The organism is Mesorhizobium sp. ORM8.1 (assembly GCF_053005525.2).
This window is the reverse complement of sequence record NZ_CM132600.1, coordinates 5,805,517-5,862,423: the sequence shown is the minus strand read 5'-3', so window position 1 is coordinate 5,862,423 and position 56,907 is coordinate 5,805,517. Positions and strand designations below refer to the sequence as shown.

Here is a 56,907-nt window from a genome sequence, read left to right as displayed (position 1 = left end):
CTTGTCCTCGACCTCGCCCCTTTTGCGGGTTAGCCCCATTCCGCCGGCCGGCTTTTCGTTATTTGCCGCGTCCTGCGAGAATGCATCGGACGGGTCGGGATCGGCGTTGGCGGGGTATTTGGTGGCGCCGGCTTCCCGGCGATTTTCCTGATTGCTCATGACGTTTCTCCGGTTGGGTTCAATGGATAACAACCGCGCCACGCCAAGACCGTTCCCGCGGCAGGCCCGGTCACAAACCAACCCGCCCGTTCAATGGAACAAACATCAAGGCCCGAGATTAGGGAGCCTCGGGGAGGCTCGGTCATGGACAGGGAAGAACGCATCAAACGCCGCGCGCATGAACTCTGGGAGCGTGAGCGACGTCCCGAAGGCCGCCAGCAGGAGCATTGGGACCAGGCGGTGCAGGAGGTCGAGTCCGAAGGCTCGGAAGCCGAGCGCGGTCCTGTTGCGCGCGACCCGACGGTCGGCGCCGGCTCGGACCCCGCCATCAACAAGCAAGGGGACTAGAAAATACGGGCAGCGCGAGAAAAGAAACTGCAATGGCTCGAGCTACCCCATGGATTGCGGTTGTCTTGGTCATATTGGTCGCCCTCTGGCTTTGGTTCGACCGCGATAGAAGACGCCCCGCCGGAGGCGCCCAGCAACCCGCGCCCCACGCTCTCGACCAAGGCGGCTGATTTTTCTTGGAGCTCGGTGACGCGTCGTCTGCAACGATCGGCAGCCTGGACTAAACAGCTGGACTAGGTGTGTAGTCCCCGAGTGTGATGGGTGCATCATCGAACCTGAGTCGTCAGGATGAGGATGCCCTATGGCGAGTGTTCTTCACGGCAGCGCCCGCACGACGCCGAGTCTTCGAGCCGAGCTCCAAGCGTCGCCAGCGAGCACCAGGTTGCCACCCGGTATGGGCTGAACCCGAAGACAGTGGCCAAGTGGCGCGAGCGGACCACGACGGCCACGCGCCGATGGGTCCGAAGACGCCCAGAAGCACGGTGCTGACACCGGCTGAAGAGGCTATGGTGGTGGCGTTCCGCCAGAAGACGCTGCTGCCGCTGGACGATGTTCTGGGTTGCCTGAGGGATAGGTTCCCTAACCTCAGCCGCAGCGCCTTGCACCGCTGCCTCCAGCGCCATGGCATCTCACGACTGCCGGTCGAAATGGTCAAGGAACAGCGCAAGCGGTTCAGGACCTACGAGATTGGCTATGTCCATATCGACAGCTGCGAACTGCGGCATGCGGACGGCAAGCTGGTCATGTTCCTGGCGATCGACCGCGTGTCGAAGTTCACGTACGTCGAGTTCCACGCCTGCGCCGGCAAGATGGAAGGCGCGGCCTTCCTCAGGAACATGGTCGGCGCCTTTCCCTATAAAATCCACACTGTGCTCACCGACAACGGCATGGCCTTCGCCGATCTGCCCAAAAACCGCAACGGTCCCAGCCGACGCTTCCTTGGGCCGCACATCTTCGACCGGGTCTGCATCGCCAATGGCATCGAGCATCGGCTCAACAAACCCTACCATCCTTGGACGAATGGTCAGGCCGAGCGGATGAACCGAACCATCAAGGACGCCACGATCAAGATCTACGACTACGACGACTTGAAAAGCCTCGGGGCCCATGTCCTGGCCTTTGTCACCGCCTACAACTTCGCCAAGCACCTCAAGGCCATGAGATGGAAAACACCCTATCAGGTGATCTGCGACGCGTGGACAAAGGACCCGTCAACTTTAAAATTAATCCGCACCACCTCATTCCGGGGACCGCACACCTAGCGCAGCGTGGTATCGCCGGGTTCGTGCCACGTTGCCTTTGGCGGGACCAGGCGACCTGAATTGGCGCGCCAGCCCCTGACGAACTCCTCCAGATAGGGGAGGAATTCAAACAGCACGATCACGATCATCACCGCCGCAAATATAGCTCACCGGCAATTGCTGCTGTTTCCAGGTGATGTCGTAACGGGCCGGCTCGCTGCCGAAGCCGAACAGCGCCAGGAACTGGCTCCAATGCAGCGCGACGACACTGATGATGCCCATCAGCGGAATCATCTCCAGAAAACTGTGAACATGCTGCTCGACGGGCCCGACCGTTCGCGCCGTGGTGGCATAGCGCACGTCCCACATTGCCGTTGCCTCGTGAATGAGGAAGGCGACGATCATCACGGCTATAATCAGTGCGTTGACCTCGAGGAACATCGCCGCCAGCAACGGCACACCCACTTCCGCGAACATCAGCAGATGGATCAGCGATTCCTTCGCGCCCGTCGTGGTCTCTATGTGCGTCGCGCGGTGGCAGAGCCAGTCGGCAAAGCCGGCGACCAGCCAGACCGGCAGCACGAAATACATCAGGATCAGTACCACCGGATCGGCGAGCACTCACTCTCCTTCCGGTTTCAACCGTTTCTCGGCCAGCGCCGCGACCACGTCGGTGAGGCCATCGGCGGCCACCGGCTTCTGTACCACCGGTACGGCGGCGAATCTGGCCGGGATTTCGGATGTCCCATAACCGGTGACGAAAGCGAAGGGAATGCTCTTTTCCTGCAGGGACTCAGCGATCCGGTAACTCGTTTCTCCGTTCAGCTGTATGTCGAGCAGCGCGGCGTCGATCTTTTCCTGCGCGATGTGGTCGAGGGCTGCCTTCACGGAAGGCACAGGTCCGACGACACGATGGCCCGCACTTTTCAGACTCGCTGCGTGGTCCGCGGCGATCAGCCACTCGTCTTCCACGATCAGGATGCGCAATGCGGCTGCCAAACTCAGGTCTTTCGGTCGAGCGGAACGGAGATGCGTACTCTCAAACCCGCCGGATCGAAAAAGGTTTCCGCTGTTCCACCCAGACGGTATTCGATTTCGCCCTTCACCAGCGACAGGCCAAAGCCGCCCTGTTTCGGGTCGACGACAGGCGGGCCATCGATTTCCGTCCAGGTAAGGCCAAGGTTGTGATCGCGAAGCGACCATTCGATATCGACTTTGCCGCCTTGTTCACTGAGGGCGCCGTATTTGGCCGCATTCGTTGCGAGTTCATGCATCGCCATGCTGAGCGACAAGGCTTGCTGAGGTCTGAGCTTGATCGACGGGCCGGAGACCGAAAAACGTTGCGGGTCGAAGGGCGCCGCCTCCTGGATGACCAGTTCCGCGATCGACACTTCCGTCCAGCCCTCGCGCGATAGCATCCCGTAGGCGCGGGCCATGGCATGGAGCCGCCCAAGCAGAGCGGCCGCGAATTCCTCCTTGGTCGAAGAGGTTTCGACGGTGCGGTTGGTGATGCTGGTGACGACAGCCAGCATGTTCTTGACGCGGTGGTTCAACTCCGAGATCAGCACCTTTTGGTGCTCCTCGGCTTCGGCGAGTGGGGTTACGTCGACCAGCGTCACCACCACGCCGTGGATGCGCGCGCCCTTGTCGCGATAGGGAATGAGCCGAACCATGTGGTAGTGGCCCCGCACATCGCGCGCCAGATGGTGGATGACCGGCTCGCCGGTCTCGAAAACCTTCTCGATGTGGCTGCGCATTTCCGGATAATCGAGCTGGTTGGAAAGCTCCGTGAGCGGGCGTCCGACATCGGATGGGCGCAGATTGAAGAAGGATGAAGCCGCTGGCGTGAAGCTGCGGATCACCAACTCGCGGTCGAGGAACACGGTTGCGATGTCGGTGCTCTCGAACAGGTTTTTCAGGTCGCTGTTGGCGTGGTCTAGTTCCTCGATCTTGCCGGACAGCTCGGCATTGATCGTGTTCAGCTCCTCGTTGAGGGACTGCATCTCCTCTTTCGAGGCCTCGAGCTCCTCGTTGGTCGACTGCGCCTCCTCGTTGACGGAGACCAGTTCCTCATTGGAGGACTTCACCTCCTCCAATGCCGTCTCGTACTCCTCGATGGTCGATTGTAGACGCTCGCGTGTTTCGCGCAGGTCGCGCTCGAGATGGGCCAGGTCATCGGGAGAGCTGCTGCCGCGCTCGGCGTCCGACTTGTCGCGGGACGGTCCGACCGACTGGAAGAGCACAAGGTAGAACGGCTCGCCGCTACCGCGGTCGGGCAACGGCTCGACCGTGATGTTGACGAGCTGCACGCGGTCGTCCTCGCCATCGACGGCGACGTTCTCGCGCAGCACGATTTGACGCGTCGTCACGGCCTCGCGCAGCGCGGCGCGCAAATCGAGCCGCAGACCGCGCCGGGCCATGCCGAGCAGGTTGCGGCTGGGTACGCCCTGGGGCGGTTCGAGATAGCGTCCGGTTCGCGCCGAATAGTAGACGACGTCGCCTTCCGCATTGACCACGACATGCGGTGGCGCGTGGCGTTCCAGAACCTGGGATTCGACGGATTGCCGCAGCGGATAGCCGGCGAGTTCGCCTATCCTGCCTGGTCGCCCATCGGACAGGAATGGAACCCCCCGGCTGCTTTCGCCGACCAGCAGCGGCAGGCGCGACTTTGGCAATACATCCTCGCGCGCCCTGAAGACACGTTGCTTTTTGTCGACGGTCGCGAACAGGTCAGTGTGCTGGCCGATGCTTTCCGAGGTGCCGAGGAAGAGATAGCCGGAGGGCTTCAGCGCGTAGTGGAAAATCGGGATCACCCTGTTCTGGATATCCGGGCCGAAATAGATGAGAAGATTGCGGCACGAGACCATGTCCATGCGCGAAAAGGGTGGATCCTTGATGACGCTGTGCGGCGAAAAGACACACAGTTCGCGCACGTCGCTGGTCAGAACGAAGCTCTCGTTCTCATTGTTGAAGAACCGCTGGCGCCGCTCGGTGGAGACACCATCGAGCATGCTGACGGGATAGCGTGCCGAGCGCGCAACCGTGAGCGCCGGCTCGTCGATATCGGTGGCGAAGATTTGTATCCTCGGCACGGCCGACAACGTGTCCATATGCTCACGCAGCAGCATACCGATCGAATACACCTCCTCACCGGTGGCGCAGCCCGGCACCCAGATCCTGATCGTGTCGGAGGCGGTCTTGCCCTCGAATAGCTTCGGCACGACCTTTTTTCCAGGAGTTCGAAGGCGTCGGCATCGCGAAAGAAGTTGGTGACGTTGATCAGGAGGTCGCGAAACAGCGCCGTGACCTCGCGCGGATCCTTGCGCAGCAGGTCGATATAGCCGGACAGCGATGTCATTTGGCCGATCTGCATGCGTCGCTTGACCCGGCGGATGAAGGTCTTGGTCTTGTAGCCGGAAAAGTCATGGCCGGACTGGGACCGCAGGATGTCGTAAATCTCCGCGCGCGCGCGTCGATATCCTCCGACGCGTCCTCGCTGTTTTCGGTCAGTCTGTCGAGACTGTCGAAGCCGCGGGCAAAGTCCATCAGCTTTTCGCCCATTTCCTCCGCGGACACGGCCATATCGACGACGCCGCTGGCAATCGCGCTCTGCGGCATGTCAGGATTGCGCGGGCCTGAGCCGTCGCCGGCTTGCGCCAGCACGAAGCCGCCATGTTCCTTAATCATCTTGGCGCCGAGCGTGCCGTCGCCGTCGCCGCCCGACAGGATGACGCCGACGGCGTACTCACCCTGGTCTTCGGCGAGCGCACCGAAAAAGATATCGACCGGTTTGCGCTCACGGCTCGCCGCGGTCGGTCGCCGCAGGTGCAGCTTGCCGTCATCGATCGTCAGGATGGCATTTTGCGGCATCACATAGACTTTGTCCGGCTCGACCTCCGTTGCGTCCTCGGCGATCGTTACGGGCATTGCGGTGTAGCGCCCGAGCACGTCGTGCAGCAAGCTCTCGCGCTCAGGGCTAAGATGGGTCACGACGACGAAGGCCATGCCGGGCGCGTCCGGCAGACCCCTGAAAAGACTTTCCATAGCCGGAATGCCGCCAGCCGAAGCGCCAATTCCGACGATCGGCAATCTTGAGTTATGCGACACTTACCCCGCCTTCCGATTGCTTGCGCCACTGTAGATAAGGCGGCAACGACGTTTGACTACGCTGGTTCTGCCTAGGGAACTAACCGGAGCATCGCCGCGTCAAGCGTTTTTGATCAGCAGCAGCCGCATTTGCGCAAGATCGCGGCCAAGACGCGCGGATCGATTCTTCTCCCGCGCCACCTCGATCATCGAGCGCAGGTCATCACCGGAATCGCCGAGGTCGTTTGCTGTGCGCCTGGACAAGATCCATAGCAATTCGGCTTCGTCGCGAAGTTCGCGCTGCAAGACACGCAAATCCTCCAGATGACGCCCGATCTGGTCCATGCCAAAGCATGCTCCGTCCGAACGGCGATCACAAGGCCGGTTTGGCCCAAAGCTTTCAACAATTATCCTGCACCCGGCCAAAGCCACCGGCGGGAACAACTTGAAACGGGCGGCGTTGAGCGAGGTCTCGGGTACGTCAATGTCTCATGCCGAGGAATCTCAAACCGTTCCCGTGAGTGGAAGCGGAATGGAAACCTTTGCCGGTGGCTGTCGGCCTCAACAATGTTGGGAGATAAGGTGGAATTTCTTGCAGAAACCAAGATCCTGATTGTCGAAGACGAGTTCCTCGTCGCTGACGACATCGCGCGTTATTTCGCCGGACTAGGCGCGAGCATATTAGGTCCGGTTTCTACCGTCGCTGAGGCGCAATCTTTGGTCGAACGTGCCGATGCGGCCGTGTTGGACATCGACCTCCACGGCGCCTCCGTGTTCCCGGTCGCCGATCGCCTTTTGGAGCGCGGCGTCCCCTTCGTCTTCTTTAGCGCGTATGACCGGAACGTCATCCCCTCCCGGCTCGATCATGTCGCCAACCTGATGAAGCCGGCCGATCGGCGAAAAATCATTGCGGCGCTTTTTCCCGGCAAGGACCCGCAGGAGCGCTTAGAGGATCCGCTTGATGTGATGACGCTGCTGCCGAAACTGCGGCTGGCCGCGCGCCTCATGCTTCCGGACGCCAAGGCCGCAGACCGGCTGATCGAAATGACGCTGGAGCTAGCCATTCGCGACGTAGCTGATCGTCCTGCCGGCATGTCCACCGAGCTATGGCTGAACTCCATCCTGAAACGGGTCGCAAGCAACTCGGCCGGTCTGCTACATTGATTTTCAGCGATTGGTCGGGCAGCCTACGCAATTCCGCAGTCCGGAGAATCAAGGCCGGCGCTATATTCAGTGCGCCATGAATCCTTTTCTCAACCAAGCCAATATCTTGCTTCCATTGATGATCCTGCGGACACGTCCAGCGGCCCAGCCGGCCTGCATCGTGGCGCCGGCATGGCAACTGCAGACGATCTCATGCAATTGCCAATCGGAGAGTTCGAAAAAGCGTTTGGCTTCGCCGTAAGTATCCGATTGCATGCCCGATGCGCGCAGCAGTGGATCGTCGAAGGCGACGGTGATCGCCGATCCCGCCGCTCGTGCTTCCGCACGGACACAGGGGTGCAGATGCTCGGTGCCGGTAAGCGCGGCAAGACAGCGCGTCGGATTTCTATCGAGCAGTTGCGCCCACCGCTCTATCCGTTGCGTCCTTGTCGCGAGCGGAGTTGGCGATAGCGGACTGATGTCCGCGACTGATTGCAGTTGATCGAGTGTCTGGTGCTTCATGACTCACTCCTGTTCGTCGTTCGACTACCAATCCTCAGGCCTTCGCCGCAGGACCGAGCGACGCGAATGCCCGCGCCCTTGAGGGCGTGGGCGCGGGCCGATCACGCGGGCCGATCAGATGTTGCCCACGGATCTTCAACAAACACCACGCGGAGACATCTGCAGCGACACCAAACTGAATTCCTTCGCCAATGTTCCAGGCGGACAAAAAACTGTTTGGCCGGAAATGGTAGGACGGGGTTTGGCTCATGCGGAGGATTGAAACCGCGGGCCGTTGGTCCTGTTCTGCCCAATGGAACATCCAGATCCAGCCGGAGCTTGAGGCGCCCCGCTGCAAGGAGCATCACCGTGGACGCCGAACGCACCCCTGCCGAAAACAGAGTCGACCTCCAGTCAGGCGCTACCAGCACGCCAGCTTCGCCAATCAGGCAAGCTTTGCCTACGCGATGCGGCCGCAGGACGATAAGCATACCCCCGCCCCGCTTCGGACATCCCGATTTCCTTTTCTTGCTGTCGGCCGATGAGCAGCCTAACAGCGGCGACGAAGCAATGTTCCAAAGCAGCGCCTTGGCGCCGGAGCACCTTTAGCGGCGCATTGAGCAAAAGGAACTTGATGAAGCATGGGAACAAACCTTTTGCCAGGCAGTTCGGGACCAAAAACCAAGGCTGCCCGAAGGCAAACCTGCAAAGAGTCGTCGTGAAACGCATACTGGCGACGGGGGCTTCATTGGTCGCCAGGAGCTTATAAGGTGCGCGTCTGGATGCGCTGCTGGAGCAGGTGCATGGCACGGAAGCGATCAATCCTGCTGGCGCCGAGGCGATGAAGGGCGACTTTCGTGACGGTGAGACCGTGCCGAGTCGTTGTCGACGTTGATGTCATCGGTCTCCTGGCGTGGGCCAGTCCATGTATGAGATCGCCCGCCATTGTCGGAACCAGAATGTTGTGTAGATTCGGAACGGATCGGCTCTATCGCCGAGAGCACATTTGCAACAACCGTCCGTGATGAGTGGCGCCAAGGGGCTACCATTTGTTTAGAGAAAACCAATGTCTCGCATAGGCTCGCGTAACCTCGCTTCCCACGCCGGCTTGGGACTGGACACCGAGATTGCAACATTGTTGAGCGCTATCGAACAGGAGAAGGTTCCTGATCGCCTGACGCAACTTGCCATCGAATTGCAGAATGCACTTGTCCAAAGGCGGCGGCAAGAAACCACGAATTGATGTCCGGCTAGCCTCCGTTGGCTGCCGAATCCCAGTGATCCTCGGCCAGTGGATGACGTTTCTCCACCAGTGCGTGAGATGACGTCTCTCCCAGAAATTCCAGCACACCCGCCCGCGCACGGTTGAGCCGGCTTTTCACGGTTCCGACCGCGCAGCCGCAAATCTCGGCCGTCTCCTCATAACTAACGCCGAGCACGCCGATCAGCATCAGCACCTCGCGCTGATGTGCCGGCAGCTTCTGGATCGCCTGGTGCACTTCCCTGCTTTGAACGGACCAGTCTTGCGACGCTTCCGAAACAGGCCGGCCGGAGGCGCAGTCGAGCAGGCCGGGCGCTTCGCGCGCCGCAGCCCTGATGCGGGTATAGTGGGTGTTGCGCATGATGGTGAAGAGCCAGGACTTCATGCGCGTGCCCGGCTCGAATTTGTCGAGATTTGCAAGGCCCTTGGTCAAGGTTTCCTGCACCAAGTCATCGGCATCCTCCGGCACGCGGCAGAACGTGCGCGCGAAAGCACGCAAGGCTGGAATGAGATCGACGATGGAAGCACTGTCCGCCTCTTCGGTCCTCATGGCGCTGTCTCTGGGCAAGATGGTCAGGCCCCAAGTGATGAATGCAGATTACGAAGAATGCACGAAAATCGCGAACGTTCCTTTCCGGAACGAACTCACTTCAAAGCGACGATACTCGCCTCTTGGACAGCAAGCCAAACCAAGCGGCCGCCTACGGAACGGACTGCTCATGGCGCCGTTGTTGCAAACAACAAACGGATGACTTTCTTGGCAAATTTGACACCAGAGCTTTCGAAAGCGGAGCGTGCACTTCTGAATTGGCCCCAGATGCGGCTTGGCGCCAGGTCAGGTCTGAGCAAAGGGACGATCCGCGCGTTTGAAGACGGCCGCCGGATCCCGGCGCAGCATAAGCTGGAGGCAATCCGCTACGCCTTCGAGGCCGCGGGTGTTGCGTTCGTCAGCAGCAGGCCGGACAAACTGGCAGTCCGTTTGAAACGACTCCGCCGGACCAACCTCTCGGACGGAGAGGCTGGGATCATCGACGGCAGCGAAATGTAGTCACGCTCGCGGCTGCTGTTTCAGCTTCTTCGTTAGCCCACTCAAGGCGACCAGTCGCCTGCGAAATGCTGTGCTCCCTTGCCGCCACCAAACCGTGACCCGGCGGAAACGAGGCGGGGGAACAAGGTCCGGAATCGCGAGTTGGAAAGCAAATCCAACTGTTTAGAGTATCGCGAATGAAGCCCTCCGTCACCGACCACGTCGACATCCATCCGTACAATCGTCCCACCGGCGGCTGGGGATCGCTCAAATCGCTAATACGCAAGGCAAGCGGCGAGGGCCTGCTTGTCTCGGGCATCTGGAGCACGCTGATGCGCCAGAACAAATCCGACGGCTACATGTGCGTTTCATGCTCATGGGCGAAGCCCGCCGATCCGCGTCCATTCGAGTTTTGTGAAAATGGCGCCAAAGCGACGATCTGGGACCAGACCAAGCACCGCTGCGGCCCGGAGTTCTTTGCCATGCACCCGGTCAACGCGTTGCTCGACTGGCCGGACCATGATCTCGAGAAACAAGGCCGGCTTGTCGAACCGATGCGCTACAATGAAGTCACCGACAAATATGAGCCGGTCTCGTGGGAAACAGCGTTCCGCGATATCGGCGACGAACTTAGAAAGCTCGACCCAAAATCGGTGGTGTTCTACACTTCCGGCCGCGCCTCGCTCGAAGCCTCGTTCATGTACCAGCTTTTTGCTCGGATCTATGGTTCGAGCAATCTGCCGGACTCTTCCAACATGTGCCACGAATCGACATCTGTCGGGTTGCCGGAATCCATCGGTTCGCCGGTGGGGACCGTGCAGATCGAGGACTTCGAGCATTGCGACATGATGTTCTTTTTCGGACACAACACCGGCGTGACCGCGCCCAGGCTGCTGCATCCAATCGAAGAGGCGCGCCAGCGCGGCGTGCCGGTCATAACCTTCAATCCGCTGCCGGAGCGAGGGCTCAAACGCTTCAAGAACCCGCAAAGCCCGGTCGAGATGCTATCGCCCGGCCCCGGCACCAAGATGTCCAGCGATTTCTACCAGGTTCGCGGCGGCGGCGACATCGCCGCCATGACGGGAATAGCCAAGGCCGTGCTGGCGCTGGACAATGCCGCATTGCAGGCTGGCGCTCAGCGCGTCCTCGACACCGCGTTCATTGCCGAGCACACGCATGGCTTCGATGAATTCGAGGCCTATCTGCGCCGCACGCCATGGGACAAGATCGTCGAGCGATCCGGCATCACGCGCGCCGATCTGGAGCATGTCGGCGAGATCTATTCAAAGGCCACGGCAGTCATCGGGAACTACGGCATGGGCCTGACGCAGCACCGGCACGGCACGGAAAACGTCCATATGCTGTGCAATCTGCTGCTCATGCGTGGGAACATCGGCAAGCCGGGCGCCGGCGTGTCGCCTTTGCGTGGCCACTCCAATGTCCAGGGCCAGCGCACAGTCGGAATCTCGGAAAAGCCTGAACTCGTTCCGCTCGACAAGCTTGCCGAGTTCTACCATTTCGAGCCGCCGCGCGAGAAAGGCCGCGACACGGTCGAGACGTGCGAAGGCGTGATCGACGGCTCGGTCAAAGCCTTTATCGGGCTTGGCGGCAATTTCGTTCGCGCCGTGCCCGAAACCGGGCTGGTCGAAGAGGCATGGCGACACCTCAGGGTGCATGTCGAGATCGCGACGAAACTCAACCGCAGCCATCTCCTGCCTGGAGCAGTCACCTATCTGCTGCCCTGCCTGTCGCGGATTGAAAGGGATGTTCAGGCAAGCGGCGAGCAGCATGTCTCGATGGAGGACTCAACCGCGTGTATTCACGGCTCCTTCGGCTATCGCCAGCCGGCCGGGCCGCGTCTGCTTTCAGAGCCGAAGATCGTGGCGGAACTGGCGAAAGCAACCGTGGCGGACCGGAGCTCTGTACCTTGGGATGACTGGGTTACGGACTATTCGCGGATCAGGGACGAAATCGAGCGCTGCTACCCTGCTCATTTCAAGGACTTCAACAAACGCTTCCTGACGCCCGGCGGCTTCCATCGCGACATCAAAGCATCGAAACGCGTGTGGGAGACACCGAACAAGAAGGCCAATTTCAAGCCGCCGACGATGCTGGAAACCGATCCCGATATCAATGTCTCCAAGCCGGACGTGTTGACATTGATAACGATCCGCTCGAACGACCAGTTCAACACGACGGTGTACGGCTACCGCGACCGCCTGCGCGGCATCAACGGAACCCGGATGGTGCTGCTGATGAACGAGCGGGACATTGCAAGGTTCGGACTGTCCGAAGGCGACGAAGTCGACTTGGAAACGGCCGCCGACGATGGTGTCGAGCGGCGCGTTCGCGGGCTAAGGGTGACGCCCTATTCGATCCCGTCTGGAAACTGTGCCGGCTATTATCCCGAACTCAACCCCCTGATTCCATTGTGGCATCGGGCCGAGAAGGCGCACGTTCCCGCTGCCAAGTCCGTTCCGGTCCGGCTGGCGGCACGCCAAGCAGAGCAACGCCGGGCTGATCGCATCTAGGCCGGTGTAGCAACTGGCCTTTATGCTTCGCTTCGCGCGGGTACCACGAACGCGAGTAAAGGTTCGGGCGACGGTATTTACCCTCCCTCGTCAACAACACGAGCTATGAAGCTACGCATCACCGAGGAGCGAGCGCGGGATCAAGACGGCGGAAGCGGTCCTTGCCTCAGTTGGGATAGCAGCCGAACTGGTTGCCGTGAATGTTCGCGCTAGAAGGCTGGGCCGACGCTAGCTTGCCGACGATGAAGGGCCGACCGAAGATGAAGACGATGCGACAGCAAGCCTAACGCCCTGATCGCGCCCGACCAGGTGAGGTGATGCTGGTTATCCTGACACCCAGAATGAAATCGAGACTTTTCTTACGGCGCCTTGATTGGAAGCGTCTTCAACTGGCGCACTGGTCGTGGTCGACGAGCAGGCGAGGCAGATCAAATTCCCGCAGGCGACGGCGCATGGACGCTCCTGTAAAGCGACGCGCAGCGCGACTTTGGCGAATTGGCAGGCTACGCGAGCACGCGGCGCTCGCCGTGATCGGACTGCCAAGCGATTCAGACGACCAGCCTCGCAATTGCGACCGAAGTCCGACGTTGCGGCGCATTGGTCCCTAAGCTGAAACATATAGCCTGTTATCCCGTTAGCCATCTCAGACTGACAGACACGAGTCCCTTCATCGTCAGTCGCGATTGCAAGACGAACACCTGCCGGGACCTGCGAAACGTCAGGTGTTCGTTTGTCTCGGTAGTGCTGCATGCAGCTTGGCGAAATGATCGCAAACTTATTCGCAGCCCTTCCGCTGGTATTTGCGGGCGTATTCTTCGTTGCCAGCGAATTGATTTGCCGGATCACCACAAGGGCAAGATGGCCATTTTCCTTCCGCTCGACGCGATCACCACCGGATCAAAGCGCCAACACATCTGCATTTTCCCGATGCCGTGGAGCCGGATTGATGCAGCCGAGAACACGAATCACAACAGTGGCTCTGACGCCAAAGCGAATTTGGTTTGCGCCGCCTTTGGGCGGCTGGTGAACTGGTCTGCTTGGGCGCCGTTGAGCAAGCTCACGAGCCCTGCGTCCGGTTATGCTGGTCTTTTTGCCAGCCGTGAGACCAAAACATCGCCCTCTCGCGGTTCTTCACCATCGCGTTCCGTGCCTCAGTGCCAACGGCCGATCCGACCGACGTGAAAAAGCCTGCTGGCTGCAGCCAGCAGGCCAGAGGGTTGAAGTAACCAGGAGCCACCCTTGCTCACGAGAAACCCGCCAGGCGAGGATGTTCCCGGCCAAGAACGAAAGTCAGGGCTCGCTGGTGCGGCCCCAAAGACACTGGAGCAAAACTTGGAACCGGCAACCCGAGCCGATGCTCGGAAAACCAGATTCATCAAGGCCAGCTCTAGTTGCCCGACATCGACGTGAGCGGGATATGTGCGACTTACGGATGCGTAAGTACGGCTAGGGAGATGCGAGAGGACGGCTCGGAACCGCCTCCGGCCGGATCAGCCGCCCATCTTCTTTGCCCTCGCACAAAATTCTGCGTGTGATTTGTTCAGCGTGGTATCGCCGCAGTCTTTCAACACCGCCTTCTGTTCATCGGATTTCATAGCACTCCATGCGGTCTTGAAGTCCTTTTCCGACCTCAAGGTTTTCATGCCAGCATCGGTGAAGAATGGCGACATCTTTGCCGGATCGTCGAGCGCCGAGGTGTTGTTGCCCGCAAGTGCTGAACCAGCCATCATTGCAAGCGTCATCGCGCCCATTGTGAGCATCTTGAATTTCATGTGGGTATCCTCCTGTCAGGTCATTCAACAAAACGTGACCTGCACGTGGAAACGCGCGCTTACCCGACCGGTTCCCACGTCCAGCCCTCCTTACGAATTAGTATAGAACCGTTCCGAACGGGATCATTGTCGATCGGCCGATTTCCGTTTTCAGGAGCTCAGTCTTCCGAGACCTAGCCTGCGCCATCCAGTGAGCCCATGCGCTAGCCTTTGCGCCGGCTGCGATGATCAGAACCTGCAGTTCACGAACCTGTAGGTGACGCCTGCCTTGAAGCAACGGCTTGCGGCCGTGCGCCTCCTGGCGCTTCGCTGTGGCCTCATTCCAGCGCTTTTCGACACGCTCCTGGTAAGGCAATTCCACCCCAACGGGAGGCGCCGGCCACCCTGCGGAGACGTTGGACCTGTGGGATCAGGGCATTCAGTCCAAATTGCTCACGCGCCAGAGGTCGAATAACCTTTCGTCGAGCCGGAGCAAGAGGACCGAGGCAAAATGGCTGACAAGAGGGAGATTGCCGGCCAGAGAGTGGTCGTATGCCATGAGATACAAGTAGGCCTCGTCGAGGATGACGGCGGCTGCCGTGGCATCTTATCGATTCTGACGACTGAAGGGTCTTTGGATATCTCGTTGGACCGGGCGACCGCCGATTCCATCATGGACGCCATTGCAGCGATCCGACCAAAGATAGCCCGCTGACTAGAGACTCCAGTCTTGATTGAGCAATCTAATATGCTGCTAGATCGGAATGGCGGGGACCGTTGGAGGGACCGCCCACCCTCGATGGCTGGTGCGGCCCCGCATCCCCAGGGTCGCACCGGCCAGCCCCACCCCTGTCATTCGGAATTTTCGGAATCTACCAGCGTTGGCAAAACCGATCATCGCCACGGTCGACAAGCTGACATTGCAGTCCAGAGAGATGCCACCGGCCGAGAGGGCCAAGGGTGTAGCAATAGGTGTAGCGATTAAAGGTGCCGAGGAAGGATGCTCGATGCTTCGGACAGTCAACGGCTGCGCTTCGGCTTCCAGCGCTGACCAGCCCTTGGGAATCGAAAGCCCCAGCGCTGCGGGGGATCAGCGCTAGGGCTGTTTGGGCATGTACTCTGTACCGTCATGACCTTAGGTTATGCTGCGCTAATATCATGAACAAAGGGTGCATGGCGGCGGGCCGAACGGCGTCCCTTCTCGCTCGGCAATATCGAGGGCTCCACGCGGATCATGCTCGCGCAAGGTCGATCTAATATTGTCGGTGTTCCAAGCCTGTAGGAGGCCGACGTGCGTCAACCAACCAGGCTACAGAACCTGCAGTTTGCCGAAGCGATGCTGAAAGAAATTCGTCGAAGGATTCAGTCCAGTGACGTGGATCTCTTGAAGTACCTGATCGACATGGCGGCAGCAGAAGCTGAAGAGCGTGCCGAGGCGACTAGTCCAGTTTTGCGGAAACATTGAGAGCCGATCATGGCGGCCCGGCACGTCATCGTGTGACACAGGATTCTACGCCGTGCCTACCCCGCTGTTTGGAGGCGAGGCGACACTATCTTGCACTAGCGAGTCGAAAGAAAAAAGCCCGCCAGCCGAAGCCAGCGGGCGAATCTGCGGGAACAACACGCACCGATGGGGCCACGGTGCAACGGCCGAAGTGTTTCGCTGCAACAATGTTCCATCGGCGGAACTAATTCTGCGTGCAAGGGACGAAAAAGCCCGCTGGCCAGAGCCAGCAGGCTTCTCATTCGTTTCCGTCTCAGTCCATTAACGGGCTACCGGACCTGAACCGACAACAATCTGGGCTGCAACTGAGGCCAGCCGCTCGCGCTTCGTCAGGACAGCTCGGCTGCCGGTCCGTCGATCATCTGTTCGATCCGGTGAAGGCAGCGGGGTGCCTTTTGAAAAATGTGCAAGCTTCAGCGTTAGCTATTGCTAATCGTCCCAGACAGCGCACTGTTGCCGCCATGGTAGCTAGGCACGTTGAGATGGTTCTGTTTGAGCAGTCGATCGCGAACGCCGATGGCATCCAGCGGCCGTTTCCCGACAGGGTGCAAGACGCTGCGGAGAAAACTGCAGGCTCTGTTCTGTTCGATGTACGCGTCGACGGTGACGTCGAAATCCAACGAATGGCAGCAATCGGATACGCAGACGCCGAAGCGGCGATCATCGTGCTCGAGAAGAACGGTCAACTGCGATGCGCCTCGGTGAACGGAGACGCTTCGCTTTTGGTCGCTGACCTTGCTGCCTGGGAATCTTCGCCGTTGCGCGAACGCGTGCTGTCCGACTTCCGCGGTACAGCAATTATCCTGCTGGCGAAGCTTCGCCGATCTGGTCTCCTCAAGTAAGCAGAACTGAGCCAGCACCTAGGTCGTGCTAGCGCGGATCAGCCAACCAACACAGCGGTACCACGCGTCGCCTTTTTGAAATCCGGTGGTCGGTGAGTGCGCCCGCAGACGCTCGAATGCTGGACTTCTCCTGGCAGGGGCTCGCCGGCCCCAAGGTAGCATCTCCTAAACGGCGTGGATTTGGCACGACCTTGTTGGAAAAGGTTGCCACCGTACAATGCCAGGCCGAGATCGATCTGAAATACCACACGGACGGTCTGCAATTCGCAATGAAACTGCCGCTCCGTCAGCCCAGGTTCGTTCCGTCATATTAGGTATCTTGCCCAGCCGCCAACCAATGCTGATGCCGATGCGCAGCCAGCGTGACGGTGAGGCATTGTTGGCGAACAGCCACAGGATCAGGTCCCGCTTCGCATGCGCCGGCGATGCTTCGGACGCGGCTGATGCAGCCCGCGACTGCTTGTTGGGTAGATAGCGCACGCCCCGCGCTCCCTAGAAATTAAATCTTCAGGATAATCAGGCATGCTTGGCAGTTCGGACCTACGGGCCCGTCGGATGGGAGAGCAAGCTTAGGCCAACCATTGTGTCAGATCTGGTGCATCTTGACGTGCAGGACAACCCTGCCTTAACCGGCGAAGTGGACCGCCTTCTGGCGCGCCGTACGCGCGACATCCGCCTCAAAGGCGAGATACGACGCCTGTTTCGAGACCGTATCTGGTCGCAGACGGCGAAGATCATCCGCGCATGGATGGTCTGGGTTGCATTGTTGGATGTACTGACCCTGGCCCTCAACATGCTCATGCTTCCAGGCGCCGTTGCCGACTCCATGCTATTGCCAGGCGCCATCCTTCCACCTGTCGCCGTGGCCGTCGTCCTGCTCTGGCGAAAACCGCAAGCGCCCTGGATACAAGGGACATCGCTGATCGCAGGCATGTTCCTCATCTTGTTGTCGGTCGCCCTGGTCGGCGTTAGCGCGGGCGGCGAATTCTACGAGCGGCATTTGAACATCATGTTGTTCGTGGCTATTACGGCCATTATTATCTTCGGCATTCCGCTGGCCTGGACGGTGACGATTGCCGCCTTGTCGCTCGGTCTCTATCTGGCTTTTCAGCTGCAGAATCCGGCCATCGGTTTTGGAAGCGCCGTTGCTGCGACCCTGTTTTTCGCCAGTGGGATTTTCGCGACCGTCGCGGCCCGCCGCATCATGACAATTCTCGCGCAGAAGACTTTCTTGTTCGAGCTTCGCGACAGGCACAGGGTCGCCGAACTGGCCAAAGCCAACGATCGACTGGAACTGCTTGCCAAGACCGATCCGCTCACCGGCATCGCCAACCGGCGCTGGATGACGGAAACGCTCGACCAATTGTGGGGCAGTGACAAACGGTGCCTGGACGGCGCGGCGATGCTGATGTGCGACATTGACCACTTCAAGAAGCTGAATGATCACCTTGGCCATGCCGAGGGCGACCGCTGTCTGGTCGAGGTCGCCGGCATCATCCAGGAAAGCGTCAGGCGAGATCGCGATCAAGTGGCCCGCTACGGCGGCGAAGAGTTTCTGGTGCTCCTGCCCGCAGTGAATGAGGAAGAGGCCGTTTCGGTCGCAGAGAGAATTCGCAAGGGCGTTGAGGACGCTGGTTTGCCCAACCCCACATCGCGCATATCAGGCTGCGTCACCTTGAGCATCGGGGTCGCGGTTCAAGCGTCCGAAGAGGCCATTTCGCCGGAGCAATTGCAGCGGCAAGCGGATGCCGCGCTTTATCTGGCCAAGCAAACGGGGCGAAACCGCGTATTTCTGCACCGAGCGGAGTCTTCGGAGCGCAAACCCATTCGCTCGAAAAGATGATGCCGTCGGGGAGGCCGATGCTGTCGCGCGAGAGCTTCAGCCGATGCGCTTCTCCTCAAACTCATGCAGTTTCTGCCAGTCGAAGGTGACACCCACGCCCGGCTCGTCCGGGGCGAGCGCCAGCCCGTCTTGAGGCATGAGAGCGGCCGCACGGCCGGGGCAGCTGTATCAGCGTTGAACGCGAAGAATGCTTTCTATGAGCTCTCTCGCGGAACGGCTTGTTCAACAAAGGTACATCCGGTGGACGGTTGGAAAGCGCGTCAGCATCGGCATAGCCAGTAATTATCACCGCCGGCCAGTCGGCGCGTATGTTGCGCACGAAGCGAATTACCTCGACTCCTGATACGAGCGGCATTGCGAAATCGGTGACAATGACATCGAAGTCATGCGGCGCGCGTTCGATGATTGACAGCGCTTCGGCGCCCCCGGCTGCACAGGTCACCGGGAAGCCATGTTGCCGAAGCGATTCCGCAGTTAGCTGCCGCAGCCCGCTGCTGTCGTCGATCAGAAGCAGCGATGGGAGAGTCTTTCCCGCAGTCTCGATTAGAATTTGCTCTTCTTCAGAGTCAGCCGTGCCGGCTGCTGGCGCCTCCGCCGAACGGGGCAGCCACAGCTCCATTGAGCTACCGCGACCAACGACACTATCGAGGCGGAGAGCTCCGCCCGATTGCTTCATGAAACCGTACACCGTGCTGAGACCCAATCCCGTGCCTTTCCCAACCGGCTTTGTGATGAAGAAGGGCTCGATAACCTTGCTTAGCATGTCACGCGGGATGCCCGAGCCGGTGTCCTTGACGGTGATGACCACATAATGTCCGGGCGTCAGTTCTTCGGAGGCTGTTTCGACGGTGCGATTTTGAGCGAGCACCGAAATCGTTCCACCGGACGGCATGGCGTCGCGCATTGAAAACAAGGTTCATCAATGCCAGCTCCAATTGGCCGGCGTCCACATGCGCAGGCCAAACGGAGTTTTCGATCATCCATTCAAAGCGGATTAGGCCGCCCAGTACGGGCGCCACCAGGCCGTTCATCGTATCTTCGAGCGCTGCCAAACGCACTGAAGCCGGCTTAAGATTCTGGCGACGCGAAAAGGCGAGCATGCGGGTGACGAGTTCGACGCCCTGTTTTGCAGAGTGGCGAGTTAGCTCAACCACCTTTCTTGCCTGCTCGTCAAAGGCTACGTGGCGCTCAAGCAAACCCAGTCCACTTAGAACCGCAGCGAGCAGATTGTTGAAGTCATGCGCCAGCCCGCCGGTGAGTTTTCCAACGGCATCGAGGCGCTGTGATTGAAGAAGCTGGTCTTCCAGCTCACGCCGCTCGGTGACGTCAAGCAGCGTACCCAGGATTTCCGGTCGGCGTCCGTCCCTACCTTTCGACAGGATGCCCTGGTCGAGGAATATGCGATATTTGCCATCGGCGCACTGCCAGCGGAATTCGCAGGCATACGAACCTGTTATCTTTGCCGCCAGCAATGCTTCCTTTACCTTGATTAGATCGTCCGGATGCACCCGGCTCAGGCCAAACCGCGGATCGGATGTAAGTCGGTCCGGAGGAAATCCCGTCAAACGTTCCACGCCTTTGGTCACAAAGCGGGCAGCAAAGGGCGGTTCGGCCGCTCTGGCGTGAAAGCACACAGGCAAGGACCCCAGAATGGCTTCCTGTCGCTCCTCGGCAGTCCGTAGCGACCGCTCTGCCTCGAGCTTTTGTTTCTCGGCTTGCAGGGCCTTTGCCAGCAACGCCTGCTCGGCGACCGCCTTGCGCTGAATCTCAAGGGTTTTTTCATGAAGCTCGACGAAGACCGCCACTTTGGAGCGAAGCATGATCGGATCGAAAGGCTTGAACACATAATCCACCGCGCCAGCATCGTAGCCGCGCAGCATGTGAGTGTCTTCCTTGTTGATGGCCGTGAGGAAAATGAGAGGCGTCCGTTTGGACTGTTCGCGCTGGCGGATCAAAGCGGCCGTCTCGTATCCGTCGAGACCCGGCATCAAAACGTCCAGCAAGATAACAGCGAAATCTTCCTTCAGCAGGCAGCGCAGCGCCTCCTCGCCGGATTGCACCGTAACCACTTCTGCAATTGGAGTGAGAACTTCCTCGATCGCCAGTAGATTGCGTTCGTCATCATCGACCGCCGCCTCCAAGCGCTCAAACTCCAAGCCGCTGGTCGCCACGTTTCCTCAAACCACCGAAAGCGTCGGTCAGGCTGAACTAGCCTGAAGGAACAGCCGGTTGAGAGCTACGCGGCGACGAACTTGGGCTTGAGAAAAGCGCTGGTTGGCGACTTAAGAAGCTGCGTTATCTTCAATACTCTGGCCCGTCAGCCGACGAGCCTGTTGAAAATGCCAGATTGGTTGCTTCGCCTGCCCCGAATCATGACATGGGTAGAACAGGGCCTCACGCGACGCAGTTTGCTGACTTCATGGCCTCTCGCGCTCTACCGACCGTCGATCCCCCGCCCCCGTCGGTTCGACGGTCGTCCTTCTCTCACCCCGTTTGAGCCCCGGCAAGAACGGCCAGTCTGTCGAGCAGGCGCAAGCCCTCAACGATACGGACAGGACCAGGTCGTTCTGATCGGTGCTTGTGACCTTGATTTTCAGCACCGAACCCGCCCGCAATGCGGCTACTGTTCCTTAATCAAGGGTGAGCGGCACGACGCAGCGGGCCGGCGAGCAGGTCGAGAAACGCAGCGCCTCAAGCAGTTGCTGTCGATCCTGCAATGTGGCGCCGGCGTCGAGCACAAGGCCAAACGGAAGAACGAGATTGCCGGCGAGCGTAGCTTCGCTGTTTCGCCCGAGTTCGACAGCCATCACCCGCTGCCCACTCTGCTGGCTCTGTTGCGCGCGATTTGGGGCGCGTTGTTCTGGCAGGCCATATTCCGGTCCTGGTAGCCCTCCTGAAGAGACGGCGCGCCGCCCAGAAGGGCATCGCGATGACCCAGTTGCTTAGCACCTGTTGGATGGACCGTCGCTCCAGCCTCGGCGAACGCCTTGGCGATGCCATTTCCAGTGCTTTCCTTGATCCGTGACCTGATCGTGAACGACCGGTCATTTCGGAGTCAGCCCTTGCGCTCCTGAAGGCTGTTGCCGCCGTCGACCACCAGCAGGACGCCGTTGACGTAGCTGGCGCCTTCCGATGCCAGGAACACCACCGCTGCGGCGACCTCGTCCGGTCGCCCGGCCCGCGCCGGTGGCGTGTGCAGGGCAGCTTGCCGCTCCATTGGGCTGGACGAGCCCGTTTCGATCCAGCCGGGTGCCACGGCATTGACCGTTACGCCGCGTTTCGCCACTTCGAGCGCCAGCGTGTGCGTTAGGCCGACCATCCCGGCCTTGGCGGCGGAATAGGCGGCGGTGCCTTCGAAAGATACCAGCGGCCCGGTAACTGACGCCACATTGACGATGCGCCCATATCCTGCCTCTACCATCGCCGGCAGAAACGCGCGGGTGACCAGGAACGCGGTCTTCAGGCTGACGTCGATCCCCCGGTCCCAGTCCGTCTCCGTCAGGGCGAGAAAAGCCTTATCGACCGAGGGCGATGCCAGCGAGCCCATGCCGGCATTGTTGACCAGAATGTCGACTGCGCCGACATCTGCCCGCAGCCGTGCGACATCAGCCGCCAAGGTCAGATCGGCGACTGCGGCTTTGGCATTGATACCTTCGGCGCAAAGCTCGGCGGCGCGATCGAGTACACGCGCGCTGGCACCGTTCAGGAAAACAGCATGACCCCCAAGCCCGAGTTGCCGCGCAATGGCAAAGCCGATGCCGTCGGCAGCACCTGCCCCGGTGATCAGCGCACGCTTGGTGGCAGAAGAAGGTGTGGTCAAATCGGGCCCCGCTGGTTGCGCCGACGCTGTCTTACCACGCACCTGGGCGACCGTGCTGCGAAGATTTGCTCTGCAACATTCCGCGCCGCTTTGCCTTTTCGAAACGCGGAAGCGAGCCGAACCAGGCGGGCAAACCCGCCGCCCATGGGGTTTCCGCTCTGCTGCCAGAAACTCACTGCTCGGCCTCGTTGCCAGGATGAGACCACAAGCCCGAGCATGCGAAATGGCCGGGCAGTGGACCCGAGCTTTGTTCCTCGTCCAGCACGAGTGTAACGCTGTGAATGCTCCACCGCCTAAAAGGCGGTGGCTTCAGGTTACGGCTTAAAGCCGGATCGGTCCGCCGTCCGGCGGACAGGGCGCAAACTCATGTCACGTTAAAGTTGTCGTCGGGTTCGGGCGGTGTCTGGTTGGTAATGTATTCCATCCACATCTCGTCCGTCACATTGCCGCTTGTGGCAACCCAATAACCCCTCGCCCACAGGTGCTGGCCCCAATAGCGCTTGCGCAATATCCCGAACTCGCTCAGCAGCTTGTGAGCTTCCAAATCACAGTGGACCACTGCTGCGGTCTGCGCTTCCGTAGAGTTCGATTGCTGCCTGTACCGCGTCGCTCGGCTTTCCAAAATCGGAAGCCCTCACAGCGCAGCGACATCGTCGGTCCGAAGCATCAAGGATCCTCGGCGTTTTGAGAATACATCCTCGGCGCCATAGCGCGACCTGAAGCTGCGGCAGCGAGGCCGAGGGCAGGCGCAAGCAGCAAGCAACGCCACAAACTTTTAGTGGTGCGCACCATAGGTTCATGCGCTATGACTAATATGCTTTGTTCCTGGCGGGTCAAAGCCGGACTCCTTGCCCGCTGGCCCTGGCCGGCGGGCTTTTTTATGCGGGCATGTCGGCCCGATAGGAAGAAATCCGCCCACCCGTGCTCCGGGCCGAATTAAGTCAGAGATGCCCTCTGCAAATCCGCTGTCATGTGCGGGCGCAATTTCTCAAAAGGTTGGCTTCACAGATGCTGTCGCCATCCACAGCTAAGGTTTAAATGCTCGTCCGGCGGCATCTCTCATGGACTGCAGTGTCAGCCTGTCGACCGTGGCGATGATCGCCTTCGTCATAGCCTCGGCATGGACCGGCTCCGGGCCATAGATACCGTTCACCATCTCGCGGCTCGGCAGCGCATCCGGCCGGGCCGATCCGAGCTCGCGGAAAATGAGCAAGTCCCGTCTCCACAGGACCTGGCTTATAAAGTCCGCCGTAACCAGACGGTGTCGTCCTGGACGATCAAGCCCGCGGGTGAACGTGGCGCACGTGAACGATTCTGCCATCAGGGTTGGAACATTCGGCGCACGCAAAGAATAGAAGGAGCTAAACAAAAAAGGGAGCGCGCGATGAGGTTTGTCGCCATACTGGATCCGGCTGACCAATGGCTGGTCTATGACCGATCCACCGATCTGCCCGCCGACACAAGAGACCGATTGCTGATTGGGCTATCGCAAGCAGAAGCCGAGCGCCTCGCCCATGAAGCCAATATCCAACAGATATCGCTGCGCCGGGTAGCGCAGTCGCATCGTCACGCAATGAGGCCTAACAAATCTGACGCGCGGAGAGGCGAGGTAACCAACCCGTTATAAGCGACGTCGCGCCCTCGACGTGCGTTGGCGAAAGGGCTCTCAAAGTCAAATGCGGGCGCATCTGAAGCGCCTTAAAGTGATGCGCGAATCCCTAGTCTCCGTCCACGACGATGCCGGTAGGCGGGTTCACTGTGCGACGCTGACTGTCTCGCGGCGGTTTCCCTTCGACCGTCAAAGGGGTCAGCAGCCGGGAGATAATCGTCGAGCAACAGGAACATTAGCGCTTGCTTACGGTTTCTCGGGCAAGTTCTGCAACAGCGTGGGGGAATCGTGGCCGTGTCGGTATCCGCTTTCGTCTATTTTTCCGGTCTGACCGGCCATGACATGCTAGGTGCTGTTGTATCTCTAGTGGTGGGGCTGCTTCTCTACAACGTCATGAGTGAGGACCAGCCAGACAGATAGTCAGTGGCACTTGGGCGCGTCGCGGTCAAAACAGAACCGGTGCGACAGCTGGCTGGGTCAGACCTCAGCCGGTGCGTGCTCGCAATGCAAGGCCAGGCGGTTCTCGCTCGCGCCGTTGCTCAGGCTCGATTGGCTGGATCGGTTCGTCGCTCATAGCGGATGATCGGACCGATTGGTCCGAAATGGATCGTGGGGCTGCTGTTGATGGCCGCCGAGTTCATCTCGCGACCAACCTACGTGATCGCGCCATGTCGAAGCTGGACAAATTAGCTAGTTTGGATATGCGGCGGACCTGTTCCGCCAGGCCGGCGCAGGCTTTAAGGCAATCTCTCTAACCGAGAGGCGCCGGCCCATTAGCCCGCTGCGGATGATGGTGGCACATCTGCAGCGGGCTATCGGGACCTTTTTCAGTTATCGCTTAACCAATGTTATTGGGGCGGACGGGGCCGCATGATAGACCTCGGCTGCGGACAGAAAGCCGTGCAAACCGCCTCGCCTTTTCTCCTTGGGCTCGCTCTTCGGAGCGGGCCTTTTTTCTCACCGCTCGCGAAAGTCCAGCAGCTTGGCGTGCCGGAGCTTTTCCTCACCCTTCCGGAAGCGCACGCGTCCAACGAGACCCGGCTTCAGCCATTCGGCCTTGTCGCTCTTGAGCCCTTTCGGCGCCGGTCCGCCGATCTTCCCTTGCACACGGTCCCATAGGCGTTGCCGCTTATCGGCCTTAAAGGTGACGAAGGCGCCGCCAGCATAACGGCCTTTGTCGGCCATGAGCACCATCGCAGGTTTGCCGGCCTCGCGCTGCACGCCGATGATGTCCATCTCTTTCTCGGCGTAGCACTTGATCTTACGCCAGTTCATCGTCGGCCCGCTCCGGTACCGGCTGTTCTTGTGCTTCGAGACCATGCCTTCAAGCCCGGCCTGATCGACGAGGCGATAAACAGCATCGCCCGTGCCCGGCATCGCCTCGCTGAACTGAATGCGACCGCCGGTCGGGATAAGCTCCTGAAGGATCTCACGACGGTCCTCCACCGGCATATCGCGCAAATCGTGCTTGTTCAGGTGCAGAAGATCGAAGGCCACCAGATAAAGATCGCGCGACGGCCGGCGGCTGGTGACGGCTGATTGCAGGCCCTGGAAGTCAGACAAGCCCGCCTCATTGATAGTGATCGCCTCGCCATCAATGATGAAGTTCTCTGACTCGAGCGCCGCCGCTTGGCCGGCAAGCTGGATATACCGGCCGGTCCAATCGTAACCGTTCTTGGTGATCAGCCGGATGCCGTCCTCGTCCTTGATGACCTGCGTGCGGTAGCCATCGAATTTGATCTCATGCAGCCAGTCATCGCCCTGCGGCGGCGTGTCGACCAGCTCGGGCTCCATCGGTTTGATGAACTTCAGACGCATGCACCTGACTCGGAACAGAGGCTATTTAATAAGCTTTAGCTAAAATAGCTCGAATCCGCGAAGCGACAAAACACCAAGAGACGGCAATGGCAGACGATCGATCTCTCTGGACCGAGGATTGCGAGGAAGCTCTACGCTTGGTGAGAATGGCCATCGAGATGACTTGCCCGGCCGGGGTGCTGCCGAGCCGCGAGATGGTGAACGGCATCTATGGCCCGGCGCCGATCCATGAAGCCGAGGCGCTGGCTAAGGCGATCATCGCCACGGTCGAAAAACTGACCAGCGTCGAAAACTAATTCCGCGCAAAACCCCGAAGCGGTCGCTGTGGTAAACCGATAGAAACGACGCTCGCCTCGACGTACTTCGCTGCAATGCATCGCGGTGGCCTCATACAGCAAGGCTGGCGCGGGCTATAGATTTGGGCGGTCGGCCGCCATTGCTCGACGGACTGCCTCTGTCGTCATGGCGCTGCCATGAAGAACCTGGCCCATAGTGCCTCCTTCGATTCGGAAGATAATGATGCACCAGCAAAGTCCGGGATCAAACACCTAGAACGAAGCCTTCTGTCGTGCAGCGGGCAGCCTGCTTGAAGTTGTACGCTCTCTGAGGTTTGCGAGGCGCCTGGTCATTGGCCGGTGCGCTCCGGCCATCGGTCGTAGGCCGGAAGCAAGGGCGCCGCGAGCAATCAAGACACACGTTCAGCGCAGAAGCCCGTCCCTGTCGAACTCTTCCCAATCGTGCAAGGTGGAATCGGATCGCTCGTTTGGCATGTTGACTGGATCTTGAGATTCGCTCCCTCCCTTCTGAGCCCGCCTGAGTGCCGTCCTTCCGGCCGCACGCCGCCGGTTCTCGGCCACCGTCGCCGCGTCCTCCTCGCGCCAGACCGTCACCAGGTCGCGGTCAAGCACATCTTCGATATGCCGCGGGTCGAACACGTGAAAGGTGACGTTCCGGGCACGCCCGCGCAGCTTCACTGTCCTCGTTCCGGCACTCTGCAAGCGGCCGTCCTTCAGCCAACGATGCCGTTCGCTCGATTTAATCGTCAGGATGTCCTCGACCTCGCGCGGGATCACCGGAAGGTCTTCGATGTCCTGCATTGCCTTGGACGCGATCATGGCTGCCGCGCGCACGTCATTGTCCGCACTCTCCGGCAAACGCAAGGTGAGTACCCGAGACTCGATATGCAGCAGGTTCTTCAGCGCCGATGGCAGACGGGCACGGACTTCGAGAAAAATCCCCCTCGCCCGCACCGACGATCCAAGCGTCGCAGCTGGAGACAAGGGCCACTCGCCAATCAGCTTTGCAGCCGTATCGATTTTCCGGCGCGCAGGCATCTCGGTTAGATAGGGCTCCAATCCACTTCTTGCGAGCGAGCGTCGCAGCGGATCGAGTACCACCTTCCAAAGCGGTGTGAGAAGCGGCCTCTCCTTCTCTCTCCGTCATGCTTTCGTACGCTTTTCGCGGTAGAACGGATTTGGCGGCGGGTTGCGGGAGGAGGTCGAAATGACGACGAGCCTTGTAAGCACGCTGAAAAACCGAGGCAAGCAGGCCGCGAAGCGGCTTGTCGGTTATGACACGCGCAACTGGCTGCGCATCCGCCAGATCGAGGCCTTCACTGCCTTTCTTGAAGCAGCAAACCGCAAATCGCGTGACGTTATCGAGATCTCGCCGGGCTGGAACCACTACTGGCGGACCCTTTGCCCGGACTATCGCTCGGTCGACTTTCCCGACTTTGATATCTGCCGTGACCGGACCGATGAGCAATATTCCATCGTGATCGCCGACCAGGTGCTCGAACATGTGCAGCGGCCACTGGTGGCCGCCGCCAACATCCACGCCATGACCAAACCAGGCGGCTGGGCAATGGTGGCGACGCCCTTCCTGTTCCGGGTGCACGCCAGGCCGCACGACTACAACCGCTGGACCCCTGCGGGGTTGAAGCAGGTCCTGATCGAAGGCGGCTTCGCCAAGGAGAACATCCAGGTCCATGGCTGGGGCAATAAGGCCTGCGCCAGGGCGCATATCGGCGGACCGGTGCGCGCCTACGGACTATGGCGGGATCTCAGCAACGACGAGGAATACCCGCTGATGGTTTGGGCGTTCGCGAAGAAAGCGTAAGGGTCGCTGCACAGCCTTCATCGCGGCGTTTCTGTCGGAGGCAGACACGAACGAGCGAAGTTTTTGCAACCGCTAGCGCCAAGGTTCCACTGGAAGAGACATCGCGCGTTCACGGTGATCGGCCAGCCGCGGCAACCATGGACGTGATATCGGATTGGAAAGAACTGACTGCGACAGCTTTCGAGCGGACGAGAGCGTGACCCAGCAATCTGCGTATCCAACCCTGGCGATCGCCCGCTGTCGAGACATTCGCCAACCACGCCTTAAGCGTCCTTCTATCCATCCAAGGCGTCGCGGTCCGCTGGCACGCTGGCGGCATGCACCGGACTCGCTGCGCGCAGTCGTGGCGGCGAAGCAGAACCGAAAAGCGGCAGCGCCCTGCCGCCACTCAACACTGCGGCATTCTTTCGGGGATGATGGTCTGGACGATAGACGCATCCAACGCCTCATAATCATGCAGGCCGATAGCGGCATAGAGCTCAGCGCGGGTTTGCATCGCCTCGACCATGTTATGGGCGCCGCCGTCGTGGGCGATCGCCGTATAGAGCTGCTGCTGCGCCTTGTTGGCGACCCGCAACGACGAGACCGGCCAGATCACCATTCGGTAGCCCATGTCCTCGAACTCGGAGGCGGTGAAGAACGGGGTCCGGCCGAACTCGGTCATGTTGGCCAGCAGCGGCACGCCGGGCATCCGCGCGGCGAAGGTGCGGAACATCTCGGCCGTATTGAGTGCTTCCGGGAAGATCGCGTCGGCACCGGCCTCCATGTAGAGCTTCGCCCGCGCCACCGCGCCGTGGAGCCCTTCGCTGGCCGCGGCGTCAGTGCGCGCGATCAGGTAGAGGTGGCGCCGCGCCCTGGCGGCTGCCGCCACCTTGGCCGCCATGTCTTGCGGGTCGGCAAGCTTCTTGTCGTTGAGATGGCCGCATTTCTTGGGCAGCAGCTGGTCTTCGATATGGACAGCACCCGCGCCCGCGTCCTCGAAGGCGCGCACCATATGCATGACGTTGAGCGCTTCGCCGTAACCGGTGTCGCCATCGACGAGAAGCGGCAGCCCGCTGGAGCGGGCGATCTGGCGGATGAAGAACGAGACTTCATCGATGGTGATGATGCCAAGATCGGGCAAGCCCATCGAGGCCGTCATGGCAGCGCCCGAGAGATAGAGCGCCTCGAATCCGGCGGCCTTCGCCTGGAGGGCCGCCATGCCGTTGTGTGCGCCTGGCAGTTGCAGGATGCCGCCGCGTTCGACCAGCGCGCGGAAGCGCTCGCCTGCCGGCTTTTCGGGAAGGTCGGAAGCTACGAGATAGGGCATGTCTGTTCCTCAGGCCGCTTTCTGGCCGGCAGTCGCGCGCCCGCGGCGCTCGATCGGCACGAACTCCAGATTGTCGGGTCCGATATAATTTGCGGAAGGACGGATGATCTTGTTGTCCTGCCGCTGCTCGATGATATGCGCCGCCCAACCGGACGTGCGCGAGATGACGAAGAGCGGCGTGAACATCGCTGTCGGCACGCTCATCATATGGTAGGAGATGGCGCTGAACCAGTCGAGGTTGGCGAAGACCTTCTTGGTCTCCGCCATGGTCGCCTCGATACGCTCGGCAATGTCGAACATCCTGGTCGATCCAGCTTCCACCGACAACTGCCTGGCCACGGTCTTGATCATCTTGTTGCGCGGGTCGCAGAGCGTATAGACCGGATGGCCGAAGCCGATGACCACTTCCTTCGCCTCGACACGACGCCTGATGTCGACCTCGGCCTCGTCCGGGCCGGCGTAGCGCTTCTGGATCTGATAGGCCATCTCGTTGGCGCCACCATGCTTGGATCCACGCAACGCGCCGATCGCGCCTGACATCGCCGAATAGAAGTCGGATCCGGTTCCGGCGATGGAGCGCGCGGTGAAGGTAGAGGCGTTGAACTCGTGCTCGGCATAGAGGATCAGAGAAACATGCATTGCCTTGACATGCGAGGGCTTCGGCGCGGCCCCGTGCAACAGGCGCAGGAAGTGGCCGCCGATGGAGTCGTCGTCGGTCTCGACCTCAATGCGCCGGCCATTATGCGCGAAATGATGCCAGTAGAGGAGCATCGAACCGAGCGACGCCAGCAGCCGGTCCGCCAGATCGCGCGCCCCCGGATGATTGTGGTCGGGTGCCTCGGGAAGCGCGCAGCCCAGCGCCGAGACGCCCGAGCGCATCACGTCCATCGGATGCGTGGCGGCGGGCAGCAGCTCCAGCGTCTGCTTGACGATCTGCGGCAGGCCGCGCAGCGCTCTGAGCCTGGCCTTGTAGGCGCCAAGCTCCGCAACCGTCGGCAGCGCGCCGTGCACCAGTAGATGCGCGATCTCCTCGAACTCGCAGGCCTCGGCGACGTCGAGAATGTCATAGCCGCGATAGTGCAGGTCGTTGCCGGTATGCCCCACCGTGCACAGCGCCGTGTTGCCGGCAATGACACCGGACAGCGCAACCGACTTCTTAGGTGTGAGCATGTCGTCCTCCACTAATTGCGTTTCCAGTCGAAAATGCCTGGGGCCGCCGCCGGGCCCAATGCGTCGGCGTCGGCGGTGAAAGTCAGCCCTGCCAGCTCTTCCGGCTTCAGCTCCAGCAGACGCTCGACGGTGGCGATGAAGCGGTCCTGCTCAGCCGGCGCCACGATGCCATTGGCAAGCGTACGGAACTTGTTGACGTAGTCGGGACGGGTAAACGGCTTTGCACCAAGCGGATGGGCATCGGCGATGGCCAGTTCGTCCTCGATGACGCGGCCGTCCGCGAGCGTGACGACGACGCGGCCGCCGAACGCCTTCTCCTTGGAATCATGGCTGTGATAGCGCCGCGTCCATTCGGGTTCCTCGACGGTGCTGACCCTGCGCCAAAGCGCCACCGTCCGGGGCCGGTTGGCGCGTTCGGACGCGTAGGAGCGCTCATGATGCCAGCCGCCATCCTCCAGCGCCACGGCGAAGATGTACATGATCGAGTGGTCGAGCGTTTCGCGGCTTGCGCTGGGGTCCATCTTCTGCGGATCGTTGGCGCCGGTGCCGATTACGTAATGGGTGTGATGGCTGGTGTGGATGACGATGCTTGCCACCTTGGAGAGGTCGCCGATCTTCGGACCCATGCGCCGCGCCAGGTCGATCAGCGCCTGGCTCTGGTACTCGGCCGAATGCTGCTTGGTGTAGGTGTCGAGGATAGCGCGCTTGGCCTCACCCTTCTGCGGCAGGGGCACGATATATTCAACCTTCGGCCCGCCGAGCAGCCAAGCGATGAAGCCGTCCTCGCCTTCCCAGGCCGGCGACGGCGCGCCCTCGCCGCGCAGCACGCGATCGACGGCCTCCACCGCCATCTTGCCGGCGAAGGCTGGCGCATAGGCCTTCCAGCTCGAAATCTCGCCCTTGCGAGACTGGCGCGTGGTCGTCGTCACATGCAGCGCCTGCTGCACCGCCTGGTAGATCACTTCGGTCGAAAGCCCGAGCGCTGTGCCGATGCCGGCCGCGGCCGATGGTCCGAGATGCGCGATATGATCGATCTTGTGCTCGTGCAGGCAGATGCCTTTCACCAGGTCGACCTGGATCTCGTAGCCGGTGGCGATCCCCATGGCGAGCTGCGCTCCCGACAGGCCGCAATGCTGCGCGACGGCCAGGATTGGGGGGATGTTGTCGCCGGGATGCGAATAGTCGGCAGCAAGGAACGTGTCGTGGAAATCGAGTTCGCGCACCGCAACGCCATTCGTCCACGCCGCCCATTCCGGCGACACGCGGTCGGTGGCCGGCAGGCCGAACACGGTGGCGCCTGGCAGGAACGGATGAGCGAGCGCCTGCGCGCGCGCGCTCGCCACGGGGCGCCGCGCAAGCGAGGCGGCGGCTACCGACGCATTGTCGATAATGCGGTTGCCGATCATCTCCACCACATCGGCATCGAGCGGCACATCATCAGAAGCGACCGAGGCGATCTTCCAGGCCAGCTGGTCCTCGCGGGCAAGCTCATCGGCGGACTTATAGGTGCGGATTTTACAAGACTTCACGAAACAGCATCCTTGATCGATGTCGATCTGTGTGGGTCAACTGGGCGACGGTCGTCTTCGGTGTCAACTGCGACCATCTGGAAGCAGCCGATGCCCGGAAACCCTTAAGCGGGGCGACCGACTGAGAAAACGTTTGAACAGGAGGGGCGGCGTAATATAGAAAGTTGCAAACTTCATTTTGCGAAATTGCGAAGATGGCCAGGGGCAAGCTCTTCATCGGCAGAAAGGTCCGCGCCCTCCGCGAAGGCAGCAAGGCGACCCAGGCCGCCTTCGCCGAGCGCATCGGCATCTCGACCAGTTACCTCAATCAGATAGAAAACAACCAACGGCCGGTTTCGGCCTCGGTGCTCCTGTCGCTTGCCGAGAACTTCAAGATCGATATCGGGTCGATGTCGGGAAGCGACAGCGACCGTCTGCTTTCCGCGCTCAGCGAGGCTCTTGCCGACCCGGTTTTCAGTGGCTACTCGCTCAGTTTGCAGGAGCTGAAGCTCGTCACCCAAAACGCGCCGGGCTTTGCCTATGCGCTGATCGCCAGCCACCAAGCCTATCGCCGCAACAGCGAACAGCTTGCGAGCCTCGACGATCACATGGTCCGCACCAACGCCTTCGGGGATCCGACGCCGTACGAGGAGGTCCGCGACTTCTTCCACTTCCTCGACAACTACATTTCCGACCTTGATCTCGCCGCCGAACAGCTGGCGGCGAGCCTTGGTATTCCTGACCGTGATGCGGGGCTTGTGCTGCCGAGCTACCTGGAAATCCGGCACGGCGTGCGGATACTGCGCGCGGAGCCCGGCGAGGATGTCCTGCGCCGCTATGACGGCCCTGCCCGCGCACTCTTCCTCAATCCCTATTCGCCGGCGTCGACGCGGACCTTTCAGATGGCCTATCAAGTAGCTGCGCTGGAACTGGACGGTGAGATCGAGGCGATTGTCCAGCGGGCAAACTTCCGCACGCAAGAATCCGGTGAGATCTGCAAGATCGGTTTGCGCAATTACTTCGCCGGAGCGCTGACCATGCCCTACCAGCATTTTCTGGCGGTGGCGAATGAACTTCGTCACGACCTCGAATTGATGGCAACGCGCTTCGGCGCGAGCCTTGAACAGGTCGCGCATCGTCTTTCCACCTTACAGCGACCGGGCGTCAAGGGTGTGCCTGTGTTCTTCGCCCGCATCGATCGCGCGGGAAACATCACCAAGCGTCATAGCGCCGCCAAACTGCAATTCGCCCGCTTCGGGGCGGCATGCCCGCTCTGGAATGTCCATCAGGCCTTCGAAACGCCGGGCCGCATCATCCGCCAACTGGCGGAGACCTCGATGGCGCGCGCTATCTCAGCATTGCCACCGAAATTGCCAAAGGCAGCGGCGGATACAACACGCCGCAACAACGGTATGCCATCGCCCTGGGCTGCGAGGTGGCCTACGCGCAGGATTTCGTCTATGCCGATGGCCTCGGCTTAACCAGCAGTGCTGCGTTCGATCCGATTGGCATTTCATGCCGCATCTGCGAGCGTGCAAGCTGTCCGCAAAGAGCTGTGCCTCCGTTGAAGAGCAGGCTCACAATCGATCACGATCGGCGCGGAGTGCTACCCTATCAAATCCGCTGATTTGGTCGTCCCGCGGAAGTTGCGCTCGTGACGGCATCCGGCAGGGCCCCAGTCATTGTCCGCGCCGCCTTCGATCCTTATTCCAAGGGCAGCACTTCGGAACGTTTGACCTGATCAAGGGCGAAGCTGGTTTCAATCGAGGCGACGCCGTCCAGACGGGTGAGCTTGTCCTTGATGAACCGTTCATAGGCTTCGAGATCGCGCACGACGATGCGCATGAGATAGTCGCGCTGCCCAGTCATGAGGTAGCAGTCAACCACCTCCGGCCAACGCGCCACGGCGAGCGCGAAGCGGTCAAGATCTTCTTCACGCTGCCGCTCGAGCTTGATCGACGCGAAGGCGCTGATCGGCAGGCCGACCTTCTTCTGGTCTATTACGGCCGTGTAGCCCTTGATCACGCCAGAGTCTTCCAACAAGCGCACACGCCGGGCGCAAGGAGACGCAGACAGACCGACGCGATCAGACAGTTCGTTGGCGGTAATCTTGCCATTGCCTTGGATCGCGGCGATGATTTTCCTGTCAATTTCATCCAACGCGCGCATTAGCTGGTTTCTCTCAATTAGAGCGCCATATTAGTGAATTCAGCTAAACTATCGCCCGCTGAATGGCAAGTTTGGCTACATTGGGTGCTTGAAGAGATCTATTCTTTTCCCTCTCGAGGGATCTGATCATGACAACGCAACGGCTCTCCATCCTGTCCGAACTTGAGCGTAAGGTGCTTTGGCTCGCCACTTGGACAATTCACAACGCCAACCACCTCCGAGACAGCGGCGACGGGTTGAAAGTGGGCGGCCATCAAGCGTCCTCAGCTTCGCTGAACACGATCATGACGGCCCTCTATTTCGCCATTTTGCGACCTGAAGACAGGGTTGCAGTCAAACCGCATGCCAGCCCGATCTTTCACGCGATCCAATATCTGTTGGGCAACCAGACCAGAGAAAAGCTGGTGAACTTTCGCGGCTTCAACGGCGCGCAATCCTATCCGTCGCGCACCAAGGACATCGATGACGTCGATTTCTCCACCGGTTCGGTCGGGCTCGGCGTGGCGCAGACCCTTTTCTCTTCGCTGGTGCAGGATTTCATCCGCGCCAAGGGCCTCGGCACCGGCCTTCCCGAAGGTCGCATGGTGGCCCTGATAGGCGATGCCGAGATGGATGAGGGAAACATCTTCGAAGCTCTGCTCGAAGGCTGGAAGCATGGCCTTCGTAACACCTGGTGGGTCGTCGACTACAACCGGCAGAGCCTCGATGCGGTGGTGCGCGAGGGACTGTGGGAGCGGTTCGAGACGATGTTCCGCAATTTCGGATGGGACGTGGTGATCCTCAAGCACGGCGTCCTCCAACAGGCGGCCTTCGCCGAGCCTGGTGGCGAGGAGCTGCGCGACTGGATCGATGCCTGTCCAAACCAACTCTACTCGGCTCTGACCTTCCAGGAGGCGCAGCCTGGCGAAGGCGGCTGCTCGACGAGCTCGGCGACCAGGGAGATGTTTCGCGGTTGATCGAAAGACGTGCCGACGATGAACTCGCCGAATTGATGAGCAATCTGGGCGGGCATGATCTGCCATCGATCCTGGACGCGTTCGAGCAGGCCAGGACACATGACCGTCCGACCTGCTTCATCGCCTATACGATCAAGGGCGTTGGCCTGCCGCTTGCCGGACACAAGGACAATCACGCCGGGCTGATGACCTGACCCAGGTTGAGATCCTGCGCAAATCGATGAAGGTGCGCGAGGGCCGCGAGTGGAGCCCGTTCGAAGGCCTCGTGACGTCGGAAGCCACGCTGACGCAGTTTCTTGCCAACGTGCCGTTTGTACAGTCCGGCCGCCGTCGCCACGTCTCGCCGGTCATCGACGTCCCGGAGCAGCTCGAGTTTGGCGCCCAGCCCTCCATGTCGACCCAGCAAGGCTTTGGCCTGGTCATGCATGAGATCGCCAAGAGCGACACGCCATTTGCCAGCCGCATTGTCACCACTGCACCCGACGTGACGGTGTCGACCAACCTCGGTGCCTGGGTCAACCGGCGCGGCCTTTTCGCCCGGGAGGCGATGGCGGACCTGTTCAAGACGGAACGCATCCCTTCGACTTATAACTGGACCTTCTCGCCGAAGGGCCAGCATGTGGAACTTGGCATTGCCGAGATGAACCTGTTCACCATGCTGTCGGCACTTGGCCTGTCGCATTCGATTTTCGGTGAGCGCCTGCTGCCGGTGGGCACGCTCTACGATCCGTTTATAGAACGGGGGCTCGATGCGCTGAACTATGCCTGCTACCAGGACGCGCGTTTCATGCTGGTGGCAACGCCCTCTGGCGTAACTCTCGCGCCAGAAGGCGGCGCTCACCAGTCGATCGCCACGCCACTGATCGGCATGGCCCAGGACGGCTTGGCGAGCTTCGAGCCTGCCTTCGTCGACGAGCTCGCGGTGATAATGCGCTGGTCGTTCGAATACATGCAGCGCTCCGGCGATGCCCAACCGGACGAGGCCAGCTGGCTGCGCGACCAGGTGGGCGGTTCGGTCTATCTGCGGCTTTCGACGCGCAGCATCGATCAACCGCAAAGGCAGATCTCGCCCGAGCTTGCCGATGACATCGTCGATGGCGCCTATTGGATGCGGCGACCGGGACCCAACGCCGAAGTGGTGGTCGCCTATACGGGGGCCGTTGCTCCGGAAGCCATCCAAGCCGTCGGTCTGATGGCGGAAGACCGCCGCGACGTCGGTCTGCTGGCGATCACCTCCGCCGACCGGCTGAACGCGGGCTGGACAGCGGCAAGCCGTGCTCGCGAGCGAGGGCTGCCGCATGCGAGAAGCCATGTCGAACGGCTGCTGGGCGAGGTTCCGAGCAACTGCTCCTTGATCACAGTCATCGATGGTCATCCAGCAACCCTCGGTTGGCCACCGAACGCGGTCGCTCGGTGTCGAGCATTTCGGCCAGACCGGCACGGTCGCGGATATCTATCGACATTTCGGCATCGATGCAGACGCGATTATCAGAGCGGCCGAGACCATCTCCGGCGGAAAATTGATCCGTCACCTGCGTCTTCTTGGAAGCTGATGGCGCGTTGCCGAAGGCCCGTCGGTCCGATTTATTTCGGAGTTCGCGGATCACCCATTACCTTTGTTCTGGTTTGGGCCGCAGTTTGGACATCGCCTCGTTTTCCTGGCTACGTTGAAGCAGGCTTACGCTGCCTCGCAAGAGCACGGATAGCAACAAACCTCCCGCCATGGTTCGTCCGGCAACCTTCTATCATCATGCCTGGTGTCGTTCCCGTCACGCTTATGGGGTTCGAGGCTGTGTATGTGGCGGTCTATTGATCGTGTGGGGGTTGGGTCAACTTTCAAACCGACCGACTACCGAAAAGCACCGGGCGGTCCAATTCGAGCGCCGCCTTATCGCGGGCGAACTTCGGTCCTCCTAGGTCGAAAAAACGCCTGCCCGCCCGGTCCCATTCGCCGAACAGCCTTGTCTAATGCTTCTCCTTTTTTGCTTTCGCAAAGCCCCGATCGGTGGCGATGAATCGCGCAAGCATCGGCGTGACGAGGCGCACCGGATCGACAGATGACTGCCCTGTCTCTCTGCCAAGGATCTCCGCGTACCTGACCAGATCGTTATGCAGCCACGCCGGCAGCTCCACCGTAATCTTGACTGGCTTGTCGTCGGTGATCGTCGCGAGCTTCAACTTGGTCATGTCAACCTCCGTACGGCTCAAGAACAAGGTCGCGGGTAACGAGTACGCGGACGGGAAACCCCGGCCGAACCGTAAGCGTCGGGGCTATGGCGAGTTGCCGCTGAACGACCTGTTGGCCTACCTGGCTGACGCTCTCGGAGGCGCCGTCGCGCAAAGCACGCACGATCTCGCGGTCTTGGCCGGAAGAACCGGCCTGCGCACCAACACTCAAAACTGTCGACAACGCCGCGGCCTTGAACAACTCGCCCCAGTGATAGTCGACGTTGTCCTCCAGGCCGGCATAGCCCTGGACATCTGCGCCGGGCTGCCGCTCCAGAACGATGGAACGCCCGTTGGGAAATATCAGCCTGTTCCAGACGAGCAGCACGCGACGCTGGCCCGAACCAATGGCGTTGTCGTATTGCCCGATAATGCGGGTGCCTTGCGGGACGAGGAGCGACAGGCCGGTGGGACTGTCATAAACGTTTTCGGTAACCTGAGCGCTGATCTGGCCAGGCAGATCAGACCGGATACCCGTAATGAGCGCGGCCGCAATCACGGCGCCTGCCTGAAGCACATAAGGTGACGCCGGAGGCGTGACGCGGTCTGGCGCTACGGTACGTCGGTCTGCGGCGGCCGAGAGGAAGGAAATCTGGCGATCCTGCGAATTGGGCTCACCAAGTTGACGGGCAAGATCGTTCACGGCAGGGGTGGTCGCTTCCGCAGTCCCGGCGTCTCCTTGCGCTGTCTGGAAAAAGATGCGGGAGGTTCTGGCGGCTTCCTCTTCGGCTCGCCGGCGTTGCTCGGCTTCGTCAATTGCGGGGCTTGCGATCGATGGCGGCAAGACAGCCTGTCCCTTGTTTTGGGCGTCGAGGATCGGCCTGCCGAGATCGCCTGGCAGCGGCGGCCCAAGAACGGGGCCGGTATAGTCGCGCGGCAGGCGCACCAGTCCGTCGGCAGGCGGGCGATTGGAGGTGGGGTAGAGTTCCTCGCCATGCTTGATCGTACCGGCGTTCTGGAGTGCGTAAATCAGTGCGCCGCCGATACCGAGCGAGGCGACGAAGCCGATGCCTGCAAGCGTCTTGCGCGACAGACGCGTCACGCGCGGCGGGTCGGCGCGAAGGCGCATGGGGTTGACGGCCATATCCTTCTCGTTCATGGCAGCGCTCCCTTGTGCGTTGAGGGCGGCACCTTCGGCGCGCCGCTGTCGTTTAGCGCGCGCCATGAGCCACCGGTTCTTCGCCCGTCGGTGCGGAGGATCCTCACCGTCTGCTGCTGTTTGCCGGCGCCAAGACGCAGTTCGGCCGCGGCAAAAAGTCGGTCGACGATCAGAAGGTTTTGATAGACGCGGCTATTGGTAATTTCAGCCTCGCCATCCGGACCGACGACGAAGATCGGCGGCATCTCGCCTTGTGCAATGCCGCGCGGAAACTGGACGTAGACTCTGCGGCCGTCGTCATAGGCGCTCACCGGCTTCCAGGGCGGGCTGTCGCCCGTAAGGCCGTATCGATAGTTGCGCGCCGTAACGTCCGGTATGACGGTCGTTGTGGCGACGCTCCGAAGGAGACCCGGTTTCTGAGCCGGGTAGGACCATGCGACGGCGGGCATGTATGGCTTCGCGCCCGCCCGCAGCTCCAGCATATAGCTGCGCCGGTCCGTGGCGATGATCAGGTTCGTGGTGATATCCGCCCTGGAAGGTTTCACCAGGATGTGGACGCGCCGGGCAATGCCGGACCCGCTTTCGGTGTCGCCGATGATCCAGCGCGCGGTATCACCAGCCGCGATCGGACCGCCTCCAGTCAGGCTCTCGCCCGGCTCAAGCGCGATATCCGTTATCTGGCCAGGTGCGGCGTAGACCTGATAGAGCGCTCCTTCGCTCCATGGGTAGATCTGAATGGCGTTATAGTAGCCGTCCCGGCGCGGCTCGACGCGCGCCGCGGCGTTTGCGTTCTCGACGCGGGCGGTCGACGTGTTGCCGATGGCGCCGCCCCGCGCCGGAGCCCAGCCTGGTGGCACGCGAAGAGGTTTCGGCGCCTGGTCCGCGGCGGCCGCCGGAGCCGGCGGCAAAGGCGGAACATAGCTATCGTAGCTGATGCTTGGCGGCTTCTGCAAAGACGTGGCGCAGCCAGCCAGCAGCGTCGTCCCCGAGACCAGCACGGCCGACAGCAGAGGCCTTGAGAACATCGTACCGGCAGCAAGACGCAATGTCGGGCTCATTGGCTTATCTCCCGCGACCAGTCGATGGCGTTGACGTAGATGCCGAGGGGGTTGGCGCGAAGACGTTCGGCGTCGTTCGGCATCTGCGTCACGATCGTCAGGATCGCGGTCCAGCGCTCGGTGCCGGAAAGCTGGCCGTTCTCATAGTGACGCTCGACCCAGGCAACACGAAAGGAATTCGGTGACGCCCGGATGACCGAAGAAATCTCGACCGCGACCTGTTGCTTGCCGACCCTCGAAAAAGGGTCGTTGGCGCGAGCGTAGTCGTTGAGCGCCGCAGCACCCTGGTCCGTGGTCCAGTCATAGGCGCGCAGCCAGAGCTTCTCCGTGACAAGCCGATCAAGCAGCGGGACGTCCTGCAGCCAGCCGCCATCATCCGACTGAAACAGATCGCGCAGAATTTCGCCGCCTGCCGCCTCATAGTTCTCCAGGCCGACGAACGCAGCCCGCTTGTCGGAGGCGCGGACCGTGTTCTCGGTCAGCATGCGACGGATCTGGTACGGCTCTTTCGACCAGCTATTCTTGATCGCCTCCCAGGCCTGCTCCTGTCGAACATGATCATTGCTGACGGAAAATGCTTCGAGCTGGGCGATCGTCATGCCGTCCTCGGCATAGACGTCGAGAAGTGCTGGCGAAACGGTTGTGAGCTTGAGCCGCTGTTTGACGACGTTGACCGAGATGAAGAAAGCAGCCGCAATCTCCTCCTCTGTCATGCCCTGGTCGAGCAACGCCTTGAAGGCCCGGTATTGATCCAGCGGGTGAAGTGGCGCGCGTTCCATGTTCTCTGCCAGCGACACCTCCGCCGCCAGAATAGCGCTGGAAAAGGTGCCCACGACACATGGGACCGGCGCTGTCCTGGCAAGCTGCTTCTTCTTTACAAGCATTTCGAGGGCGCAATATCGGCGACCGCCAGCTGGTACCTCGAACATCCCCGTCTCCTGGCCGTCGGCATCAACCGCAGGACGAACGTGGAGGCTCTGGATCAACCCACGGCGGGCGATCGAAGCAGCAAGGTCCTCGATCGAGACGCCTGCCTTGATGCGACGCACATTGGACTGGCCCAGCACCAGCTTGTTGAAGGGGATATCGCGCGAGGACGACAGCGTGATCTTTTGAACGGCAGTGGTCATCGAAGTTCTCCGCGACGGGCCGCCGAGAGCCTCTCTCAGCCTTGAACCCGTCACAAGATTCCCCCAACCCTCTCCCTCTCCTGCCTGCACAATCCGACCCACCTTTGATCGACGGGCCAACGCGCGCTTGAATGCATGTCGGCTTGGACGTTGTCTGCGCGTGAACCGATGGTTGGAGGCGATCGACGAAGTGCGGCTAGCACTTGATACCTATGCCGATCGGCAGGACGGTGCATGCGTTGTGCCGGTGTGCGAAGGTTATGCCGCCCATCTATCCTTGCCCGCGCCCAGTCCGATGGGCGGATGGCCGCCTGACAAGCGCTGGTCTGGCGCGGGAAGCCGGTGTCAGCCGGGCAACCGCGAACCGTGCTTCCGCAATACTCGTCGAACTGCGGGAGGCGGCCGAGGCGGCGAAGCTGTCTCGACTAGAGAAGCCCACTCCCCGCAGATTGACGCGGAGCGGGAGCGTCGCGATCGGGAGAACGTGATCGCCCAGCACGTTCAGGTGCGCGCGTTGTTGCAAAGCGTCGGCGAGAACTGGAGAAGCAGGCTGGCCCGCATTCGTCCCATCGGTGACGGCGGATAACGCCTCACGGCCTTCAGGGGCTGCCGGCTGCTGCCCCTGCATCCAATTTACCGCCTGCTGCGCCTTGCTGGCGGCCGTGAAGATGGCACCCGGATCGTCCTTCAGCTGGGCGGCGCTCCCGCGACCAGGATTGCGCGAAAGGCGTCCGGCAGGATCACGTTCGCTGGAGCATTGGCGAACATCGGGGCGATTTGATCCGGGCGGTATCCGGCTAGACCGCAGCCGATCGGCGTAAGCTCGAAGCGGAGGTCAGGCTGCCGATGCGCGTAATCCAGGAACTCGCGAACGTAGCTGCGGATCACGTCCAGCGGGAGCACACGCAACTGGCGGTCCTTGGTGGGGATCGCGTAGGCGTTCCCCTGAGGACCCACGCCCTGGCCATAGATCGCGCCGCGGTGCTGCCGAGCCCAGAGGGCGGCACCTTTGCCGTGACGACCTGCGAGGTTGGATCCGAAGACGAAGACAGGATCGACGGACGTTGAGATTGGCATCAGCGAACTCCTGACGGTTGGCGCTCTTCGTGAGCGGTAGGCGTATGAATGTGCTGGTGACAACATGATATCCTCCATTGCAAGCCGGGGCTCGTCCCGGCGGCGGAGGCTCGCTCGCGCCGGCATCAGGTGGATCCGCGCATCCGCAGGGCCGCAGCGAAGCGAAGGACGGCGTAGCCGTTGCGCGGTCCATCGACCGGCGCAGGCCTTCCGCCAACTGCCGGGGCGGGCTACGGTGCCAGAGGATCGAGCACGGCCATCAGTCAGCCAAACTCCGTCCAGCTCATCCGCCGCTTGCCGTGAGGTGCTGCTCAAGCAGCCAGCTCGTTGGTCTGAGGCTGCTGCGCATGCATCCAGTCGGCGGCTTGCTGCGCCTTGCTGGCGGCAGTGAAGATGGCGCGGGGATCATCCTTCAGCACTTCGATCCACGTGGCAATATACGCCGCATGATCGGCACGCGGATGGTGGGCGATGCCCAGATCGGCGATGACAAGCCCGCTGAGAATCTCCGCGCAGCATTCCTCGGCGGCATAGTCGGCCGAGCCGAACCGACCCGAGAGATCGCGGTCAGGGCGGTGCTTTGCTCCTGAGGCATGGCCGTTCTCATGCAGCCAGACGCCATGGAACGACGCGGCGTCTCGGAAAAAAGCAAAGTCCGGCATGAACACCGTGTCCGATGACGGGAGATAGTAAGCTTCCGAACCGCCGAACACGGTCTTGATCCCGAGGTTGGCGATGAAAGCCTCCGCATGCGCCGGAGGCTCGCTCTCCGGCAGGACGTCCGTCGGCGGCAGCTCATAACCGTCCGCCTGCGCGACGTTGAACACCGAGAATGCCCGGGCAAACATCCGCCGGTAGCCACCATCATCACTGTCATCGTCCTCAGCCGACTCGGAGGAAGCGATCTGTTTCCACAGCACCACGGTGGTCGAGCGTTCACCCTTGCGCACCTGAGCTCCGGCGTCCTGCCATTGCCGATAGCTGCCCCACAGGCAATCGCTGTAACCATTGGCCATGGCTGCGACCCACAGCGCGACCGTGTTGATGCCGCGGTAGCGCCTGTCTGATGCGACGTTGGTCGGGCGGGCGGCGCTGGTTCCGTTGTGGAACCACGGCGCACGCCACTCGCCTGCACCTTGCTCGATTGCCGCAAGGATCTCGGTGGTGATGCGCGTGTAAACGACGGCACGCGCTACGGACTGCGTCGTGGAAGACATCGTGATAGCTCCTTGGGAGCGATGCGAGCGCACGGGATCGCCACCGTTTGCGGGCGGTGTCGGGCTCAACGGCGGTGGAAAGGGATCAGTGAAAAGCCGGTGAGACAGCTTGACTGTTTAGATAATGCTCGTAATCGTGGGCGGGCACATAGAACGCCCTGTCGCCGCCAATGCGGAAGTCGATACCGGCGGCCTTGATCAGTGCCTTGATGCGCGGTTCGCTCAGGCTCGCCGCCGGCAGCAGAGCCGGCGCCGCGACTTCGTCAGGCAGCCCTTCACATTGCTCGATGTTGAAAACGGTGAACCGCTTGAGGAACGGGATGGCTTGAGCATCCTCACCGGTCTCGCGAGCGCGCTTCTTCTCGTGATGTGGGACAAAACGATCGGCATAAACGACCGTTGTCCCGTGCTCGCCTTTGCGGACGTTCCCGCCGAGCGCGTAAGCCTGCCGATAGGTAATCCAACTCTGCGTTGGGAAACCGTGATCGACGACGGCGCCCCACAGGATAAGCACGTTGATCCCGCTGTAGATACGGTGCGTGCTGGCGTTCTTCGGTAGGGAAAGCGACGCTTTTGCCGCGGACATCCCCCACTGCTGAACCCAAGGAAACGACCCGCTTCCAGCTCGGCAATGATCTTGCCGGTGATCTCGTCGTAGAGGTTCGACCGGTCGGCGGCGGCACGGGCTCCATTGGTTCGGACAGACATTGCGGTTCTCCGCGACGGGCGCCGAAGGCCTGTCCTTCCGCTTCAACCCGTCGCGAAAAACCCGCCCTCCTCTGACTCTCCGTCGGGAGAGGCCCTGCTCTCCCGACCAATGTGAAAAAGGGCGTACAAGGCAGAAGCACCGAAATGTCCGTCAGCGGGGCCAAGTCAGTTCGGTGCTGGAGCAGGTTCGTGGCCCTGAGACCGGTTCAACAGGGCGGCCGAAGGAGCATCAGCATAGCGCCGCCGTCAGGCGGGATGCGGGACCGACAGCCCCCGGCGAAGGGCGCCATATAAAGCCTGCTCGGCAAGCGTCATCTCGGAGCGGATAGCGATCCAAGCGCGTCATGCGGAAGGAACCGCGCGGCCAAGAGCGAACGGCACGAAGGCCTGGTGCCGATGGCCGTTCGCTCTTGGCAACCGTGACGGCCGGACCTGCCATTCGAGCTAATTATGGCGTCGAGATGCTGCTGGCGGTCGCCTGGCTACTGGTCTTGAATTGAAAAGAGGTGCTTCCAATCTCTTCTTTGTGTCCAGCCGGGATTCAGGGGGTTCGAGTATGAACAGTGCATCTGCGGAAACGATCACCAGGTTCAGTTGTTGAAGGGAGATCAGCATGGAAAGTGATGCTTTCAAGCAGCCGGTTTTCGTAGGAGAGAATGGCTTCATTCGAAAGATCGACTGCGTGATGGACGCTATTGAGTTTTTGGAGGAATGGCCTGTCGAAAGACGCGGCCTCCTTCATACGGCGGCCTGTGAGGCGTGCTACGCCGCCTACGACGGGAGGAAGCCTGTCGCGACCGCGCACAAGGCCTTTACGACTTGGGTCCGCAAGATCGGCGTCATCGAGGATGTGCCTACAGCACCGCCGTGGATGACAGGCCCAACGATCAGCAACGCAGACCTCTTGTGAGGGGTGCGGAAGGTCTTCATCCGATGCAGCTTGCGAGGAGCATCGGACTCGGCGGAGCATATATTGCTCGACCCGCCAGCGTCCGATTAGGCCGGGTTGTGTAAGCCGATGAGCGTCGCCACCGTCCCTCGGAGCGAAACGCAATGTCGGTGCTCTACTCACGGTGCCCCTCTGGCCTCTCCGCCGTCTCCCGCCCGAGTGGGATTGTGCGCGCGCCACCTTCCCCTCGCGAAAAAATGCAGGTTGGGCTTGCCGTAGACCAGGGGCTCTCCGTCCAGCCTGCGCGTCATGCCGCCGGCGGCGCGCGGCGCCGCGTCGCCCGCCGCCGTGTCCCATTCCATGAAGAGGCCGAAAGCGGATAGGCATCCGCTTCCGCCCTGATGGCGATGGAACACTCCAGTCCCAGCCCGGTTAGGGTGAGAACTAACAACTGTGAAGCAAGGAACGAGCAGCAGGCGACAGCAGCAATTAGGTGTTGAATGTGCACGCGCCCACTGGTCAGAGCCGAACGCAACAGGCGCAGTCATATCCATATCCGCCGGCCAAATTCGAAGGAACTATCGCCATTGACCCGAAGGATGAAAACGATCTGAGCAAGGCACAGAGTGGCACCGCGAAACGCAATTCACCGAACCGCAAGGCGACCAGGCGCGCAGGGCTCAGGAGTGGGATGGCGGTTCCAAAGCCGCCAAGGGATCAATCACCGACGCCGATCGGTGAAAGCAGAATTCAAGTCAGAAGAGCTGAAGGAGGCACTGAGATGCAAGATGACTTCCAACAGAACCGCCCTCGGCCACCGATGCCCGAGCAGCAACAGGAAATCCCCGGCTACACCGATGAGATGGAGCCGCGGCCTGACCACGGTGAGCACAGCTATCGCGGAAGCGGCAAGTTGACGAACCGCATGGCCATTATCACCGGAGCGGATTCCGGCATCGGCCGGCGGTGGCAATCGCCTTCGCACGCGAGGGCGCTGATATTGTCATCTCTTATCTCGAAGAGGATGAGGATGCGAAGGAAACGGCACGCTGGGTCGAGAAAGCTGGACGGAAGGCTGTGATCGCACGCGGCGACATCAGCGACCAAGACTTTGCGCGCTCGCTGGTGCAACGGGCTATGAACGAATGCGGACGGCTCGACATCCTGGTCAACAACGCTGCCCATCAAGCGACTTTCGAGAAGCTGGAGGATATCACGGCCGAGGAATGGGATCGCACCTTCCGCACGAACATTTATTCCACGTTCTATCTCTCGCAGGAGGCCGTGAAGCATATGGAATCCGGCTCCGCCATCATCAACACGTCATCGATCAATGCAACAAGCCCATCCCCAGCTCTGCTGGCCTACGCCACGACCAAGGGGGCGATCGCCAATTTTACTGCCGGGTTGGCAGAGCTCGTCGCCGAACGCGGGATCCGGGTCAACGCGGTTGCGCCAGGGCCGATCTGGACGCCATTGATCCCGTCGACGATGCCCGCCGAGAAGGTCAAGGACTTCGGCAGTAACACACCGCTGAAGCGGCCCGGCCAGCCGGCCGAACTCGCGGCGACCTACGTGCTGCTGGCCTCCAACGATTCCAGTTATACAACCGGCGCACTCTATGAGGTCACCGGCGGACGGCCGATGCTTTGAGATAGCCTAGCAAGCCAACTGACGGGCCCAGCCGGGGTCTTATTGCAGACCTGCCTCTCAGGCGGGCCGCCACTTTCTCGCTCGGTCGCAACAGGTACAGACACAAACGCTCCATCCGCCGACTGACGGAGAGATTCGGAGCAGCGATTTGTCGCTACTTTAGCAAGGCGAAGGCCAACATGGCATCGCCATCATTCGTTCTTAGCCCCGCCCTGCCCCCCGGCAGCGATGACCACGAGCTGGCGGCCGTCTTCCTGATAGGTGATCGGGCTGGCTTGGCCGCCAGCGGGCAGTCGCGCCTGCCGGCGCCGCGCGCAAACCGAGCCAAGGCTGGACCACCGCGGCATTTGCGAAAACTCAAGGTTGTCCCTGACCGCCGCCGGACCCGTAGATGTTTCCGGTTGCGAAGCTTGCATCGTCGGCCGCCAACTGCACATAGATGGAGGCCAGTTCCGCCGGCTGACCCGGCCGTTCCAACGCGGTTGTGCTGCCAAATTTCTTGTATTTTTCCTCGGACGCGCCGCCGCTTATCTGCAGGGGAGTCCAGATCGGTCCGGGGGCCACGCCGTTGACGCGAATACCCTTGCGGCCGAGTTGCTTGGCCAAAGACTTCACATAGTTCATCGTGGCGGCCTTGGTCTGAGCATAGTCGTAGAGCTCGGCCGAAGGATCGTAGGCCTGCTCCGACGTCGTGCCGATGATGCAGGATCCCGGTTTCAGATGCGGCAGCGCCGCCTTGATGATCCAGAACGGCGCGTAGATGTTGGTCTTCATCGTGGCGTCGAAATCCTCGCTCGTGATGTCGAGGATGGATGGTTTTGCCTGCTGCCTGCCGGCATTGCACACGACGATGTCGAGCCCGCCAAGTTGCTGCAGGGCCTCGGCAACCAGTTTTTGGCAGAAGGCCTCCTCCCGCAAGTCGCCGGGAAGAGCGACGCCGGTCCTGCCGGCATCTCGTATGAGTTGGATCACCTCACGCGCGTCTGGCTCTTCGGACGGATAGTAGTTGATCGCGACGTCCGCTCCTTCGCGGGCATAGGCGATGGCAGCGGCTCGGCCCATACCGGAGTCGCCGCCCGTAATGAGGGCCTTCCGCCCGGCAAGCCGGCCTGAACCCTTGTAGCTGGTCTCCCCGTGGTCAGGCTTCGGCTTCATGTCGCGCGCCAAGCCGGGCCAGGGCTGCGTCTGCGCTTCGAATGGCGGCTTCGGGTACTTGGAGCGGGGATCTTGCATGGCGGGTCCGTTCTCTAAAGGTTTGGTCGTTGTTTGCTGGGCGCTGGCCGTCCCCGCGACGCCGGCCGCTATTCCTGCTGCAGCCATGACTTCACGTCGGGACAATGAATAGGGACGTTCTTTGGTCATTCGACTCCTCCGAGGCGCGTGAAGCGTCCGAACCGCGTCGAGCTGATTAGGTTCCGTGCTTTCGATGGTGAGAACGCGAAAGAGGCCATTATGTCGTCTTTTCTGCACGACGTCGGATAGCGACTGACTTTGCGGCTGATGGCGCAGAAGGTCGGATGACCACGAAGTTAAGCGCACTCGACGCCCAAGGTGAAGCAATCAAGTGGATAATCGGCTACGACAGCCGAATTGGCTTTCATCGGCCGGATCGAGAGGTTCCACCAATTTCCTCGAAGCGATTAATCGATGCGATTGACGCCTGGCTGGAACCGCTACTGGGGAGCGCTATGCCTCAGCCACCGCTAGAGCATCTGCCGTCGGGTTTGGCCGGCGGGCTGTTTTGAGCTAAGCATCAACACCCGGAATCTATTCGCGCGCTTTCTCAAGGACCGAGGTTGATTGACCGAGTCTTTTTGAACTAGATCTTGCGGTCATCGATCAGTTCCAAAAAGCTTCGATCATGCACTCATCGAGGGGGCTTCTTCTCCAGTATCGAGTTCCGATCACACGAGCGCGCCTGGCTGGCGCACTCCGAGATCGCGTCCCTCCAGTCTGAGCTGGAGGGGCGCGCTTTTCGATCAATAATTGCCGTTGTAATACCGGTCGTCGCAGGGCGCGGTGTAGATGCGGCCATAGCGGTCCTGGTAGCGGCACATCTGATCTTCGCGGCGCTGCGGCGTGGTGGCGCTGCCGACAACGGCGCCGAGCAGCGCGCCGCTTGCGGCGCCTATAACCGTGCTCTTGGTGTTGCCACCGATCGCCTGGCCGACGAGCGCGCCTCCGGCGCCGCCTAACAAGGCGCCGGTCGTGGCCCGCTGCTGGCCTTCGGTCTGTGTCTCGCAGCCAGCAAGCGCGGCGGTCATCAGCACCGCCAGAATTACCTTCTTGATAATCATCACTCCAACTCCTCTGAAGCCCCGGGGACTGACGGGTGGGGCGAGTGAAGCCCGAGTGCGGTTGCATTGCGGCGGAACGGCGGCGCGCCGGCTCACGAAGTAAGACAGGGTTTCCCGGCAGTTGAAAGCCATGGTTTCCAAAGCGGAAAGATGATCGGGCGCGGTTCTCTCGGCCGGCTATTTGTGGGGAAGCGGGATCAAAACCGGAATTGCCGAGCTGTGTCTGGTCCTCATGACCGTTTTGAGCGACGACGGCTCGGGAATTGCCTGGCCATCCTGAACAAGCCCTTCAACGTGGAAAGCAAGCGCCTCCTCGGCCATTTTGCGCGCCTCGAGCATACTGCCGGCGGCCGTGACAACGCCTGGAAAGTCCGGGAACGACACGCCGAAATCGCTTCCCTTCTCCTTATGGATTATGCCGACATAGTGGCGCACAGGTTCACCTCGGTATGGCTGGCATGCTCGCATTCGAGACAAACTGGACAGATTTCCCTAACCAAATCGCAGGCGGCGCGGCTCTCTACTCTACCTGAATACCATGGCGCCAGGCGATGGACAAAGCAGCCGCAGATCGGAACCTCGGAAGGCGAAGGGCTCGCGCGGCCCAGTATCTGCGGATGTCCACGGATCAGCAGGTCTATTCGATCGAAAACCAGAGGGACGCGATCCGCAGTTATGCGGACGTCATGAGCTATGACATCGTTGCTACCTATGAGGATCCCGGCCGGAGCGGATTGAACATTGAAGGGCGCCCTGGTCTGCAGCGTCTGTTGTCGGATATTGAGAGCGGAAAGGCCGATTTCGAAACCGTGGTCGTCTACGATGTGAGCCGTTGGGGGCGTTTCCAGAACGTCGATGAAAGCGCCTCATACGAGTATCGATGCCAGATGGCGGGGGTGCGGATCGAGTTCTGTGCGGAGCAATTCGCCAATGACGGCAGCGTAGGGTCTGACGTTCTCAAGGTCATCAAACGCAGTATGGCCGCGGAAGCAAGCCGCATGCTGTCGGAAAAAGTCTTCATCGGCCAAAGCCGGATCGTCAAGTTGGGGTTCTGTAGCGGCGGATACGCCGGCTATGGCTTCCGCCGCCTGCTGACAGACGGATCGGGGAATCCAAAGGCAATCCTAAAGCCCAGGGAATGGAAGCACCTGGTGACGGACCGGGTTCTCCGCGTGCCGGGGCCGGCGGATGAAATCGCGATCGTCCGCTGGATTTATAGTCAGTTCGTGAAAAAGGGCAGAACGGAATTTGAGATCGCGAACGCGCTGAACGAGCGGGGCGTACCTTCGGAACTGAACACGCCTTGGACGACCACGCTTGTGCGGTCGATTCTTACCAATGAAAAATATATTGGAAACAACGTTTGGAATAAGACAAACACCAGGCTCCACAGCAAACGCAGGGCCAACCCGCCAAGCGCCTGGGTCCGCACCGAAAATGTGCATGAGGCGCTGGTCGGCCGAGACTTGTTCCGCCAAGCGCAAGCCATCGTAGCCGAAGAGAACCACGGAGCTGTGCGCATCAGCAATGAGGACTTGCTGGTCAAACTTTCGAAGCTCCTCAAAAAGCGAGGCCGGCTATCGGGCAAAATCATCAACGCCGAACCCGGCCGCTCGACGAAGAGCCTTTACATTCACCGCTTCGGAACGCTCCAGGCGGCCTATCAGTTGGTCGGTTTCGAGGCGTCGCTGAACTATCGGTATTTCGACCAAAACACCCGAATTCAGCGATGCCGGCTGGAGATCATCGCCGATCTTGTCACGGCGATAGAGAAAGTGGGCGGCGAGGCCCATTACGATACGAAGGCCGCCCTTGTGCGGGTCAACGGAGAGTTCACTGTCGCGCTTTGGACCGCGCGCTACCGCGCTACGGGCTACGGCTATGCACGTTGGCCAGTCGCGAGGCGGCGCGAGGTTATTTCCGACATTACGATATTGGTCAGGATGAAACCCGACCATGCCACGGTTCGCGATTTCCTGATCGCGCCGACAGCTGACTTCAGACGAGCGCCGGCCGTCATGAGAGCCAACAGCGGCATGCGGTTCGACCCCTTTCTTTTCCAGTCGCTGACCCCGGTCGTGGTGATGGCAAGGCGGATGCCGATCGAGCCGAGTCTATCGGCATGAACCAAACCGCAGCCCAGCGTATCCTGCAGACAAGCCGCCATGCAATTCATCTGACCGATGATTTGCGAGAACCGCAAAAGCCACTTCACCCCTATTTACTGCGCAGAACATACAAGCGCCATTGCGAGCGCATGCGGCGGTTCATCCACGAGACGAACGCGATGCGTGAGCGCATCGAAACCATCGTCGAAGTTCTCCGCCGGTTGATGCTGGTCGATATGTTCCGAGCGGTGCTGAAGGAAGAACGCCTGGCAACGATGCCGGCCGAACTGGCGGAACGAATTGCGGGAAGTCGAGGATTCAGCGCCCGGCAAGGGCCGGACAATATCCGAGCGTCGAACGAACCGCTGATCGCCGGGATTTGCGCTGAAGCCATCGAGCTTCTGGAAAATTTCGGTGTCCACCCGAAAATCTTTGGCTTGCTGAAAAAAGGCACGCCGACCCGGCAGGTTGAAGTGGCCAAACTCATGGTCGCGTTGGACAGGGTGACGTTCATCAGCGCCAGGGTCATCATAGCGCTCACGCCCCAAGCGCAGCTCGCGGATCCTTCAGTTCCCAGGCAACAGTTCTTCGGCATTGACACCGAAACGTTCGCGGGGATGGAACTTGAGTTTGCCGCTTTGAGCCGCGAGTTCCTGGATGCAAACGAGTGCCGCGGTGTCTGGGGTCTGGAGCTTGTCGCGGCGCGTGGGTATCTCCATCGACTTATGGATAATCTCAAGGTGGTGCGCTATCTGGCCGGTAACTATCCGAACCAGTTCGAGACGCTTCACCGGTTGTTGGAGCCGGCCTTTTGAGAAGGCGCATGGAGACTTAGGCGCGAGTCGGCAACGTCGTCAAAATGCAAGGACCGGAAGAGGATCCGCAGCGGTCGTCTAAATCAAACAGGATTGCCCTGTGCCGCTCGGCTGCGAAGGTGCCTATCAGCGACTGCAGCTCGCCGTCCGGATTTGTCGGCGCCCGCCGCGCAGCACATCGATGCCGGCGGCGATCGATACCGGTCCGGCCTTCCCGGCAAGCGGACGCTCGAGCGCGGCTGTTCTTGTCCGCTTTCAGGGCGGCGAGCGTGCCCATGCCCAGCACACCGCTAATGCGGCCGGTCTAAGGCGGGACGCAGCGCCTGCTGAAGCCACATGATCGAGCGGCCAGGGCCGGAATTCACGGCGCCGTCAAAGAGCACGTAGTCGATGCCGGCGGGCAGCGCGTCGTCCTTCACCGCATCCCAATACTGGCGATCGTAAATGTCATTCAACTCGTCGCTGGTGATGTCTTTGACGGGAGGCGTCGCAAGGCCCTTGCCCCGTCGATAGCCGTCATAGACGCGGTGGGTGACGCCTTTCATGGTGGCGCCGCGGGGATTTTTCGGCTGGTTGCTGTAGCGCCCTCATGCGCGCATACGCGCGAGAGCGCCTCCTTTTACGGGATGCGGTCATGGGATGTTCGTTGGATTGTATGGTTAGATCGCTTGCCGCTAGGCGAACTTCTGGATAGGGATGTCGCCGCGCTAGCAAGCAGGGTCGAAGTCGTGTCGTTCAGAGCAGAGCATTATATTAGCAAGTCGGCACGCAAAGCCTGGGAAAGCCTCCCCGCCAACTTCACTTCAGCGGGTGCGAATATCATGATTAGAAATTGGTTGTTCTGGATTTTATGGACGTTTTTAGTTTGTGTGGCGGGTCTCTTTTATATCTATCGCCCAATCATCGCGGCGGATTTTTCGTTGGTGTCGGGCGACATCTATGACGGAAAGATCATGATCGCGATGCTGGAGCATTGGCGTAATGTCTATGCTCTTCGCGAGGCCCCGCTTGACCCGATCTACTTTTTCCCATTCAAGGGCGCGCTGGCGCTCAACGAATCGAACGTCATTAGCGGATCGATCTATTCCGTGTTCCGCGCGATCGGGGTTGATCCGTTCCTTTCATATGAATTGACCAACTGGACCGTTCGTGTAATCGGCGCGGTCAGCACGATCGCTCTAGCGCGAACAATGCTCGGCCTCAGCCGACCTTTCGCGCTTGCCAGCGGGTTTCTCTTTCTCATCGTGACCAACCTCGCGCTGCAGATGGGCCACTCGCAGCTTCTGTTCGCGGCGTTCTTTCCGCTCGGGCTTCTGCTGTTCTCCGAAGTGTTCAAGCTTTTGTCGGCTCGGACAGGCTACCTTGCTACGACGGCCGCCGTTGTTGGGTTTGCGGTGTTCGTTGGACTATGGGCACTGACGGCCTATTACTCCGCTTACATCTTCTGCCTTTTTCTGCTGGTTTATTTTTGCACACTGCTCTTTGTTAACGGGCAGACGTTCGCAGCAGCCAGGTCGATCATCATGGAATGCCCATGGTACTTGGCCGCCATTGCGGGAGCAATGGCGATTGCCGGTGCACTCGTCCTGACGGTTTATGGACGCGCGTTGGGTCACACGCATAACCTCGATGCAGTACGCGTCTATGCGGGGGCCTTGTTTGATCTGCTGAACGTCGGAAGCGGAAACGCGCTTTGGTCTTCGATCCTCGCGCCCATCTATAAGAGCTTCACTGGTGTCCCTCTCGCGACATCGGAAAAGTCGAGCGGGTTTACGCCTGTGCTGCTGTTCGCCTTCGTCGGGGCCACCTTCTGGCTCATGGGCCAGCGGCGGACTGACCGGAGCGTAGCGACTTCTCAGGCGATCGCATTGAGCGTCGCGTGCGTCGCCGTAGCCATCTTGAGCCTGAAGCTTCATCAATGGATGCCGTGGGAAAGCTTCTTCCTCTACGCACCCGGAGCGCAAGCACTTCGAGTTCCGATGCGATTCCTGCTTTTCATTACACCGATCGTTATTGTGATCGCGATGCTCGGCTTGAGCCAGTTGCCGCGACCCGTTGCCGGGCTGTTATTTCTTCTCATCGCGGTTGAGCAGTTCAGAACCGACTTGCCGTTCCGGCTCGATCGAACAGTGCAAATGAGCGATCTTGCGAAAGTATCGCACGTTCCGCCTGAGTGCCGCAGTTTCTACGTCTCCGTGCCTAAGCTTAAACCGATCGGAAATCCGGGCATCGATACCTACTATAGCAACGGCCCTGATGCGATGTTCCTTTCAGAAGCGCTACACATTCCGACTGTGAATGGGATGACGACGTTCACACCAGAAGGCTGGAACCTTACCGATCCATACGCGAAGGACTATCGGGACCGGGTCGTCAATTACTCGAACCGGTTCAACATCGCAGACGGGCTATGCGCCGTTGATCTCCGATCCGGCGAATGGATAACTAGGCCAGCCGAATAGTTTGCGCCCCATCTGAGCATGAGGCGTTTTTCAGTGACAACCACCGACCCACAAAATCTGCCAAGACAACAATGTTAGACTCGACGCGGGAATGCTTAGTCCAGGCGCTGCTCTATAGGCCAGGGCACAGTTGCTGCGACGTCGCATCCTTTGACAAGGCCGCCAATTCAGCGTCTATGCGACAATAGTCGTTCGATGCGCTCATTCATCCCGCCAGATCACGCGCTTCCGCCACCTCATCTGGCTAGGCGCCTGAAACGGATCGTACCAACTCCTGCCCGCAGGCGGGAAAAGTCCGGCCACCATCCATTCCTTCGCGCAGGCTCGGCCGCGTGCCTTTGCTCGCACCTCATCGATCGTGACGGCCGATCACCTCTTGCAGCTCAACAGACTTGTAGAATCGACTGACGTGACAATGGCCGCACAAGATATGTGCGATCCGTCCTGCATCATTGCGGGCAATGTCTGGGAATGGACCTCCACCTGCTACGTCCACACGACAATCGCCAGCGACGGTACAGAGACGGCGAGCTCGATAAAAAACTGCGGCGTGTACGCTGTGGAAGGCTTCCACCGCACCTACATGTCGAACTTCATCCGAGACGGCAAGAGCGGCGGCTGCGCGGTCGGGACCCCACCCGACAATCTGGGCTTTCGTCTCGTCCGCGACCGGCTCAGTCTTGTGCAGGTCACTCTCCGACGCCTGGGATTTTCCTGACGGGATAGACATGAACAAGAGTACATGATGACATTAAAATCAGCTTTGGCCGACCGGGCGCGTCCAGACGCGGAGCAGCCTTTGGACCATGCCGGCGATGATCTGGCTGGTGACGCGCTCGTAGATGTCGGTCCGGGTCTCGGTCTGGACGTTGCGATCCGTGGTCATGGGTGCCTCCTGTGCTCGCCCTCTCCGTCGAGGGCGAGGCGACTTGGGCAGACGCGGATAGCCGGCCCGTCACACCCTGTTCTCGGTGCTGGTGCGGAATGGGGTTGACGGGTCGGCAGCGTCTGCCACAACCCGAGCCCCTTCCTCGACGGGCGAGCACAGGAGGCACCCATGGTCGGCGCGCCCGGCCGGACCGGATCGGTTACGAGACTCGAGACGCTTGCCGCCGTCCGATGTTCCCGATCGCCGAGAACTTCGCGCGCGAAAATCGGACCGAGACGTTTGTCCTGTCTGACATTGGTGTAGAATTCACGGACCAGTCTTCCGATCGAGGTTCGATCGACGAAGCTGCGCGGCTCTCAGCCAACGCCGTCGTGAGATGGGCGCCGCAGCGCACGACCCTGGTCGCAGGTGATCGAGCCAGTTCCTCCCGCAGGCCGTCGATCACCGCAGCGCGCTCGGCCACCTGCAACGTCAGCACCTGAATATGCTGCGCAAGCGTGCGGGCGAGCGCCTGCAGTTCGGCCATCTGAGCGCCGCACACGGACCCTCGGCCTGCACTCTCACTGTCTTTCATTGAACCTGTCCTTCAAGGCAGGTACTCAGAAACATTCCTGCCGGGGCATTCATCCGATTTGCACTCCACAGCCTCCTTTTGCCGAACGACCTGTTGAGAAGGCTTCCACCCAACGCAACGTTCCCCGACTGTGGCAACACACGTTCGCAGTTCAGGCGCGTCTGCATCAAGATTGCCGCTAAGCAGCACCACGATGCTGTTTCTGGCGCCAAACATTTTGCCGCAAGATCGCGCCGCGCCCGACAGTCTCACGGTTGGCCTATGAAGAGTGACGCAATCTCCTACCCTCCGCGAGGTCTCTCGCACGATGAGGCGGCCCGTTATGTTGGTGTTGGATTGACCCTTTTCGACGAGATGGTCGCTGATGGGCGCATGCCAAGACCTAAGCACATCAACAGTCGCACTGTTTGGGATCGTGTAGCCCTCGATATCGCGTTCACCTCGTTGCCCGACAAAAATAATGGTCTGAATGAGCTTTTGGAGCGGAGCAAAAAGCAAGCAGGCAGATCATAGAAAATTCGCGCCTTGCGTATACGCTGTTGGCGTATTAAACTCGTATGCTGGCGAGGAAGGCGCGATGTGAACGAACGTGAAAAGCTAGCGCGAGACGTGAAAGCCTGGCGGGTAAAGCAAGGACTCACAGCCGAGAGCGCAGCCGAGACACTCGGGATCCCGAAACGCACCTTTGAGGGTATAGAACAAGGTCGAGGCTTTCCCTACCCGCTGCTCCTTCGCATTGCCATGGAAAGCAAGGCCATTCAGCTTCAGCAGGCTGCTCGCTAGCGGAGCAAAGTCAGCGGAAATCGGAGGGAGAACTAATGGCCAGGCCTTTCAAGGATGCTCGCTACCCTGGCGTTTCATCACGTATCAAGAACGGAAAGCTCGTCTATCGTTATCGCGGCAAAGGACTCCCCGAAATTCGGCTTCCGGGGCTGCCCGGTGATCCGGAGTTCGAAGCTGCCTATCAAGAGGCAACGCAAGGCCAGGGTCAAAAAGCCATCATCATCGACTTGCCTGGACGGGCGTTGCCAAAGACTTTCGGTCACGCTGCCCGCCGACTTGAAACGACTATGGAATGGCTGGACTTTGACCAGGCCACGCAGCAGAAGAATGCTCGGTTGATTGAACGCTTCCTGCAGATGAAGGTTGATCCTGCCTATCCACTGACCTGGCGCGACACGCCGGTGGAGCATCTCGATGCCGACCATCTGCGAGCGATTGTAGAAGGCGTCTTTCGCACGAGACGGACAGTTGCAAAACATCTGCTAGTGGCGATCAAGAAGCTCCTTTGGGTTGCAATCGAGGTCGAGAAGTGGATCAAACCGCAGGACGATCCGTCGCTGTCAATTCGTGTTCGCATCCCTAAATCGACCGCTAATCCCGGCTGGCCAATCGCAATTCGCGAAAAGTTCGAGGCGCACCATGCGGTCGGCTCGGCGGCGCGCACCTGCTACGCCCTCGGCTTCTGGCTCGGGAACAGACGCGGCGATATCGCCGCGTTGGAATGGGACGATCTGGTCCGCGAAGAGATCGAACTGTTCGATGGCTCGCTGGTTTTGATTGAAGCCTTCGAGTTCCGGCAGAAAAAGAATCGGAACCGGCATGGCGGACGGGAAATGTTTATTCCCATCGTCGACAAGCTGGCGCAGGCATTGGACCAGCTAGACCGTTCGAAAGGTGGCGCCGTGCTGAAGACTGCCTATGGGCGTCCGTTTGCGGAAAAAAGCCTCACCGGCATGATGGCACACTGGAACAGGCAAGCCGGCATTCCGGAGGGCTACACACTGCATGGGCTCCGGCGCACGTTCGGTACGTATCTCGCAGAATGCAACATCCAGGCGCGCGCCATCATGGAGGCGATGGGGCATTCTTCCATGACGGTCACGGATGCATATGTACGTGAGGCCAACAAGAAACGGATGGCTGTCGATATAGCGCGCGCCGTCAACGAGCGTGAGAATAAACGCGACGCGACGAAGCAGTGGACACCC

48 protein-coding genes and 11 pseudogenes (2 of these 59 cut by a window edge) are annotated in these 56,907 nt (G+C 60.5%); 23 read left to right on the top strand and 36 right to left on the bottom strand.

Annotated features, from left to right (window positions below):
- A protein-coding gene (locus ACVDG8_RS29400; protein ID WP_447251571.1) for a hypothetical protein crosses the window boundary here: on the bottom strand, positions 1-159 show its 5' portion. The gene continues 147 nt to the left of window position 1, outside the view; the window shows 159 of its 306 coding nt (coding positions 1-159); its start codon is at positions 157-159; its stop codon lies off the left edge, out of view.
- Between the two features lie 144 nt (positions 160-303).
- Between ACVDG8_RS29400 and ACVDG8_RS29395 the strand changes: the two genes are divergently transcribed.
- On the top strand, positions 304-507 hold the full coding sequence (locus ACVDG8_RS29395) for a DUF2934 domain-containing protein (protein WP_447251570.1): 204 nt from the start codon (positions 304-306) through the stop codon (positions 505-507).
- 301 nt (positions 508-808) lie between these two features.
- Positions 809-1,756, top strand: a pseudogene (locus ACVDG8_RS29390) (IS481 family transposase); the annotation flags it as partial.
- Between the two features lie 9 nt (positions 1,757-1,765).
- On the opposite strand, the gene ACVDG8_RS29385 reads toward ACVDG8_RS29390, so the two are convergent.
- The 5 genes and pseudogenes from ACVDG8_RS29385 to ACVDG8_RS29365 all read right to left on the bottom strand — a co-directional run bounded on the left by ACVDG8_RS29385 (position 1,766) and on the right by ACVDG8_RS29365 (position 6,179).
- Positions 1,766-1,891, bottom strand: coding sequence for a hypothetical protein (locus ACVDG8_RS29385; RefSeq protein WP_455707888.1), 126 nt, complete (start codon positions 1,889-1,891; stop codon positions 1,766-1,768).
- Positions 1,875-2,369, bottom strand: coding sequence for a diguanylate cyclase (locus ACVDG8_RS29380; protein ID WP_447251569.1), 495 nt, complete (start codon positions 2,367-2,369; stop codon positions 1,875-1,877). The genes ACVDG8_RS29385 and ACVDG8_RS29380 overlap by 17 nt, the downstream gene beginning before the upstream one ends.
- Positions 2,370-2,735 carry a response regulator gene (locus tag ACVDG8_RS29375; RefSeq protein WP_447251568.1) on the bottom strand — a complete coding sequence of 122 codons (366 nt, stop codon included), beginning with the start codon at positions 2,733-2,735 and terminating at the stop codon, positions 2,370-2,372.
- 14 nt (positions 2,736-2,749) lie between these two features.
- Positions 2,750-5,855: pseudogene (locus ACVDG8_RS29370) on the bottom strand (CheR family methyltransferase).
- A 99-nt stretch (positions 5,856-5,954) separates the two neighbouring features.
- Positions 5,955-6,179 (bottom strand): hypothetical protein, encoded by a 225-nt coding sequence (locus tag ACVDG8_RS29365; RefSeq protein ID WP_447251567.1) that lies wholly within the window; start codon positions 6,177-6,179, stop codon positions 5,955-5,957.
- 237 nt (positions 6,180-6,416) lie between these two features.
- On the opposite strand from ACVDG8_RS29365, the gene ACVDG8_RS29360 reads away from it, so the two are divergent.
- Positions 6,417-6,998, top strand: a complete 582-nt coding sequence (locus tag ACVDG8_RS29360) for a response regulator (protein ID WP_455707333.1) — start codon at positions 6,417-6,419, stop codon at positions 6,996-6,998.
- A 66-nt stretch (positions 6,999-7,064) separates the two neighbouring features.
- On the opposite strand, the gene ACVDG8_RS29355 is transcribed toward ACVDG8_RS29360, so the two are convergent.
- The gene (locus tag ACVDG8_RS29355) at positions 7,065-7,499 is read right to left on the bottom strand and encodes a hypothetical protein (RefSeq protein ID WP_447251564.1); all 435 of its coding nucleotides are present in this window, start codon (positions 7,497-7,499) and stop codon (positions 7,065-7,067) included.
- A 1,229-nt stretch (positions 7,500-8,728) separates the two neighbouring features.
- Positions 8,729-9,289, bottom strand: a complete 561-nt coding sequence (locus ACVDG8_RS29350; RefSeq protein WP_447251563.1) for a sigma-70 family RNA polymerase sigma factor — start codon at positions 9,287-9,289, stop codon at positions 8,729-8,731.
- Positions 9,290-9,496: 207 nt separating this feature from the next.
- On the opposite strand from ACVDG8_RS29350, the gene ACVDG8_RS29345 reads away from it, so the two are divergent.
- Complete coding sequence (locus ACVDG8_RS29345) at positions 9,497-9,787, top strand: helix-turn-helix domain-containing protein (protein WP_447251562.1); 291 nt, start codon at positions 9,497-9,499, stop codon at positions 9,785-9,787.
- Between the two features lie 176 nt (positions 9,788-9,963).
- Positions 9,964-12,297, top strand: a complete 2,334-nt coding sequence (locus ACVDG8_RS29340) for an FdhF/YdeP family oxidoreductase (RefSeq protein ID WP_447251561.1) — start codon at positions 9,964-9,966, stop codon at positions 12,295-12,297.
- Positions 12,298-13,787: 1,490 nt separating this feature from the next.
- Here ACVDG8_RS29340 and ACVDG8_RS29335 read toward each other — a convergent pair.
- The gene (locus ACVDG8_RS29335; protein WP_447251560.1) at positions 13,788-14,069 is read right to left on the bottom strand and encodes a hypothetical protein; all 282 of its coding nucleotides are present in this window, start codon (positions 14,067-14,069) and stop codon (positions 13,788-13,790) included.
- Positions 14,070-14,559: 490 nt separating this feature from the next.
- On the opposite strand from ACVDG8_RS29335, the gene ACVDG8_RS29330 reads away from it, so the two are divergent.
- The 4 genes from ACVDG8_RS29330 to ACVDG8_RS29315 all read left to right on the top strand — a co-directional run bounded on the left by ACVDG8_RS29330 (position 14,560) and on the right by ACVDG8_RS29315 (position 18,237).
- On the top strand, positions 14,560-14,763 hold the full coding sequence (locus ACVDG8_RS29330; protein ID WP_447251559.1) for a hypothetical protein: 204 nt from the start codon (positions 14,560-14,562) through the stop codon (positions 14,761-14,763).
- 576 nt (positions 14,764-15,339) lie between these two features.
- Positions 15,340-15,513, top strand: coding sequence for a hypothetical protein (locus ACVDG8_RS29325; RefSeq protein WP_447251558.1), 174 nt, complete (start codon positions 15,340-15,342; stop codon positions 15,511-15,513).
- Positions 15,514-16,013: 500 nt separating this feature from the next.
- The gene (locus ACVDG8_RS29320; RefSeq protein ID WP_447257132.1) at positions 16,014-16,394 is read left to right on the top strand and encodes a hypothetical protein; all 381 of its coding nucleotides are present in this window, start codon (positions 16,014-16,016) and stop codon (positions 16,392-16,394) included.
- Positions 16,395-16,977: 583 nt separating this feature from the next.
- Positions 16,978-18,237, top strand: a complete 1,260-nt coding sequence (locus ACVDG8_RS29315; RefSeq protein WP_447251557.1) for a GGDEF domain-containing protein — start codon at positions 16,978-16,980, stop codon at positions 18,235-18,237.
- A 61-nt stretch (positions 18,238-18,298) separates the two neighbouring features.
- Here the strand turns inward: ACVDG8_RS29315 and ACVDG8_RS29310 are convergent, their stop codons facing one another.
- The 7 genes and pseudogenes from ACVDG8_RS29310 to ACVDG8_RS29280 all read right to left on the bottom strand — a co-directional run bounded on the left by ACVDG8_RS29310 (position 18,299) and on the right by ACVDG8_RS29280 (position 25,484).
- Positions 18,299-19,045, bottom strand: coding sequence for a response regulator (locus ACVDG8_RS29310; RefSeq protein WP_455707332.1), 747 nt, complete (start codon positions 19,043-19,045; stop codon positions 18,299-18,301).
- On the bottom strand, positions 19,002-20,408 hold the full coding sequence (locus tag ACVDG8_RS29305) for a response regulator (protein WP_455707331.1): 1,407 nt from the start codon (positions 20,406-20,408) through the stop codon (positions 19,002-19,004). The genes ACVDG8_RS29310 and ACVDG8_RS29305 overlap by 44 nt, the downstream gene beginning before the upstream one ends.
- A 459-nt stretch (positions 20,409-20,867) precedes the next feature.
- Positions 20,868-21,044 carry an invasion associated locus B family protein gene (locus ACVDG8_RS29300; protein WP_455707330.1) on the bottom strand — a complete coding sequence of 59 codons (177 nt, stop codon included), beginning with the start codon at positions 21,042-21,044 and terminating at the stop codon, positions 20,868-20,870.
- Positions 21,045-21,292: 248 nt separating this feature from the next.
- On the bottom strand, positions 21,293-22,057 hold the full coding sequence (locus tag ACVDG8_RS29295; RefSeq protein WP_447251556.1) for an SDR family NAD(P)-dependent oxidoreductase: 765 nt from the start codon (positions 22,055-22,057) through the stop codon (positions 21,293-21,295).
- 364 nt (positions 22,058-22,421) lie between these two features.
- A pseudogene (locus ACVDG8_RS29290) lies at positions 22,422-22,568 on the bottom strand (transposase); the annotation flags it as partial.
- Positions 22,569-23,084: 516 nt separating this feature from the next.
- Complete coding sequence (locus tag ACVDG8_RS29285; protein WP_447251555.1) at positions 23,085-23,270, bottom strand: hypothetical protein; 186 nt, start codon at positions 23,268-23,270, stop codon at positions 23,085-23,087.
- A gap of 1,353 nt (positions 23,271-24,623) precedes the next feature.
- Entirely contained in the window at positions 24,624-25,484 is an 861-nt protein-coding gene (locus ACVDG8_RS29280; protein ID WP_447251554.1) for an ATP-dependent DNA ligase, read from the bottom strand.
- A gap of 86 nt (positions 25,485-25,570) precedes the next feature.
- Here ACVDG8_RS29280 and ACVDG8_RS29275 point away from each other — a divergent pair, with 86 nt between their 5' ends.
- Positions 25,571-25,780: a hypothetical protein gene (locus tag ACVDG8_RS29275; RefSeq protein ID WP_447251553.1), complete on the top strand. Its 210-nt coding sequence runs from the start codon at positions 25,571-25,573 to the stop codon at positions 25,778-25,780.
- A 402-nt stretch (positions 25,781-26,182) separates the two neighbouring features.
- On the opposite strand, the gene ACVDG8_RS29270 is transcribed toward ACVDG8_RS29275, so the two are convergent.
- Positions 26,183-26,818 carry a hypothetical protein gene (locus ACVDG8_RS29270; RefSeq protein WP_447257130.1) on the bottom strand — a complete coding sequence of 212 codons (636 nt, stop codon included), beginning with the start codon at positions 26,816-26,818 and terminating at the stop codon, positions 26,183-26,185.
- 169 nt (positions 26,819-26,987) lie between these two features.
- Between ACVDG8_RS29270 and ACVDG8_RS29265 the strand changes: the two genes are divergently transcribed.
- Positions 26,988-27,602, top strand: coding sequence for a class I SAM-dependent methyltransferase (locus tag ACVDG8_RS29265; RefSeq protein ID WP_447251552.1), 615 nt, complete (start codon positions 26,988-26,990; stop codon positions 27,600-27,602).
- A gap of 388 nt (positions 27,603-27,990) precedes the next feature.
- Here the strand turns inward: ACVDG8_RS29265 and prpB are convergent, their stop codons facing one another.
- Genes prpB through ACVDG8_RS29250 form a run of 3 tightly spaced genes read right to left on the bottom strand, consistent with a single transcriptional unit; the run spans position 27,991 to position 31,610 of the window.
- The gene (gene prpB / locus ACVDG8_RS29260; RefSeq protein ID WP_447251551.1) at positions 27,991-28,911 is read right to left on the bottom strand and encodes a methylisocitrate lyase; all 921 of its coding nucleotides are present in this window, start codon (positions 28,909-28,911) and stop codon (positions 27,991-27,993) included.
- A 9-nt stretch (positions 28,912-28,920) separates the two neighbouring features.
- On the bottom strand, positions 28,921-30,081 hold the full coding sequence (prpC, locus tag ACVDG8_RS29255; RefSeq protein ID WP_447251550.1) for a bifunctional 2-methylcitrate synthase/citrate synthase: 1,161 nt from the start codon (positions 30,079-30,081) through the stop codon (positions 28,921-28,923).
- Between the two features lie 11 nt (positions 30,082-30,092).
- Positions 30,093-31,610 (bottom strand): MmgE/PrpD family protein, encoded by a 1,518-nt coding sequence (locus tag ACVDG8_RS29250; protein ID WP_447251549.1) that lies wholly within the window; start codon positions 31,608-31,610, stop codon positions 30,093-30,095.
- Positions 31,611-31,804: 194 nt separating this feature from the next.
- Between ACVDG8_RS29250 and ACVDG8_RS29245 the strand changes: the two are divergent.
- Positions 31,805-33,216 (top strand): annotated as a pseudogene (locus tag ACVDG8_RS29245) (helix-turn-helix domain-containing protein).
- Between the two features lie 77 nt (positions 33,217-33,293).
- Here the strand turns inward: ACVDG8_RS29245 and ACVDG8_RS29240 are convergent.
- Positions 33,294-33,758, bottom strand: a complete 465-nt coding sequence (locus ACVDG8_RS29240; protein ID WP_447251547.1) for an Lrp/AsnC family transcriptional regulator — start codon at positions 33,756-33,758, stop codon at positions 33,294-33,296.
- Positions 33,759-33,886: 128 nt separating this feature from the next.
- On the opposite strand from ACVDG8_RS29240, the pseudogene ACVDG8_RS29235 reads away from it, so the two are divergent.
- Positions 33,887-36,267: pseudogene (locus tag ACVDG8_RS29235) on the top strand (transketolase).
- A gap of 412 nt (positions 36,268-36,679) precedes the next feature.
- Here the strand turns inward: ACVDG8_RS29235 and ACVDG8_RS29230 are convergent.
- The 8 genes and pseudogenes from ACVDG8_RS29230 to ACVDG8_RS29195 form a co-directional block, all read right to left on the bottom strand.
- Entirely contained in the window at positions 36,680-36,901 is a 222-nt protein-coding gene (locus tag ACVDG8_RS29230; protein WP_447251546.1) for a DUF2274 domain-containing protein, read from the bottom strand.
- A 1-nt stretch (position 36,902) separates the two neighbouring features.
- The gene (locus ACVDG8_RS29225) at positions 36,903-38,039 is read right to left on the bottom strand and encodes a TrbI/VirB10 family protein (RefSeq protein WP_447251545.1); all 1,137 of its coding nucleotides are present in this window, start codon (positions 38,037-38,039) and stop codon (positions 36,903-36,905) included.
- Positions 38,036-39,097: a P-type conjugative transfer protein TrbG gene (gene trbG / locus ACVDG8_RS29220; protein WP_447251544.1), complete on the bottom strand. Its 1,062-nt coding sequence runs from the start codon at positions 39,095-39,097 to the stop codon at positions 38,036-38,038. The genes ACVDG8_RS29225 and trbG overlap by 4 nt, the downstream gene beginning before the upstream one ends.
- Positions 39,094-39,411 carry a conjugal transfer protein TrbF gene (gene trbF, locus ACVDG8_RS29215; protein ID WP_447257129.1) on the bottom strand — a complete coding sequence of 106 codons (318 nt, stop codon included), beginning with the start codon at positions 39,409-39,411 and terminating at the stop codon, positions 39,094-39,096. The genes trbG and trbF overlap by 4 nt, the downstream gene beginning before the upstream one ends.
- A gap of 3 nt (positions 39,412-39,414) precedes the next feature.
- Positions 39,415-40,227, bottom strand: a pseudogene (locus ACVDG8_RS29210) (ParB/RepB/Spo0J family partition protein); the annotation flags it as partial.
- 687 nt (positions 40,228-40,914) lie between these two features.
- Positions 40,915-41,304: an A1S_2505 family phage non-structural protein gene (locus ACVDG8_RS29205; protein ID WP_447251543.1), complete on the bottom strand. Its 390-nt coding sequence runs from the start codon at positions 41,302-41,304 to the stop codon at positions 40,915-40,917.
- A gap of 311 nt (positions 41,305-41,615) precedes the next feature.
- A complete protein-coding gene (locus ACVDG8_RS29200; protein ID WP_455707329.1) occupies positions 41,616-42,521 on the bottom strand; it encodes an ArdC family protein in 906 nt (301 codons plus the stop codon).
- A gap of 130 nt (positions 42,522-42,651) precedes the next feature.
- Positions 42,652-43,229 (bottom strand): annotated as a pseudogene (locus tag ACVDG8_RS29195) (ArdC family protein); the annotation flags it as partial.
- A 613-nt stretch (positions 43,230-43,842) separates the two neighbouring features.
- Here ACVDG8_RS29195 and ACVDG8_RS29190 point away from each other — a divergent pair.
- Positions 43,843-44,139, top strand: a complete 297-nt coding sequence (locus ACVDG8_RS29190) for a DUF982 domain-containing protein (protein ID WP_447251542.1) — start codon at positions 43,843-43,845, stop codon at positions 44,137-44,139.
- Positions 44,140-44,297: 158 nt separating this feature from the next.
- Here the strand turns inward: ACVDG8_RS29190 and ACVDG8_RS29185 are convergent.
- Positions 44,298-44,518: pseudogene (locus ACVDG8_RS29185) on the bottom strand (inositol monophosphatase family protein); the annotation flags it as partial.
- Positions 44,519-44,899: 381 nt separating this feature from the next.
- Between ACVDG8_RS29185 and ACVDG8_RS29180 the strand changes: the two are divergent.
- Positions 44,900-45,771, top strand: a pseudogene (locus ACVDG8_RS29180) (SDR family oxidoreductase).
- Between the two features lie 357 nt (positions 45,772-46,128).
- Here the strand turns inward: ACVDG8_RS29180 and ACVDG8_RS29175 are convergent.
- Positions 46,129-47,004, bottom strand: coding sequence for an SDR family oxidoreductase (locus ACVDG8_RS29175; RefSeq protein ID WP_447257128.1), 876 nt, complete (start codon positions 47,002-47,004; stop codon positions 46,129-46,131).
- A 284-nt stretch (positions 47,005-47,288) separates the two neighbouring features.
- Between ACVDG8_RS29175 and ACVDG8_RS29170 the strand changes: the two genes are divergently transcribed.
- On the top strand, positions 47,289-47,516 hold the full coding sequence (locus ACVDG8_RS29170) for a hypothetical protein (RefSeq protein WP_447251541.1): 228 nt from the start codon (positions 47,289-47,291) through the stop codon (positions 47,514-47,516).
- Between the two features lie 234 nt (positions 47,517-47,750).
- On the opposite strand, the gene ACVDG8_RS29165 is transcribed toward ACVDG8_RS29170, so the two are convergent.
- Both ACVDG8_RS29165 and ACVDG8_RS29160 read right to left on the bottom strand, forming a co-directional pair.
- A complete protein-coding gene (locus ACVDG8_RS29165) occupies positions 47,751-48,068 on the bottom strand; it encodes a YMGG-like glycine zipper-containing protein (protein ID WP_447251540.1) in 318 nt (105 codons plus the stop codon).
- Positions 48,069-48,299: 231 nt separating this feature from the next.
- Positions 48,300-48,503, bottom strand: a pseudogene (locus tag ACVDG8_RS29160) (type II toxin-antitoxin system HicB family antitoxin); the annotation flags it as partial.
- Positions 48,504-48,619: 116 nt separating this feature from the next.
- Between ACVDG8_RS29160 and ACVDG8_RS29155 the strand changes: the two are divergent.
- Positions 48,620-50,194, top strand: a complete 1,575-nt coding sequence (locus ACVDG8_RS29155; protein WP_447251539.1) for a recombinase family protein — start codon at positions 48,620-48,622, stop codon at positions 50,192-50,194.
- Positions 50,191-50,991, top strand: a complete 801-nt coding sequence (locus ACVDG8_RS29150) for a plasmid partitioning protein RepB C-terminal domain-containing protein (RefSeq protein ID WP_447251538.1) — start codon at positions 50,191-50,193, stop codon at positions 50,989-50,991. The genes ACVDG8_RS29155 and ACVDG8_RS29150 overlap by 4 nt, the downstream gene beginning before the upstream one ends.
- 290 nt (positions 50,992-51,281) lie before the next feature.
- On the opposite strand, the gene ACVDG8_RS29145 is transcribed toward ACVDG8_RS29150, so the two are convergent.
- Positions 51,282-51,536, bottom strand: a complete 255-nt coding sequence (locus tag ACVDG8_RS29145; protein ID WP_447251537.1) for a glycosyl hydrolase 108 family protein — start codon at positions 51,534-51,536, stop codon at positions 51,282-51,284.
- Positions 51,537-51,719: 183 nt separating this feature from the next.
- Here ACVDG8_RS29145 and ACVDG8_RS29140 point away from each other — a divergent pair, with 183 nt between their 5' ends.
- Entirely contained in the window at positions 51,720-53,453 is a 1,734-nt protein-coding gene (locus tag ACVDG8_RS29140) for a hypothetical protein (RefSeq protein WP_447251536.1), read from the top strand.
- 451 nt (positions 53,454-53,904) lie between these two features.
- Positions 53,905-54,171: pseudogene (locus tag ACVDG8_RS29135) on the top strand (SUMF1/EgtB/PvdO family nonheme iron enzyme); the annotation flags it as partial.
- A 39-nt stretch (positions 54,172-54,210) separates the two neighbouring features.
- Here the strand turns inward: ACVDG8_RS29135 and ACVDG8_RS29130 are convergent.
- Entirely contained in the window at positions 54,211-54,339 is a 129-nt protein-coding gene (locus tag ACVDG8_RS29130) for a hypothetical protein (protein WP_447251535.1), read from the bottom strand.
- 202 nt (positions 54,340-54,541) lie between these two features.
- Positions 54,542-54,868, bottom strand: a complete 327-nt coding sequence (locus ACVDG8_RS29125; protein WP_447251534.1) for a hypothetical protein — start codon at positions 54,866-54,868, stop codon at positions 54,542-54,544.
- Between the two features lie 309 nt (positions 54,869-55,177).
- Here ACVDG8_RS29125 and ACVDG8_RS29120 point away from each other — a divergent pair, with 309 nt between their 5' ends.
- From ACVDG8_RS29120 to ACVDG8_RS29110, 3 genes are all read left to right on the top strand, one after another.
- Positions 55,178-55,429 carry a helix-turn-helix transcriptional regulator gene (locus ACVDG8_RS29120; protein WP_447251533.1) on the top strand — a complete coding sequence of 84 codons (252 nt, stop codon included), beginning with the start codon at positions 55,178-55,180 and terminating at the stop codon, positions 55,427-55,429.
- Between the two features lie 66 nt (positions 55,430-55,495).
- Positions 55,496-55,699 carry a helix-turn-helix domain-containing protein gene (locus tag ACVDG8_RS29115; protein ID WP_447251532.1) on the top strand — a complete coding sequence of 68 codons (204 nt, stop codon included), beginning with the start codon at positions 55,496-55,498 and terminating at the stop codon, positions 55,697-55,699.
- A gap of 35 nt (positions 55,700-55,734) precedes the next feature.
- A protein-coding gene (locus ACVDG8_RS29110; protein WP_447251531.1) for a tyrosine-type recombinase/integrase crosses the window boundary here: on the top strand, positions 55,735-56,907 show its 5' portion. 18 nt of this gene lie beyond the right edge of the window; only the first 1,173 of its 1,191 coding nucleotides appear in the window; its start codon is at positions 55,735-55,737; the stop codon falls past the right edge of the window.

What these genes read in the sequence shown, in the direction of transcription:
- ACVDG8_RS29395 (WP_447251570.1), top strand. Translation starts at nt 304, where the DNA reads ATGGACAGGGAAGAACGCATCAAACGCCGCGCGCATGAACTCTGGGAG.
- ACVDG8_RS29365 (WP_447251567.1), bottom strand. Translation starts at nt 6,179, where the DNA reads ATGGACCAGATCGGGCGTCATCTGGAGGATTTGCGTGTCTTGCAGCGC.
- ACVDG8_RS29355 (WP_447251564.1), bottom strand. Translation starts at nt 7,499, where the DNA reads ATGAAGCACCAGACACTCGATCAACTGCAATCAGTCGCGGACATCAGT.
- ACVDG8_RS29350 (WP_447251563.1), bottom strand. Translation starts at nt 9,289, where the DNA reads ATGAGGACCGAAGAGGCGGACAGTGCTTCCATCGTCGATCTCATTCCA.
- ACVDG8_RS29340 (WP_447251561.1), top strand. Translation starts at nt 9,964, where the DNA reads ATGAAGCCCTCCGTCACCGACCACGTCGACATCCATCCGTACAATCGT.
- ACVDG8_RS29335 (WP_447251560.1), bottom strand. Translation starts at nt 14,069, where the DNA reads ATGAAATTCAAGATGCTCACAATGGGCGCGATGACGCTTGCAATGATG.
- ACVDG8_RS29330 (WP_447251559.1), top strand. Translation starts at nt 14,560, where the DNA reads ATGGCTGACAAGAGGGAGATTGCCGGCCAGAGAGTGGTCGTATGCCAT.
- ACVDG8_RS29320 (WP_447257132.1), top strand. Translation starts at nt 16,014, where the DNA reads ATGGTAGCTAGGCACGTTGAGATGGTTCTGTTTGAGCAGTCGATCGCG.
- ACVDG8_RS29300 (WP_455707330.1), bottom strand. Translation starts at nt 21,044, where the DNA reads ATGGCTGTCGAACTCGGGCGAAACAGCGAAGCTACGCTCGCCGGCAAT.
- ACVDG8_RS29280 (WP_447251554.1), bottom strand. Translation starts at nt 25,484, where the DNA reads ATGCGTCTGAAGTTCATCAAACCGATGGAGCCCGAGCTGGTCGACACG.
- ACVDG8_RS29275 (WP_447251553.1), top strand. Translation starts at nt 25,571, where the DNA reads ATGGCAGACGATCGATCTCTCTGGACCGAGGATTGCGAGGAAGCTCTA.
- ACVDG8_RS29270 (WP_447257130.1), bottom strand. Translation starts at nt 26,818, where the DNA reads ATGCCTGCGCGCCGGAAAATCGATACGGCTGCAAAGCTGATTGGCGAG.
- ACVDG8_RS29265 (WP_447251552.1), top strand. Translation starts at nt 26,988, where the DNA reads ATGACGACGAGCCTTGTAAGCACGCTGAAAAACCGAGGCAAGCAGGCC.
- prpB (WP_447251551.1), bottom strand. Translation starts at nt 28,911, where the DNA reads ATGCCCTATCTCGTAGCTTCCGACCTTCCCGAAAAGCCGGCAGGCGAG.
- prpC (WP_447251550.1), bottom strand. Translation starts at nt 30,081, where the DNA reads ATGCTCACACCTAAGAAGTCGGTTGCGCTGTCCGGTGTCATTGCCGGC.
- ACVDG8_RS29240 (WP_447251547.1), bottom strand. Translation starts at nt 33,758, where the DNA reads ATGCGCGCGTTGGATGAAATTGACAGGAAAATCATCGCCGCGATCCAA.
- ACVDG8_RS29230 (WP_447251546.1), bottom strand. Translation starts at nt 36,901, where the DNA reads ATGACCAAGTTGAAGCTCGCGACGATCACCGACGACAAGCCAGTCAAG.
- ACVDG8_RS29225 (WP_447251545.1), bottom strand. Translation starts at nt 38,039, where the DNA reads ATGAACGAGAAGGATATGGCCGTCAACCCCATGCGCCTTCGCGCCGAC.
- trbG (WP_447251544.1), bottom strand. Translation starts at nt 39,097, where the DNA reads ATGAGCCCGACATTGCGTCTTGCTGCCGGTACGATGTTCTCAAGGCCT.
- ACVDG8_RS29205 (WP_447251543.1), bottom strand. Translation starts at nt 41,304, where the DNA reads ATGCCAATCTCAACGTCCGTCGATCCTGTCTTCGTCTTCGGATCCAAC.
- ACVDG8_RS29200 (WP_455707329.1), bottom strand. Translation starts at nt 42,521, where the DNA reads ATGTCTTCCACGACGCAGTCCGTAGCGCGTGCCGTCGTTTACACGCGC.
- ACVDG8_RS29190 (WP_447251542.1), top strand. Translation starts at nt 43,843, where the DNA reads ATGGAAAGTGATGCTTTCAAGCAGCCGGTTTTCGTAGGAGAGAATGGC.
- ACVDG8_RS29175 (WP_447257128.1), bottom strand. Translation starts at nt 47,004, where the DNA reads ATGCAAGATCCCCGCTCCAAGTACCCGAAGCCGCCATTCGAAGCGCAG.
- ACVDG8_RS29170 (WP_447251541.1), top strand. Translation starts at nt 47,289, where the DNA reads ATGACCACGAAGTTAAGCGCACTCGACGCCCAAGGTGAAGCAATCAAG.
- ACVDG8_RS29165 (WP_447251540.1), bottom strand. Translation starts at nt 48,068, where the DNA reads ATGATTATCAAGAAGGTAATTCTGGCGGTGCTGATGACCGCCGCGCTT.
- ACVDG8_RS29155 (WP_447251539.1), top strand. Translation starts at nt 48,620, where the DNA reads ATGGACAAAGCAGCCGCAGATCGGAACCTCGGAAGGCGAAGGGCTCGC.
- ACVDG8_RS29150 (WP_447251538.1), top strand. Translation starts at nt 50,191, where the DNA reads ATGAACCAAACCGCAGCCCAGCGTATCCTGCAGACAAGCCGCCATGCA.
- ACVDG8_RS29145 (WP_447251537.1), bottom strand. Translation starts at nt 51,536, where the DNA reads ATGAAAGGCGTCACCCACCGCGTCTATGACGGCTATCGACGGGGCAAG.
- ACVDG8_RS29130 (WP_447251535.1), bottom strand. Translation starts at nt 54,339, where the DNA reads ATGACCACGGATCGCAACGTCCAGACCGAGACCCGGACCGACATCTAC.
- ACVDG8_RS29125 (WP_447251534.1), bottom strand. Translation starts at nt 54,868, where the DNA reads ATGGCCGAACTGCAGGCGCTCGCCCGCACGCTTGCGCAGCATATTCAG.
- ACVDG8_RS29120 (WP_447251533.1), top strand. Translation starts at nt 55,178, where the DNA reads ATGAAGAGTGACGCAATCTCCTACCCTCCGCGAGGTCTCTCGCACGAT.